The sequence below is a fragment of the Paenibacillus sp. FSL H3-0310 genome (genome assembly GCF_038002785.1).
In the GTDB taxonomy this organism is placed as follows: Bacteria; Bacillota; Bacilli; order Paenibacillales; family Paenibacillaceae; genus Paenibacillus_AQ; species Paenibacillus_AQ odorifer.
This window is the reverse complement of the sequence record NZ_JBBODC010000002.1, coordinates 115,344-173,014: the sequence shown is the minus strand read 5'-3', so window position 1 is coordinate 173,014 and position 57,671 is coordinate 115,344. Positions and strand designations below refer to the sequence as shown.

Annotated in this window: 36 protein-coding genes, 15 tRNA genes and 3 rRNA genes (1 of these 54 only partly in view); 46 read left to right on the top strand and 8 right to left on the bottom strand. The window is 47.7% G+C overall.

From position 1 onward, the window contains the following. A protein-coding gene (locus MHH63_RS20285) for an MATE family efflux transporter (RefSeq protein ID WP_256721082.1) crosses the window boundary here: on the top strand, nt 1–168 show its 3' end. 1,185 nt of this gene lie to the left of the window's left edge; the window shows 168 of its 1,353 coding nt (coding positions 1,186–1,353); its start codon lies off the left edge, out of view; its stop codon occupies nt 166–168. Nucleotides 169–187: 19 nt separating this feature from the next. Continuing rightward, on the top strand, nt 188–2,518 hold the full coding sequence (gene gshAB, locus MHH63_RS20280) for a bifunctional glutamate--cysteine ligase GshA/glutathione synthetase GshB (protein ID WP_280753823.1): 2,331 nt from the start codon (nt 188–190) through the stop codon (nt 2,516–2,518). Between the two features lie 80 nt (nt 2,519–2,598). Here the strand turns inward: gshAB and MHH63_RS20275 are convergent, their stop codons facing one another. Further along, the gene (locus tag MHH63_RS20275; RefSeq protein ID WP_036684901.1) at nt 2,599–3,042 is read right to left on the bottom strand and encodes a hypothetical protein; all 444 of its coding nucleotides are present in this window, start codon (nt 3,040–3,042) and stop codon (nt 2,599–2,601) included. 202 nt (nt 3,043–3,244) lie between these two features. On the opposite strand from MHH63_RS20275, the gene MHH63_RS20270 reads away from it, so the two are divergent. The 7 genes from MHH63_RS20270 to MHH63_RS20240 all read left to right on the top strand — a co-directional run bounded on the left by MHH63_RS20270 (nt 3,245) and on the right by MHH63_RS20240 (nt 10,420). Next, nucleotides 3,245–3,781: a hypothetical protein gene (locus tag MHH63_RS20270; protein ID WP_280776046.1), complete on the top strand. Its 537-nt coding sequence runs from the start codon at nt 3,245–3,247 to the stop codon at nt 3,779–3,781. A gap of 238 nt (nt 3,782–4,019) precedes the next feature. Continuing rightward, complete coding sequence (locus tag MHH63_RS20265; RefSeq protein WP_081393696.1) at nt 4,020–5,393, top strand: Dyp-type peroxidase; 1,374 nt, start codon at nt 4,020–4,022, stop codon at nt 5,391–5,393. Further along, entirely contained in the window at nt 5,387–5,881 is a 495-nt protein-coding gene (locus MHH63_RS20260; RefSeq protein WP_111502622.1) for a hypothetical protein, read from the top strand. Before MHH63_RS20265 ends, MHH63_RS20260 begins: the two co-directional genes overlap by 7 nt. A gap of 64 nt (nt 5,882–5,945) precedes the next feature. Then, nucleotides 5,946–6,881, top strand: coding sequence for a catalase family peroxidase (locus tag MHH63_RS20255; protein WP_248549453.1), 936 nt, complete (start codon nt 5,946–5,948; stop codon nt 6,879–6,881). Between the two features lie 136 nt (nt 6,882–7,017). Beyond that, nucleotides 7,018–8,295, top strand: a complete 1,278-nt coding sequence (locus MHH63_RS20250) for a glycoside hydrolase family 5 protein (protein ID WP_340977443.1) — start codon at nt 7,018–7,020, stop codon at nt 8,293–8,295. Between the two features lie 84 nt (nt 8,296–8,379). Then, on the top strand, nt 8,380–9,027 hold the full coding sequence (locus tag MHH63_RS20245; RefSeq protein ID WP_036684906.1) for a response regulator transcription factor: 648 nt from the start codon (nt 8,380–8,382) through the stop codon (nt 9,025–9,027). Further along, nucleotides 9,011–10,420, top strand: coding sequence for a HAMP domain-containing sensor histidine kinase (locus MHH63_RS20240; protein ID WP_341172038.1), 1,410 nt, complete (start codon nt 9,011–9,013; stop codon nt 10,418–10,420). The genes MHH63_RS20245 and MHH63_RS20240 overlap by 17 nt, the downstream gene beginning before the upstream one ends. A gap of 192 nt (nt 10,421–10,612) precedes the next feature. Here the strand turns inward: MHH63_RS20240 and MHH63_RS20235 are convergent, their stop codons facing one another. The 3 genes from MHH63_RS20235 to MHH63_RS20225 are packed head-to-tail and all read right to left on the bottom strand — an operon-like array spanning nt 10,613 to nt 13,665. Continuing rightward, nucleotides 10,613–11,752, bottom strand: a complete 1,140-nt coding sequence (locus MHH63_RS20235) for a DHHW family protein (RefSeq protein WP_076308512.1) — start codon at nt 11,750–11,752, stop codon at nt 10,613–10,615. A gap of 20 nt (nt 11,753–11,772) precedes the next feature. Beyond that, nucleotides 11,773–13,158 carry an MBOAT family O-acyltransferase gene (locus MHH63_RS20230; RefSeq protein ID WP_341164704.1) on the bottom strand — a complete coding sequence of 462 codons (1,386 nt, stop codon included), beginning with the start codon at nt 13,156–13,158 and terminating at the stop codon, nt 11,773–11,775. A 6-nt stretch (nt 13,159–13,164) separates the two neighbouring features. Then, nucleotides 13,165–13,665, bottom strand: coding sequence for a DUF4358 domain-containing protein (locus MHH63_RS20225; protein ID WP_036684911.1), 501 nt, complete (start codon nt 13,663–13,665; stop codon nt 13,165–13,167). Nucleotides 13,666–13,892: 227 nt separating this feature from the next. Between MHH63_RS20225 and MHH63_RS20220 the strand changes: the two genes are divergently transcribed. Both MHH63_RS20220 and MHH63_RS20215 read left to right on the top strand, forming a co-directional pair. Beyond that, nucleotides 13,893–14,330, top strand: coding sequence for a HEAT repeat domain-containing protein (locus MHH63_RS20220; RefSeq protein WP_036684913.1), 438 nt, complete (start codon nt 13,893–13,895; stop codon nt 14,328–14,330). A gap of 11 nt (nt 14,331–14,341) precedes the next feature. Beyond that, nucleotides 14,342–14,920: an SMI1/KNR4 family protein gene (locus MHH63_RS20215; RefSeq protein ID WP_076190140.1), complete on the top strand. Its 579-nt coding sequence runs from the start codon at nt 14,342–14,344 to the stop codon at nt 14,918–14,920. Nucleotides 14,921–15,010: 90 nt separating this feature from the next. On the opposite strand, the gene mbcS is transcribed toward MHH63_RS20215, so the two are convergent. Beyond that, a complete protein-coding gene (gene mbcS / locus MHH63_RS20210; protein WP_248549471.1) occupies nt 15,011–16,606 on the bottom strand; it encodes an acyl-CoA synthetase MbcS in 1,596 nt (531 codons plus the stop codon). A 169-nt stretch (nt 16,607–16,775) separates the two neighbouring features. Here mbcS and MHH63_RS20205 point away from each other — a divergent pair, with 169 nt between their 5' ends. Continuing rightward, on the top strand, nt 16,776–17,297 hold the full coding sequence (locus tag MHH63_RS20205; RefSeq protein ID WP_036684918.1) for a GNAT family N-acetyltransferase: 522 nt from the start codon (nt 16,776–16,778) through the stop codon (nt 17,295–17,297). 186 nt (nt 17,298–17,483) lie between these two features. After that, entirely contained in the window at nt 17,484–18,188 is a 705-nt protein-coding gene (locus MHH63_RS20200; protein ID WP_076130101.1) for a hypothetical protein, read from the top strand. A gap of 98 nt (nt 18,189–18,286) precedes the next feature. Here MHH63_RS20200 and MHH63_RS20195 read toward each other — a convergent pair whose 3' ends face one another. Continuing rightward, nucleotides 18,287–18,412 (bottom strand): DUF4023 domain-containing protein, encoded by a 126-nt coding sequence (locus MHH63_RS20195; RefSeq protein ID WP_051491363.1) that lies wholly within the window; start codon nt 18,410–18,412, stop codon nt 18,287–18,289. Between the two features lie 168 nt (nt 18,413–18,580). On the opposite strand from MHH63_RS20195, the gene MHH63_RS20190 reads away from it, so the two are divergent. The 13 genes from MHH63_RS20190 (at nt 18,581) to MHH63_RS20130 (ending at nt 48,731) form a co-directional block, all read left to right on the top strand. After that, the gene (locus MHH63_RS20190) at nt 18,581–22,951 is read left to right on the top strand and encodes an S-layer homology domain-containing protein (protein ID WP_341172037.1); all 4,371 of its coding nucleotides are present in this window, start codon (nt 18,581–18,583) and stop codon (nt 22,949–22,951) included. Nucleotides 22,952–23,486: 535 nt separating this feature from the next. Then, on the top strand, nt 23,487–23,681 hold the full coding sequence (locus MHH63_RS20185) for a hypothetical protein (protein ID WP_341172036.1): 195 nt from the start codon (nt 23,487–23,489) through the stop codon (nt 23,679–23,681). A gap of 88 nt (nt 23,682–23,769) precedes the next feature. After that, a complete protein-coding gene (locus tag MHH63_RS20180; RefSeq protein WP_341172035.1) occupies nt 23,770–28,824 on the top strand; it encodes an endo-beta-N-acetylglucosaminidase in 5,055 nt (1,684 codons plus the stop codon). 178 nt (nt 28,825–29,002) lie between these two features. Further along, the gene (locus MHH63_RS20175) at nt 29,003–30,826 is read left to right on the top strand and encodes a cache domain-containing sensor histidine kinase (RefSeq protein WP_076208103.1); all 1,824 of its coding nucleotides are present in this window, start codon (nt 29,003–29,005) and stop codon (nt 30,824–30,826) included. Beyond that, nucleotides 30,819–32,339, top strand: coding sequence for a response regulator transcription factor (locus MHH63_RS20170; protein WP_341172034.1), 1,521 nt, complete (start codon nt 30,819–30,821; stop codon nt 32,337–32,339). The genes MHH63_RS20175 and MHH63_RS20170 overlap by 8 nt, the downstream gene beginning before the upstream one ends. A 175-nt stretch (nt 32,340–32,514) precedes the next feature. Further along, the gene (locus tag MHH63_RS20165) at nt 32,515–34,017 is read left to right on the top strand and encodes an ABC transporter substrate-binding protein (protein ID WP_076130103.1); all 1,503 of its coding nucleotides are present in this window, start codon (nt 32,515–32,517) and stop codon (nt 34,015–34,017) included. Between the two features lie 123 nt (nt 34,018–34,140). Then, nucleotides 34,141–35,046: an ABC transporter permease gene (locus MHH63_RS20160; RefSeq protein WP_282579979.1), complete on the top strand. Its 906-nt coding sequence runs from the start codon at nt 34,141–34,143 to the stop codon at nt 35,044–35,046. A gap of 24 nt (nt 35,047–35,070) precedes the next feature. Then, complete coding sequence (locus tag MHH63_RS20155; RefSeq protein WP_036684927.1) at nt 35,071–35,994, top strand: carbohydrate ABC transporter permease; 924 nt, start codon at nt 35,071–35,073, stop codon at nt 35,992–35,994. After that, nucleotides 35,991–38,285, top strand: a complete 2,295-nt coding sequence (locus MHH63_RS20150; RefSeq protein WP_076130104.1) for a glycoside hydrolase family 3 N-terminal domain-containing protein — start codon at nt 35,991–35,993, stop codon at nt 38,283–38,285. Before MHH63_RS20155 ends, MHH63_RS20150 begins: the two co-directional genes overlap by 4 nt. 4 nt (nt 38,286–38,289) lie before the next feature. Next, the gene (locus tag MHH63_RS20145; protein ID WP_341172033.1) at nt 38,290–41,448 is read left to right on the top strand and encodes an alpha-mannosidase; all 3,159 of its coding nucleotides are present in this window, start codon (nt 38,290–38,292) and stop codon (nt 41,446–41,448) included. Between the two features lie 36 nt (nt 41,449–41,484). Further along, a complete protein-coding gene (locus MHH63_RS20140; RefSeq protein WP_076277011.1) occupies nt 41,485–42,804 on the top strand; it encodes a glycoside hydrolase family 125 protein in 1,320 nt (439 codons plus the stop codon). Next, nucleotides 42,801–45,962, top strand: a complete 3,162-nt coding sequence (locus MHH63_RS20135; RefSeq protein WP_445321773.1) for a beta-galactosidase — start codon at nt 42,801–42,803, stop codon at nt 45,960–45,962. The genes MHH63_RS20140 and MHH63_RS20135 overlap by 4 nt, the downstream gene beginning before the upstream one ends. A 21-nt stretch (nt 45,963–45,983) precedes the next feature. Continuing rightward, on the top strand, nt 45,984–48,731 hold the full coding sequence (locus MHH63_RS20130) for an alpha-mannosidase (RefSeq protein ID WP_341172031.1): 2,748 nt from the start codon (nt 45,984–45,986) through the stop codon (nt 48,729–48,731). Between the two features lie 44 nt (nt 48,732–48,775). Here MHH63_RS20130 and MHH63_RS20125 read toward each other — a convergent pair whose 3' ends face one another. After that, nucleotides 48,776–49,063, bottom strand: coding sequence for a hypothetical protein (locus tag MHH63_RS20125; protein WP_076302934.1), 288 nt, complete (start codon nt 49,061–49,063; stop codon nt 48,776–48,778). A 471-nt stretch (nt 49,064–49,534) separates the two neighbouring features. Here MHH63_RS20125 and MHH63_RS20120 point away from each other — a divergent pair. The 19 genes from MHH63_RS20120 to MHH63_RS20030 all read left to right on the top strand — a co-directional run bounded on the left by MHH63_RS20120 (nt 49,535) and on the right by MHH63_RS20030 (nt 56,533). Then, a 16S ribosomal RNA gene (locus MHH63_RS20120) occupies nt 49,535–51,092 on the top strand. Between the two features lie 232 nt (nt 51,093–51,324). Continuing rightward, nucleotides 51,325–54,250 (top strand): 23S ribosomal RNA (locus tag MHH63_RS20115). 145 nt (nt 54,251–54,395) lie between these two features. Continuing rightward, a 5S ribosomal RNA gene (gene rrf, locus MHH63_RS20110) occupies nt 54,396–54,512 on the top strand. The 16S, 23S and 5S rRNA genes sit together here with 15 tRNA genes alongside, the layout of an rRNA operon. 57 nt (nt 54,513–54,569) lie before the next feature. Continuing rightward, a tRNA-Ile gene (locus tag MHH63_RS20105) sits at nt 54,570–54,646 on the top strand. 3 nt (nt 54,647–54,649) lie between these two features. Further along, a tRNA-Asn gene (locus MHH63_RS20100) sits at nt 54,650–54,725 on the top strand. A 5-nt stretch (nt 54,726–54,730) separates the two neighbouring features. Next, nucleotides 54,731–54,823: transfer RNA gene (locus MHH63_RS20095), tRNA-Ser, on the top strand. A 15-nt stretch (nt 54,824–54,838) separates the two neighbouring features. Then, nucleotides 54,839–54,910 (top strand) — tRNA-Glu (locus MHH63_RS20090). Between the two features lie 6 nt (nt 54,911–54,916). Further along, nucleotides 54,917–54,992 (top strand) — tRNA-Val (locus MHH63_RS20085). 15 nt (nt 54,993–55,007) lie between these two features. Beyond that, a tRNA-Met gene (locus tag MHH63_RS20080) sits at nt 55,008–55,084 on the top strand. Nucleotides 55,085–55,155: 71 nt separating this feature from the next. Beyond that, nucleotides 55,156–55,232, top strand: a tRNA-Met gene (locus tag MHH63_RS20075). A gap of 25 nt (nt 55,233–55,257) precedes the next feature. Then, nucleotides 55,258–55,335 (top strand) — tRNA-Asp (locus MHH63_RS20070). Between the two features lie 16 nt (nt 55,336–55,351). Beyond that, nucleotides 55,352–55,426 (top strand) — tRNA-Gln (locus MHH63_RS20065). Between the two features lie 7 nt (nt 55,427–55,433). Further along, nucleotides 55,434–55,509, top strand: a tRNA-Lys gene (locus tag MHH63_RS20060). A 15-nt stretch (nt 55,510–55,524) separates the two neighbouring features. After that, nucleotides 55,525–55,609 (top strand) — tRNA-Leu (locus MHH63_RS20055). Nucleotides 55,610–55,616: 7 nt separating this feature from the next. Next, a tRNA-Gly gene (locus MHH63_RS20050) sits at nt 55,617–55,691 on the top strand. Between the two features lie 10 nt (nt 55,692–55,701). Continuing rightward, a tRNA-Arg gene (locus MHH63_RS20045) sits at nt 55,702–55,778 on the top strand. A 32-nt stretch (nt 55,779–55,810) separates the two neighbouring features. Beyond that, nucleotides 55,811–55,884 (top strand) — tRNA-Pro (locus MHH63_RS20040). Between the two features lie 12 nt (nt 55,885–55,896). Then, a tRNA-Gly gene (locus MHH63_RS20035) sits at nt 55,897–55,967 on the top strand. Nucleotides 55,968–56,068: 101 nt separating this feature from the next. Further along, the gene (locus MHH63_RS20030; RefSeq protein WP_339189637.1) at nt 56,069–56,533 is read left to right on the top strand and encodes a YdeI/OmpD-associated family protein; all 465 of its coding nucleotides are present in this window, start codon (nt 56,069–56,071) and stop codon (nt 56,531–56,533) included. A gap of 69 nt (nt 56,534–56,602) precedes the next feature. On the opposite strand, the gene MHH63_RS20025 is transcribed toward MHH63_RS20030, so the two are convergent. Next, entirely contained in the window at nt 56,603–57,058 is a 456-nt protein-coding gene (locus MHH63_RS20025) for a GreA/GreB family elongation factor (protein ID WP_076130676.1), read from the bottom strand. A gap of 396 nt (nt 57,059–57,454) precedes the next feature. Here MHH63_RS20025 and MHH63_RS20020 point away from each other — a divergent pair, with 396 nt between their 5' ends. Continuing rightward, complete coding sequence (locus MHH63_RS20020) at nt 57,455–57,649, top strand: sporulation protein Cse60 (RefSeq protein WP_036686883.1); 195 nt, start codon at nt 57,455–57,457, stop codon at nt 57,647–57,649. The last annotated feature ends 22 nt before the right edge of the window (nt 57,650–57,671 follow it).

The window sequence follows — 57,671 nt, the reverse complement described above, 5'->3', positions numbered from 1 at the left end:
ACATTTACTGCACTGCGAATTCCACTAGCCTTGATTTTATCCGAACCTTTTGGCCTGAATGGGGTGTGGATGTCGATTGCTCTAAGCAGTGTGTTTAAAGGGGTTATTCTTGTGTTCTGGTTTAGAAGATCTTTATTCAAAATGAACAAACAGCAGATAAACTACTAAGCAAAGGATGATCGTTGAAATGGCTTTATTAAATCGTAAACTCATACAGCTTCTGAGGGATAACCATTTGAATAAGGAGCTTTTTCACGGCGAATTTGGACTGGAAAAAGAAAATGTCAGAGTGGATCCAGAGGGAAGGCTTGCGCTGACACCACATCCTAAAGCTTTTGGCAACAAAATGGAGAACCCGTATATTCAAACCGATTTCTCAGAGAGTCAAATTGAAATGGTCACCCCTTCTTTTGATTCTATTGATGAGACTTATAACTTTCTGGAGGCGCTGCAGGATATTGTGTCGCTTGAGCTCAAGGAAGAATATCTGTGGCCGAGTAGTAATCCTCCAAGGCTACCGAATGATCAGGACATCCCCATTGCCAAGATGGGTAATCCGATTGAGGATGAATACAGACATCAGCTAGCAGACAAATACGGTCGCAAAAGACAATTGCTGAGCGGAATCCATTACAATTTCTCTTTTGATGAACAATTTCTGAGACAGCTTCATGACATAACAGATCCACAGGTGAGCTTTAAAGAATTCAAAGACGCTACCTACTTAAAAATAGCCCGTAACCTATTGCGGTACCGTTGGCTTCTTATCTATTTAACAGGCGCCAGCCCTGTTTTTGATAAGACTTATATGGAACAATGTGTAGCTCGCGGGGAAACAGATGACGACAAAAGCTTTTATTATCAGAATATGAATTCACTGCGGAATAGCGAATGTGGGTATCGAAATGAAAAACCTCTTTATGTATCTTTTGCTTCGTTAAGGGATTATGTTCATGATTTACAAGCTTTGATCGAATCGGAAGAATTATTAAGTGTAAAAGAGTTTTATAGTCCGGTTAGAGTGAAGACAGCAAGAGGCAAACACCCTTTAGAGGAACTGATGCAAGATGGGATAGCTTATTTGGAGCTTCGGTTTATTGATCTGAATCCACTCTACAAAATAGGAATCGGCAAAGAAACGATGATTTTCATTCATCTTTTTATCCTGTATATGCTGCTGAAGGAGGACGAACCGTTCGGAGTAGAGGATCAGAAGATGGCGAATCTTAATCATGATCAACTAATCATGGAAGGAATAAAGGGATGTTTGCATGATTACGGGGATTCATGTACAACGATGGAGCAGCAGGCATTAACTTGTATTCATGAGATGCAGAATATGATCCAACTGTTGAACCCGGAGAATGAAGTGTTTTTGAACGTATTGCATGGAGCTAAGAATAAAATTGTAGAGCCAGACCGGAGTTTTGCAGCTATTGTGAAGTCGGAAGTTCAACAATCCTCTTTTGTACAATACCATCTGAATAAAGCTAAACAATATGCTAAGGAAAGTCTTGCGAATGGATACCGTTTTGTGGGATATGAGGATCTGGAGCTATCTACACAGCTTCTTTTGAAGGCAGCGGTTAAACGTGGCATTAAGTTTCAATTGATCGATCGGGAAGAGAACTTTGTAGTTCTTACGCAAGGTGATCATAAAGAATATATTAAGCAAGCTACGAAGACCTCCCTTGATTCTTATAGTACGGTATTAATCATGGAGAATAAGATCGTTACGAAAGAAGTTCTTAAACAGCAAGGCATTCGTGTTCCCGCAGGAGAAGCTTTTCGAAATCTGGAAGAGGCAATGAATGCGCATGGCACTTACCGTAACAAGGCTATTGTGATTAAGCCCAAATCAACCAATTTTGGACTCGGCATTACTATTTTTACAGACGACTTCTCTAAAGAAGATTATCAAAAAGCCTTCGAAATCGCCTTCGAGTTTGATCGAACAGTGCTACTAGAGGAATTCATGACGGGTAAAGAATATCGTTTTCTTGTCATGGGTGATGAAGTAGTCGGAGTATTGCACCGGGTTCCTGCAAATGTGATTGGAGATGGTGTACATACGATTGAACAACTAGTGCACGAGAAGAATAAGGATCCGTTAAGAGGCCGTGGGTACAAGACACCACTTGAGAAAATTCAGATCGGTGAAGCAGAAGCGATGTTCTTGAACAACCACGCTCAGGCTTGGAGTGATATTCCTCCATTAAACGAAGTCATCTATCTTCGGGAGAACTCTAATATTAGCACGGGTGGAGACAGCCTGGATTTTACGGATGAGATCCCAGATAGTTATAAGGCTCTGGCGATTCAAGCGGCTAAAGCTGCGGGCGCTACTTTTTGTGGAGTGGATATGATGATTGATGACATCAAGGAAGAAGCCAATGATACGAACTATAGCGTTATTGAGATTAACTTTAATCCAGCGATTCATATTCATTGTTATCCTTATAAAGGGAAGAACCGAAAGGCGGATGAACGGATTCTGAATCTATTATTTGGGGAATAAACAGAAGCTCAACCAGTACCTTTGGTTGAGCTTCTGTTTTTAAAGGGGCAATTCGCTCCCTCACCCACTACATGTTCATGTTAGGAGTTACCCGCAGCTGCAACGCCACTAAAGTTTCTGGCTTGGACATTATTAAAGGGATCTGTTGCAGCTGCATTTGTGAAGATCTCTGCTGTGTACTGAATTTGCCCTGTTGCGACAGCCGCTGGTGGTGGAATATCTACTGCTGTAAAACCGAAAGCTTCATTTTCTCTGCTGATCGCAACCCCAAATGTCGTGGTGAAAATGATCGTTCCGTTTCTGCGAACATTAACGGTATTGGTATTGAAAAGAGGATTGTTTTCTACTTTTAGAAATCCGGTCAAAAGTACGCGGACATTGCCTTGATTCTCAGCCGACACGCCTGCGGTCTGAATACCAATATCTCCAAAAACAAGGGGAGTCGCTGCTAGTGGAATAACTGCTGGTGTAGCATCAGAAGCAGCTTGGTTGGATAGTCTTAAATCTACAAACTGAATGGTCATCTTATATTCACCTCCTAGAAATAGAATATGATAGAAGGAGAGTTAACTCTTGGATTTTCTATATAATTCATCAGCTACCTACTTGCATGGCTTGATGATCAAGTGTTAAATGAAAGAAGGGTTAGAAGTTTAAGGAAAGGCGGGAGCTATTATCAAATATAGGAATAAGTCTAAAAGGATATTATTGATTTCATTGATGCTATTGGCAGTAGTTATCATTGGTGCGGTGGTGCTTGGGGAACGCGGAGGAATAATGAGTAAATCCGAGAGCTCTTTCAAAAGTCCTGCTGAACCGTCGCCCCTTATCATTACACATGAGAATAGTACAGATGCTATAGAGAATTATGTCATTCTAAAGACGAGCTGGAATGGAGCGGACTATGATCGGGCTTCCTTTTACTATACGGCTTGGCATAGTGAACCTACGCTTCTAACGGGGCTGCATCGTTTGAAACCAGGGGAGAAACTGCAGGTCGACTTTGGAGATTACGCACCGAGTGAAGTCACAGTAAAGATGGCCTATCTAACTGAGAGCTTTGATGAATCGCAGCTTCCAATTGTAGAAGTTCCTGTAACACTCGTCGAAGGGAATTATGAATTTGTGAACCCTCCAGCATCCACCAGTGATATTCCCACTTCGGGTCGCGTCTTTAGTGTTATAGCTAGATGGGGTGAGAACAGCTGCGAATATGTCTTCGCATCAGATGGCAAGTTTGATAACTATGAATATGATTTGTGAGGTTAGTCGAAGATAAGAGATGTTCTAAAGCCGGTACGGTTTTAGAATATCTCTTTTTTGTCTCGATTTTAGACAAATCTAACGATGTGTCTATTTTTTAGACAATGTACCGTTATTGTCTAGTTGGGGAGACTGTTAACCTGATTAACCATTTAGGGCTAAGTTTAATTAGATCGAGAGACGGATGAGAGAATACCCGTTTTTAATATTATGAAAACAACTTTAAGACGAGGGAGGAGTGAGCGTCATAGGTACAGAAACGGAAGAACTGAATTATGATGACATTCAAGGAATCGTCTTACAAGAACGGCCTACCCCCTACGTAGGAACCTATGTATTGCTGTCTATCGATCATCAACAGGACGGGAAAGTGATGCTGAAGCGGCTTCTCGACGAAGTGACGTCGGCCGGACAGTGGAATAATCCTCACGAAGGTGCTTGGGTCAACGTTGGTTTTACCTATCAAGGACTCCAGAAGCTGGGGATTCCCAAGGAGTCACTCAACAGCTTCGACCTGGAGTTCCGGGAGGGCATGGCTGCCCGGGCAGCTAAGCTAGGGGATGTAAACGAAAGCAGCCCGGAGCACTGGGAAGACCCGCTGGGTACTGACAAAGTCGATGTGGCGCTTGCTCTGTTCGCGCCCACCAAAGAAGCGCTGCTACAAGCAGAAGAAGCAGCCCGTCGAATCCACTGCGAACTGAATGGTGTATCCGTCGTTTACCAGCTGGATGTCGGAATGAATCCTGACGGACGTACTCATCTGGGCTTCATGGATGGAATCAGCAATCCGAGAATCGAAGGAAACCATATACCCAATGCGGTGGGGCAGGAAGCGGAGATTAAAGCCGGTGAATTCCTGTTCGGGCATTTAAATGAATCCGGCACTATAACACAGGGACCACAGCCGGCAGAACTTGGCCACAATGGAAGTTACCTCAGTTTCCGTAAATTGCATATGAGGGTCGCGACTTTCCGTCGTTATTTGCGGGAGCATGCGGATAACCGGGAAGAGGAAGAACTTTTGGCCGCTAAAATGGTAGGAAGATGGCCGAGCGGAGCCCCTTTAAGTCTGGCTCCTGAAGCAGATGACCCGGCACTGGGCGAAGACGTCAGCCGACGGAACGCATTTACGTACGGGGATGATCATAAAGGGTTGAAATGTCCGGTAAGCTCGCATATCCGTCGTGCATTTCCCCGAGACAGCTTGCAGGATTCGGTTGTTAATGTGAACATTCACCGGTTGCTCCGGCGGTCAACGATGTATGGCCCTATACTGCCAAAAGGTGTAATGGAGGATGATGGTCAGGATAGAGGCCTTATTTTTGCAGGTATATGCAGCTCATTGTCCCGCCAATTCGAGTTTATCAAGAGCGATTGGTTAAATGGAGGCAATTTCGCGGGCATGTCAACCGAGAAAGACCCTATTACCGGTAAGAATGAGGGGGAAGGGATGTTTACCATTCCGGACAAACCTATTCGCCACCGGATGAAAGAAATTCCAAGTTTTTCAATCACCAAAGGCGGGGAGTATTTCTTTGTTCCCAGTATGACTGCATTACGGTGGATGGCAGAGTTGGATCAACATATATCTAAGGAGGAATTAACATGTTAGAAGGACAAGATCAGACTAATCCGATTACAAGCGCTGGACGTGCCGGCCTGCGGGAAGGTGAAATATCTGAGCTTACCATCATTGCGCCGCTTAAAGAAGGTGGGGCGGATCGTCTCCGTGAGAAGCTGAAAAAAAGCGCATCAAGACAAGCCGAAACGATGGCGAAGATCGCGACCGTTCACGACATGCGCTTCGTAATCTTTGATAACGACACGCGGCTGTTGTTCGCGACGGCTTATGATGGAGATTGGGATAGTTATATCGATGATTTTGGAACTGAAATTCCAGAGTTGTTGAATAACATGTTTAATGAAGTGAAGGATTTTCCGGGAATTGAATCTTCGGAAGCGAAAGACTTCATCGCCAATCATCAGATCACTGCATCCGGCTGGTACAGTGCTTATCCCGATGCCACGGTCAGAGATATTTGGCGCGGACAGCGAATTACGAAGGCCTGGAACGACTTGCTTGACGCATCACAAAGCTAAATAACTAGAAAAGGGGGCTTTGTCCCCTTTTCCTTTCTGATAAATTACAAAGAGGTGAACGAAAATGAACAATAATAAATTAGTGTCGTCTGAACTCGCAGAAGAAGCGGTAAACTCCATTGAGGAGGTAGCAGGCAAATATCCGGGTTATCGACGCGCGCACGCCAAAGGTGTTGTCTACCAGGCGGTGTTCACCCCTAACGGCCAAGCGGGTCCTTTAACAACAGCTGCACATTTGCAAAATCAAGAGGTGCAAGCTCTCGTACGCTTCTCCAATAGCTCGACTAATCCGTCCATCCCTGATGTTTTTTCGCCTGCAAAAGGAATGGCGGTTCAGTTTGTATTGCCTGATGGGGGCGTGACAAGTTTGGTGACAATTACATTGCCGATCTTTTTTGCCAAAACACCGCAATCCTTTATTAATATCTTACGTACAATTAAAGAAAATTCGTTTGAGGGAGCGACCATTGCAGACAAATTCAAAGCCGTCATGGAGAAGTATTCGGAAAGCCGGGCTGGGCTTCAAGCCGTGAAAATGCTGCAACCGCCACTCAGTTTTGCAACCAACCTTTATCATTCCATTCATGCCTATTACTTCACCAATGCTGCTGGCGAGCGGCGGGCTATTAAATATGAGTGGGAACCGGAAGCGGGTCTGCACTTTCTGGCCCAGGAAGAGGTGGAGAATCGATCTCCCGATTATTTGGAGGATGAACTAATCGAGAGACTGTCCAAAGGTCCTGTGGCGTTTCAATTGACAGTAATCCTCGGACAGGAGGGAGATCCTACGGATGACCCGACGTCTGCTTGGCCTGAAGACCGGGAACGGATTGTTGTCGGCCATTTGTCGATCACCGGCGTGGCAGACGAGAAGGCTCAAGAGTACGTCTTTGATCCGACAGTTGTACCTGCCGGCATTGAATGCTCTGAAGATCCTATTCTGAACTTTCGTCATGATGCCTATGCGGAGTCACATTCCCGTCGAAGTACTAATCAGTAAGCATTTATTTTATATTCTATGAATATGATCGGGCTGTCCTAGAATGTCTGCCGACATCCTTAGGGCAGTCCTTTTAGGTATGTCTTGTGACACTCTTGTAACAGAGATTGGCTACGATAGGTTACGAGGTGAGAGAATGAAGAAGTTTAAAGGATTTATCGTATTGATTTTGTTGGCAGTCGTAGGATGCAGTGCAGCAACACCACAAGCAAATCTTGAACCGGAGAAGGAGGTAAAGAAAGAGGTCAATGAGAAGATCGCTTTCTGGGATCAACAGCGTAAAGGAACAAATTTCATGAATTCCAAATCTATACCCGAAAATTATGATGCAGCGAAAGAAAATAATATAGAGTTCATTCGACTTGCGCCAGATAAATGGGCAAAAGATAGTGATTTCCTGTTTAACGATCAACCGGATGCCAATCCAGATAAAGACTTTTTAATAGGGAATGCAGATAAATATGAGGGGCTTGTTGAGGATGATTTTACAGCGTTAAAAGCAGACTTGGATGCAGCCGAGGCGCGGGGTTCAAAAGTAGTGCTGACAGTCCTTAGTCTGCCCGGAGATCGGTGGCGGCAGTTTAATGATTATACAAATGATGATCGAATCTGGAAGGATTTCAGTTATCATGAACAAGCGGCAACGTTTTGGAAGGATCTTGCGGAAAGATTAAAGGATCATCCTGCGGTGGTCGGCTATAATCTTATTAATGAGCCACATCCTGAACAAGCTACTGGATTTAATGATTTCTGGACAGAGGATTACAACGAATGGTATAGCTCAGTGGAGAATACTCCGGCGGATTTGAATCTTTTATATGAGACTATTGTGACAGCGATTCGAACCGTAGATACGGAAACCCCTATTATCGTCAATTCTGGTCTGTATGCTACACCATGGGCCTTTAAATATTTGAAACCCATCGATGATGCGAATGTATTATATGCTTTTCATATGTACGAACCCTACGAACTCACCAGCCAAAATAAGAAAAAAGGCTTAACCTATGAATATCCTGGAACAGTTAAAGTAGGTGAGGAGAAGACGGAAAAAGCATTCAATAAGAAAGCCTTAAAGGATTTTCTAGAACCTATCGCACAGTGGGCAGAAAAAAATAACATCCCTGCTAATCGTATTGTCGCTGAAGAATTTGGCACGAACCGGCTTGTAAAAGGTGCAGATCAATACTTGGCTGATTTAATCTCGATTTTTGCTGATTACGGCTGGCACTGGGCGTTTTATGCGTTCCGGGAGGATACTTGGGATGGCATGGATTATGAAATTGGCACTGAGCCACCAACCTGGGAGTATTGGGAAGCGATAGAGAAGGGTGAACAGCCTGATCGAAAGACGGTCGATAACCCGATATGGAACGTACTGACGAAGGGATTAGGTGTAGAGAAGTTGCAATAACGTAGCATGAAAATATATGAAAAGGTGAAACCTGTAAAGGATTTCGCCTTTTTCTTCTGATAATTATAGGAAGGAGAATCTACTTTGAATATTTTAATTGCGGATGATGAGAAACACATGACCACTATATTGAAGACTTATTTTGAAAAAGAAGGCTATAACGTTTGGACAGCAGCGGATGGTGAAGAGGCGCTTGAGCTCTTTTTTTCGAATAGGATCGATCTGGTGGTGCTGGATTGGATGATGCCTAAGCGAAGCGGGCTTGAGGTTTGTAATGAAATCAAGAAGGTTAGTTTGGCCAAAGTTGTAATGCTGACCGCAAGGTCTTCCCATGATGATGAATTCAGTGCCTTGGATATAGGAGCAGATGAATATATAAGAAAACCATTCGACCCAAGGATTCTGATGCTTAGAATTAAAAAAATGCTAGGCACTGAAAAAGTGGCTGCGATTAGGGATTTAGAAATCGATTTTGAGCGGAAGAAAGTGTACAAGAATGGGGCCGAACTGGCGTTATATAAGAAAGAATTTGAATTACTAACCTTCCTGTATGAGCATAAAGGACGTATTTTATCCAGAGATGCCTTATTGTCTGCGGTTTGGGGAATGGATTATCTGGGCGAAGAAAGAACGGTAGATACGCATATTAAGAGGCTGCGCGATAAGATTGGGGCCGACCACGTGATCACGCATAGGGGAATGGGGTACAGCTTCCATGATAAAAATTCATAAAATAAGTACGAAGTTATTGATCATGGTGAGCATTATTTTGCTGATTGTTTTTGGTACGTCTTATTTCCTGCACAACTATTTCTCAGCAGATTATTACCTATACAAAATGAAAACCAAGATCAACACCATTTATGACGAAGTAAAGGATCTCCGTTTGGATCAACTCATGGAAAATGAAAGCAGGATCGAGAACAATAATAACGTAACGATTGTTAGGGTTGAAAACAGTGGAAGTACAGCAGAAATTAACGAAAATATTCAATTTGCGTTGTTTAAAGATAAGGTGGCACTTAATAAATTTTGGATCACAGATGAGGTATTACAAAAAGTAAAACAAGGCAACACGGTTAATCTTTTATTTAATCAGGGCAAATTGAAATCGAGTCTGTTAACGAAAATATACGAGCAGGATAGCAGTCTAATCCTCATAGGAACTGTGGTTGTGCACAATACAGATGCCTTGACCCTCGTAAATCAATTCAGCTTTTACTCCATTCTACTGGGGATTATTATCAGTTTGCTGTTAGTGGCTTATTTTTCAAAAAAGATCATTACACCGTTAGAGCAATTACAGGATGTCGCGAAGGATATATCCAATCTCGATTTTAAACAAGTGACGATTCAAACGGGGGATGAAATCGAAGAGCTCTCGAAAAGCATCAATCAGATGAGTCAGCGTCTAAAGAGCACCCATGCCAAATTAGAGGAGAAAAATCAAAGTTTAAATACCCTTATCTCAAGCATTTCGCATGAAGTGAAAACACCATTATCCTTAATCCAAGCCTATACGATTGGCATTCAGGACGGTCTGGATGATGGCACGTATACGGATATCATTTTGGAGCAAGTGAAGTATACGTCGGATATGGTGGATTATTTAATTAAATTGTCCAAGATCCAGAAGTCAGAAGTGCATAAAGAGCCTTTTGATCTTAAAGAGCTTCTGCTAAAAGTGATCTCACAATATAATATTACGTTAAAAAATAAAAACATAACCTTAATGAGCGACTTTCATTCGCTTGAATCCTCAATCGTTGAAGAAGATATCAGCCAAATCGAGATAGTATTCAACAACTTAATTAGTAATGCCATTAAATATGGTGAAGAGGATTTTTTTGAAATAAAACTAGGGAGTGACACTACTCGTACATTAAAATTTACGATCTCCAATAAAACCACTCGCCTGAAAACGGAGCATTTAGCGTATATCTGGGACCCATTCTATGTAATTGAAGAGTCTCGAAATAAAGAAATCTCCGGTACTGGACTTGGTCTGTTCATCGTCGCGGAGATTCTTGGCAAAAATGATCTGAAATACGAGTCCAAATTAGAGGACTCATATATTAGTTTTAGTATTTGGTTTGAAGTAACGGAGGGAATTTTGGAACTTTAGGAGCGTTAGCGTTCGCCTGAAAGCTTTCCTAAGGAGAGCTCGCATCGGAAGCATAAGCTGTCTCCGGATGTTATCCGCTGATAGCGGTAAAATCAAAAACATCTGGAGACAACAGCGACCGAAAGTCCAACATTCCCGCAGTTACGCACAACACCTATTAAAGATCTTTTCACCGCATCCATCGCAATATCATTAATTTAACTTCAATAGCGCCGCATTATCAATAAAAGTAGCCGTATTAAAAAGCAGCAAGACATCCTTGATATCATTTTGAGCCATATAATCACTGATGTTTCCATTATAATAACGGATATCGATCACATGGATTTCAGGCACATGCTGAGTTAGGAAAGGAATAACGCTATGTGCATAAGAGTCCTTGATGACGAGCAGCTTTTTCTGTTTGACCGTTGTTGGATCAAGCTGGCTGGTGATTTTCATGAGCGCATGTACGCCCCCTAGGAAATAAGAGTACTTATCCTTTTTCACCAGATAACTTAGGTCATACATACTTGTTAAAGTCTCACCGGTATCTTGAATGTACATTTGGGTGGATACCTCATGATTAGGTTTGTACATTTGAATGGAATCAGGTGTGACCCCGATAAATTGCCCCCGGGTATGATAGCTTCCGAGAAATGAATTACTCACAGTCTGAATCTGGTATTCGCTCTGGGACAGAGGCTGCCAGCCCATGCTTTGAGCATAGGCTACATAAGCTAAGTAGGCACCGTAGGTTGTCCAGTGATGGTCGGTCCGATAGTAAATGGGCTCTGCGGCATGTGGGCTAAGAACATCAAATCCATTTATAAAAGTAAGGCTATCTCCTACATCCTTAGCTATTGTTTGATTCACCTCAGCTTGCGAGTAGACAGGAGCTAACCAGGGTAGACGTTCCTTGTACAAGCCAACCGATGTCGGTGCGAGTAAGAAAGTGGTGTTTGCATCAGGATTGTTATCGGCAAAGCGTTTCACAGCTGCTGCATATTGCTGAACTTTAGTGTAATCAGGTGCTGCGAATTTTTCGAAAAGATAGCCGTCTTTTCCTTTATAGATTCCGTTATTCTCTTGCTGTAGCCTCATCTGTTCCACCGCCGATTTCACCCATACCCATTTGGCCCGAAATGGAAAATGATCAGTTACAAAGCTTTCGGCCTCTTCCGCATAGGTGTGGGATAATAAATTGTCCCATGTCAGATGGGGGGCCTTTTGCAAATACCGGTTCTCAAGCTCAGAGAAACGCTGAACAGGCAGTAAGAAAAAGAGGATAGCGACCAGAAATAACGTTGCAACAAATCCCCCAGCCAGGATTCGATCCGTCTTCTGCTTCATAAACAATCACCCCCTAATGGTTAGAACCGGAAATATAAAAATGGATTAAAGGTTGCATCTACTAAGTAGGCAACAGATAGGAAAAATAACACACCATACCAAACAAGAGCAGGAACCGATCTAGAATCCATCCGCTTGGAGAGCTTCACAGGTGTAGAGGCAAAGGTTAACACCACGAGTAGAATCGCGTTCGTGTAAGTGAAGTATAAAGTGGTGTTATTCCATAACGGCTGTCCATTAAAGCCAAGCATCGCTTGTAAGTAGCCAATGACCAGAGGAAGTTCTTCAAAAGCGAATAAGACCCATCCGATGAGTATAAGTACTACAGCATATAAATGTCTTGTCCAACGGGGGAGGCGGCTTAATAGCGTTAATCCCCACCATTTTTCAAAGATAAGAATGACCCCGAAGTATAATCCCCAGAGCAGAAAATTCCAGCTTGCCCCGTGCCAGATTCCCGTGAGCAGCCACACGATGAGAATGTTGCGCACTTGAACGCTTAACCCCCGGCGGTTGCCTCCAAGCGGGATGTAGACATAGTCACGAAACCAACTGCTAAGGGAAATATGCCATCTCCGCCAAAAGTCAGTAATACTCTGAGAGATATAAGGTTTGTTGAAGTTCTCGTTAAAGCGGAAGCCGAACATGAGACCGAGACCAATAGCCATATCCGAATACCCGCTGAAGTCAAAATAGATCTGAAAAGCAAACGCAATAATCCCAAGCCAAGCGGTAAAAGCAGGCAGGGAATCTAGATTGGAGCTGGATATGGTGTGCCAGAGCATACCGATGTTGTTGGCGAGCAGTACTTTTTTGGCTAATCCGATTATGAATCTCCGTACACCTTCTGCGAACATGGAGATATCGACCGTACGTTCACGTAGTTGCCCGGCAATGGTGTTATATTGAACAATCGGACCTGCTACTAACTGTGGAAACAGGGCTACGAATGTACCGAAATCAATCCAATTGCGTTGTGCTTTCGAAGTTCCTCTATAGACGTCAATAATGTAGGACATGGATTGAAAAGTATAAAATGAAATCCCAATAGGTAAAGGTAAATCCGTTAAAGGAATGTGTGTACCGAGGAGTCCATTTATATTTTGGATGAGAAAATCTGCGTATTTAAAATACGACAATAAGCCTAGATTAATAATGACGGAACTAACCACAATCCACTTGCGCTGCACCGCAGTCAGCTTTGGTCTGCTGAGCAGTAGACCAAAGCTGTAATCTGTAATGGTGGACAGCAACATGATTACAATGTAGACAGGTTCGCCCCAAGCATAAAAAACCAGGCTGCTTAAAAACAATATGAGGTTTTTGATTCGCCAGGGCGAAACATAATAGAGCGCTAGGACAGCCGGCAGGAATAGGAACAGGAAAAGTAGGCTGCTGAATACCATGGTTATTTATTTTTCTGTGAAGTAAGTATCGAAGTCTGCTACGAGTTTATCTTGATCCGCAGGATCAGCAATAACGAACAGGAAATAGTTACCCTTTTTAATAAGTTTATAGTTCTTGGCATTTTCGTATTGATCAGGCAGATAGGTTTCGAATTGTTTTTGAACATCTGTTGCACGCGCTTTGATGGCATCCTCAACAGTAGTCATATCTTTTACATCTTTAACTTTCAGAACGGCGATTTCGTTAGTTTTCACATTCATCATAGGCATTCTAATGCTATAATCTTCAAGCAATTCTGGGTTGAGATGATATAGCTGTTCGACTGTAGCCGCATCAAGCTCCATTAATGATGGCTGCTCTACTTTGCTCAGCATTTGATCGACCATTTCTTTTGCAGTTAGATTCGTTTCAATGGCAGCTCCATTGTTACTGTTGTTGCTGGAACAGGCGCCAAGCACCACACTTAGTACAATGGTTAACGCTAGCATGAAGGTATGCTTTTTCAACTTAGGTCACTCTCCTTGATGTATTGTCTGAATTTCTCTAGTTACTAACGTATATAGTCGATAGAATGTTGCGCTGGGGACTTACTCCGGATACTTTACCCATATTTTTGCGGAAATATGATATTCACATGAATTCATGCAAAGATCTTCCTCTCTTAGCTTGCGCAATGGTTGGTTATACTGTTACTGTAAGATAGATAGTTTTTAATAGAAGGGGATTGAACGGAATGATCGAAGAACTGAACAATGAACTACCGGAGAATTATGAGGAATTAAAGAAAGCTGCCAACCGCTCTGCGGATTGGAGAGCGCGTCTAGAAGCAGTTGAAGAGCTGGGACAGACCAACCACAAACAAATTATCGATATCCTGACGCGTTTAATGGAGAGCGATCCTGTATATACAGTTCAAGAAGCTGCTTACCTTAAGCTGAAGGCTTTTGGTGAAGACGTTAAGGTGCCATCGAAGAACAAGCCTGAACTAGTTAAAGGCGTATCCAAGATCCTGCTGAGAATTAAAAAGAGCCTGCCAAGAGATCATTCTTACGAGGACTTCAAAGAGAAGCTGAAGAAGATGAGAGTTGACGTGTACGACGCTTATGAAGGTGAAAAAGGCGCTGACTTCGATACGTGGCTGATGAAGATGTGGACTTCCGCAAATAAGTAAAGGATGACAATATGCACACCAATAAATTGACAGAACAATTTCAAGAATACCTTAAGCTGTCCGCAGAATTACGCCCTGATTATATTGCCAGCTTGGGCAAGGGTGGTAACGAAGCAAAGATTACGGCTGTTTTGCCGGAGACTCCTGAACTGCTGAAAGCTATTTATAGCACTGTCTCAGGGACAAGCAGTGAGGAAGAGGAACCAAGCCTTATCGAATTTATTCCAGGGTACCGCCTGATTCATATGGATGAATATGAAGAGGAGATGAAGGTATTAGCTGGGATATTGGAGGAAAAAGGTCAACATCCTGATGGAGTTATCTTGCCTATCTTAACGAACTATGGCAGTGATTTCATTTGTTATTACAAGTCTGCTGAGGGTGTGGAACAGGTATGTGACCTGCTCCATGATTTCGGTGATTTAATTGTGATGTATGATTCGCCTGATAAATTCCTGGAGACCTTATGCGAGTTCTACAAGCAGGAGGTTTATTTCCTGGATGAAGAGGGCTACCTCGATTGCGATTTAGTATTAGAAGGCGAAGTTGGTGCGGCGCTGAACCCGGATGCGAAATATTGGTCCGAGTAACGGCCTGATGCCAAATAAACAAGAGCAGCAGTCCATTTATGGACTAGCTGCTCTTTATTTTTTAATAAGGTGAATTTTATATGGCTATGTTTATTCCTGCGCAGCTTGGTTCTCCTGCTCACGAAGCTCTACTCGCCGTATTTTACCGGAGGTCGTCTTCGGAAGATCCTGAATAAACTCGATTTTGCGCGGATATTTATAAGGGGCTGTCCACTCTTTAACATGGGATTGCAGCTCTTTTACAAGCTCTGGTGAACCAACAATCTCATCCTTGAGCACGATAAATGCTTTAACAATGTGCCCACGGATCTCGTCTGGACTGGCTACGACCGCACATTCCTTGACGGAGGCATGCTTCATCAATGCTTCTTCTACCTCGAAAGGACCGATAGTGTAACCTGAGCTAATGATGATGTCATCCCCACGACCCTCGAACCAGAAATAACCATCTTCATCTTTTTTTGCCCGGTCGCCGGTTATGAAGAATTCGCCGTGTGTGGAGCTTTCTTTTCTACCGGGATCTTTGTAATAAGTGTGGAACAGGGCTGGCATACTCAAATGTACGGCAATATCACCAACCACTCCAGCAGGTAGTGGCTTACCCTCTTCGTCCACAACCTCGACTAAGCCGGGAGCGATTGATTTACCCATAGAACCAATGCGTATTGGAGTATCTTTGAGTGTTCCGATAATTAGGGTGCTTTCCGTCTGGCCGTAACCATCACGGATTGTGATATCGAACTCACGCTGAAAGGTGTTAATGACCTCTTGATTTAATGGCTCTCCGGCAGATACTGCACAACGCAGGGTAGACAAGTCGTAACGACCTAAGTCTTCTGTTTTAGCCATTAGACGATATTCCGTTGGGGTGCAGCATAATACTTGAATTTTGTGATCCTGCAATAGCTGCAAATATTTTTTGGGATGAAAGGATCCACTATATACAAAACCTGTAGCTCCGTTACCAAGAACGGTTAAGAAGGGACTCCAGATCCACTTTTGCCAGCCGGGAGCTGCTGTTGCCCAGACGGTGTCAGATCCTTGAATATCCAGCCATTGAGGTGAGGTGATCCGCAAGTGAGCATAACCCCAGCCATGACTATGAACGACCGCTTTAGGGTTGCCGGTAGTACCTGAGGTGTAGGCGAGAATAGCCATATCATCCCGGCGGCTTGCGACTGCTGTAAAGGTATCTGGTTGTCCAACCATCAGACTTTCTAGATCCAGCCAGCCTTCACCGAGTTCGTCTGAGCTGCCAGATACGGAAAGACGGTAATCGAGAGCAGGAAGATCCTCTGAGATTTTATTCACTTCCCCGGTTACTTCGGACCAAGCAATAACGGCTCTGGCTTCAGAATGGCGCAGGCGGTAGGATAAATCTTTGGCACGCAGCATTTCTGAGGATGGAATGATGGCAAGTCCTTGTTTCAGACAAGCTAAATAGATGACATAAGCGATGATGCGGCGTGGAACCATAACAAGAACACGATCCCCTTGTTGCAGCCCAAGCTTCGCAAGTCCTCCGGCCAGCCGGTTAGCTTGTTTGCGTAATTCACCGTAAGTAATTTCCTCATAATCTCCTTGCTCATTTAACCACTTAAGCGCAATCTTCTCAGGAGCATGGCTTTCCATTTCCGAAGTGAGATTGTAGAACTCAGGTGCGATCCATTGCTGATTATCCAATATGAACCTCTCCTATATCAAATAAGATGTGTATAACTGTTCTATTTAGTATATCACGTTATCCTAGTACCAGGTACTAGTACCTTGAGTTCTTAATGAATTTCGGGTTAAGATAATATGTGTAAGGTAAACTTATAATAGACCACAAATCCAGAAAGTGAGAACTTATGTTATGAATCACACAACTTTTGATGAAATATTCGCTATTATGGAAGCCTCATTTCCTACTTCTGAGATCAGAACCTTTGAGGGACAACAGGAGTTATTGGACGTTCCAGATTATCGTCTCATTACCGAGATGAATTCTGAGGGTAAAATTGTTGCTTTTATGGCCTGCTGGGAGTTTCCCGGCTTTCGTTTTGTAGAACATATAGCAGTCGACCCGAGCATCAGAGGTGGAGGAATTGGCAAAAAGCTGATGACTGAATACATCAGTCTATCTAACAAGCCTGTCCTTTTGGAAGTTGAGCGGCCACTGGGTGAAATGGAGCAGCGGAGAATCGGCTTTTATGAGCGGCTGGGCTTTCATTTGAACCCTTACGATTATGTGCAGCCTCCTTTGCGTGAAGGAAATGAAGATTTACCACTCTTAATTATGACTTACCCTAACCCTGTTGATGAAGAAGAATTCCAACTTTATAGAGAAATTTTATATTCAGAAGTGTATAAGGTTACAACTCCGTATCAAGGTTAAAGCCCTCAGCAATCCGTTAAATCCTTATGGGATAAGCGGGTTGCTGTTTTTTTTATACAAACCAGGGCTCCAGATGAATAGTTTCTTTACAAATTGGGTACAAGTTAAATACAACTTAGAGACATATTCCTTTAAAACTTGAGCTAAAGTAAAAACCGAGATTGATCTTCTAAGGAGGCATAACATATGAAAAGTAAAAAGTTCATTATAGCAACGATGGTATTTGGGATGGCAATTACAGGTTCGGCTGGTGTGTACGCAGGAACTAAGCTGCAAAAAATCACAGCATACCTCAATCACAGCATTGGATTTAAAGTGAATGGTGCAGCTTATACGCCTGTTGATAATAAAGGTAACACATTAGCTCCGATTACTTATAACAATACAACCTATCTTCCTGTACGTGCCTTGGCTGATGTGTTGAAGGTGCCAGTGACTTTTGATGCGGCAGCGAATCAGGTCATTCTGGGTACTGGAACTGTGGTGCCGGATAAAGATACATTAACACCAGTACAGTACAGCAACGCTCAAAAAGAACAAATTTCTAAAGCTTTTGCAAATTTCGATGGGTTTAAAACGGTTTATGCACCAGCACAAATGGTGAGTGGAGATGCTTTTCAAAAAGCAGCTAGCTCTGAAGATGGAGTGTACTTTTTGTTCGACCATATGAGGGTGAACGTTTCTCCACGTGACTACTCCTATGATTACAAAGGCGATACCGTAAAGCTTTCCAATGGTACAGAAGCTAAGTGGTACAGCCCTACCAGCGATTCATTGTTTTTGACCTATAAACTGGATGATCGTTTTGTGACGATTAGTTCTCCAGACAAGGCTTTGAGCAAGGCGCAATTAGAGAAGGTAGCCGTCAATGTGGTGAAATGGAGTAAATAACTCCTTTAAAAGCAAAGCTCAATATACAAAAAGTAAAGCAGCAAGTCACTCCGATCCGGGAGGGCTTGCTGCTTTTTTTGTTTTCGTGTAGGCGTGTTCTATTTACTGTGCTGTTTATTAGGCAGCTTTTGGCTTGGTGTTCCTTTACCGTGATTCTGTTTGTTCTTTTCTGCTTTCTTCTGGGTGTCGTGTACTTTGTCTACAAAAGCTTGAGTATCGTCCATGTTTGTCCTCCTTGATCATAACCTTGCCGTTACTGTAACCACTTTTGCCTGATTAAATACACAAGCCGTTTTTACAAACTAGTGGATCAATCCGTACATTGTGAAAATATTTAGTAGTTACTATGAATGGATGCAAGCATTTCATAATAACAGTAAGGGAGACTGATTATGAACAGGTTATTAAAACAAGCAGTATCCATGACACTAGCCTTCGTTATGGTACTGGGACTTACATTTACAGGAATGCCAGCTTTTGCAGAAGACAGCAATGAGGATGCTGGATTACTGCAATTACAAACGCTAGAGCCAATAACACTACTGGCGGGCAATTCTACATGGAAATATCTAGATAACGGAACGGATCAAGGTTCGGTATGGCGGTCTGTTTACGATGATTCTACATGGGCATCAGGCCAAGCGCCGCTTGGTTATAAAGATTCTGGGGCCGGAGTCAGCAGCAAGCAATTTGGTGCTCTGAATACAAATATAAGCTACGGCACGGATAAAAAGAAGAAATATCGTACTTCCTATTTCCGGACAAATGTAACTGTGAATAAGGAAGAAATTACGAAATCGGATAAAGTATTAGGTAATTTTGCATTTGATGACGGAGTAGTGCTGTATCTGAATGGTGCAGAAATCTACCGCGAGGCTATGCCAGCTGGTGAAATCGACTATCAGACACTTAGTACAACTAATGGCAGTGATCCAAATGAGTATACAAAGGTTGACCTAACGGAAATCGTAAAAGCCAATCTGAAGGATGGAAGTAATGAGCTTTCAGCTGAAGTTCACCAGACGGGCGACACTAGCTCTGACCTTTATTGGGATATGAGCCTGATTGCTTATCCTGTAGTGGAGACAGTAGAACCTGGAGTTGGGAAGCCTGATTCTATCGCAATTACTTTTAATGGCAACCCGCAGACTAGTATGGGATTCAACTGGTATGCACCTGAAAGTGTGACTGGCACCAAACTGGAAGTAGTAGAAGCTTCTAAATTGGAGAATGGCCAGTTTCCAGCGGCAGGCGCTCAATCTTATGAAGGGACATCCGTTACAACTAGTGTGTATATGACAAAAGCGGATAAATCAGCTAAAAAACCAGTTGTGCTAACCAGCCATAAGGTAATAGCGGATCATCTGCAGCCGGGAACGGAATATGCTTACCGTGCTGGGGATGGACAAGCTGATAACTGGAGTGACGTAGGAACTTTTAAAACAGAAAGCTCCAGTAATCAGGCTTATAAATTCTTATATACAACGGATTCCCAAGGAACAACTGAAGAAGATTTTGATATCTGGAATCATACCCTTCAAGAAGGATTAGCTAAATTCCCGGAAAGTGAGTTTATTCTGAATTCTGGTGATTTGGTGGATAACGGTGATATTGAGGAGCAATGGGGATGGTTTTTCAATAAGCCTAAGGATATTTTAGCGAATATTCCGTTGGTCCCTTTGGTAGGCAACCATGAAAGCAAAAATTATAGCAATTATAGCGCTCATTTTAATTTGCCGAATGTTTCGAATACAGGCGCGAAACCTGATGGTTCTGTATATTCTTTTGACTACGGTTCAGCGCACTTTATGGTAATTAATACAGAATATTATGGTGCAAGCTCAAATCTTGAGAATAACGAAATTTACAATAAACAAGTGGAGTGGCTTCGTAGCGAAGCGGCAAAAAGCAATCAGAAATGGAAGGTTGTGCTTCTGCATAAATCTCCTTATTCCGTTGCCAATCACACCAATGATACAGATGTACTCTTTTACAGAGCGCAATTAACGAAGGTGTTTGATGAGCTTGGTATCGACATGGTAATTGGCGGGCACGACCACACCTTTGCTAGAAGTTATCAGATGTACAACAACAAGCCATTGACGGATATTGTTCCGGACTCAAACGGAGTAGTAACTGATCCTAAGGGTACTTTATACCTGATTACAAATGCAGCGGGCAATAAGAAATACAACGTAGCTTCAGGAACATTCCCTTTTGCAGCTAAATACGGACAGCCTGGCAAGGAAATGTTCACGGGGATGACGGTAACGAATGATGAGCTATCTTACGAAGCCTACACCACAACAACTGGTGGTTCTACAGACTTGTATGATAACTACAGCATTCATAAATCGGAAGTAGCAGTTAAACCTGTGCAAAATGCAAAGGCTACTGCAGCAGATGGTGGTAAAATAACGTTGACTTGGGATGCGCCAGCTTCCGGTGCACCAGTGTCTGGATATCGTATTTATGAGCAAAATGATCTGGTATCGGCAAATTGGACGGCCAGTGTTCCTAATGAAGAAGGTAAAGCTTCTTATACTTACACTGTAGAAAATACTAATCCAAACCAAACCTATCAATTTGTTATCAAAGCTGTAAGTGAAAGAACAAATTCAGAAGCTGCTATCGCTTCAACGGATTCGATAAAAAAAGTTACAGTTACCTTTAATGGCGACCCAGTGAGTGCAAAAGGCTTCACTTGGTACACAGCGTTGAAGTCTACTGGAAACGATCTGCAGGTTGTAGAAAATACGGGCGTTACTCCAGACTTTGCTAAGGCTGCTGCGTTTACAGGACGTTCGGCGGTTTCCAGAAATTCAAAAGATGAATTAGTCCATAAAGCGGAAGCTTCTGGCCTGAAAGCTGATACAAAATACTACTTCCGTGTAGGTGATAAAGCACTAGGCCTGTGGAGTGCAGTGGGAACTTTTGAAACTGCCGCTAAGACAGGAGCATTTACTTTCATCGATTTGGCTGATACACAGGCTAAGACCGAAGATGAGGCGATTCTTTCCGGTGAAACGATGGCAAAAGCACTTACGACGTTCCCGAATGCTGAGTTTGTGGCGATTAACGGAGATATCGTGGATACCGGAACTAATGAATCACAATGGAATTGGCTGCTTGGTCATTCGCAAGATACCCTGCTTAACACGACCATCGTGCCTGTTGCGGGGAATCATGAGGATAAGGCAAATGCCTTCTATGAGCACTACAATATTAAGGAAGCACCGGGCTCTGCAACAGAAACTGGAGCATATTATTCCTATGACTACAGCAATGCTCACTTTGTAGTCCTGAATACAAATGAGAATTCCGATGAATTTGCTAACTTCAGCCAAGCGCAGTTGGATTGGATGAAGGCTGACGTAAAAGCAGCGAAAGCTGCTGGTGCGAAATGGATTATCGTAGCTATGCATAAAGGTCCATACACAACCTCTAACCATGCTACTGACAAAGACATTATGGGTACAAATGGAGAAAGAGCGAAGGTTGCTCCAATGATGGCTGAACTGGGCATTGACTTAGTTCTTCAAGGCCACGACCATATTTATGCCCGGACCAAGCCAATTAAAGCTGATGGAACTGCGGCAGACACAGTGAAGATCAAAGAAAGCTTCAATGGTCAAACTGTAGAGTACACAGTAAATCCAGATGGAACGATCTATCTGATCCCAGCTACAGCGGGAGCGAAGGTTTACTACAAGAACATGAAACCAGAATTGGGAGATGCGTATTATAATCTCTTTGAAGTAGCAAATGAGAATACAGCAGCTAAATACGGACCGGACCCAAGTGATGCTACGCGTCCAAAACGCGGTCAAGTTCAGACCTTTGTAGGTATTACTGTAGATGCTGGCAAATTAACAGCTGTATCTTATGAGATCGATCAGAATATTAATGATGCTAAACCATATGTTCTGGAAGAGTTCGGTATTATTAAGGAGTCAGATCCTGAAGTAAACCCAACACCAGAACCTACAACAACGCCGACAACGGAACCGACGACAGCACCAACAACGGAACCGACAACAGCGCCAACGACAGCACCAACAACGGAACCGACAACAGCGCCAACGACAGCACCAACAACAGGATCATCAACAGGACCAGTGACAACAACAAAACCAACAGCAACACCAACGCCAACAGTAGCACCAACAGCTACACCAGCACCAACAACGGTGCCTACACCAACTGCAACACCAGTAGTCAAACCATCATTGACGGATACTGGCAGCCATTGGGCAGCAGCGGCTATTGAGAAAGCAGTAGCAGGGGGCTTCGTTAGCGGTTATCCGGATAATACTTTCCGTCCTAATCAGAAAGTAAATCGGGTTGAATTTATCACTATGCTGGCTCGTGCCCTGCAATTGCCGGACAGTGGTAGCACTTCAAGCTTTAAGGATTCAGCGAAGATTCCGGCATGGGCTAAGTCCTTTGTGGCTCAGGCAGTAGCTTTGCAAATTATCAGCGGCTATGACGATGGTACCTTCCGTCCTACGCAGGAGCTTACTCGTACTGAATTGGCAGTTATGGTTGTTAGGGCTCTGGGCATTACAGTAGATCCAAAAGCGACCTTAACCTTCAATGATGCTAAGGATGTACCCGCATGGGCAGTGCCATATATTGCGGCAGCAGTAGAAGCGGGCATTGTGAATGGCATAGGACAAAATCGTTTTGCACCTAACCAGGTAGCGACCCGGGCCGAAGCAGTAACAATCATTCTGAACCTGCTGGAGAAGCAAGGAAAGTAACTAAATCGGATGGTTTGAAAAAAGATTGCCTCAAGGTCATCGTTGATGACGGAGAGGCAATCTTTTTTTCGTAGCTGGGTAGTGTGAGGGAGGAAGCGATACGGTGGTGTGGCGGAAAAGAGAGGCAAAAGTGCCTCAGAAATGAGTGAATTCGGAGGAGTGGTGCGAAAGAGAGGTAAAAGTGCCTCAGAAATGAGCGAATACGGCGGATTGGCGTGAAAGAGAGGCAAAAATGCCTTTGAAATGAGCGAATGCGGCGATTGGCGGACATGAGAGGCAAAAGTGCCTTTGAAATGAGTGAATGCGGCGGAGTGGCGGAGATAAGAGGCAAAAGAGACCACGCTCCTTCATCCTCTTTATATTTTCAACCAACATATGTTTAACGACCCACTCATTGCCAGGATATCGAGCCCTGATAGCACGATAATCTTTAATTTATCCAGCATATCTTTAATTTTGCGGCTATTTGTAAGGAAAGATCTGGGTTAGATTAGGGTGGACTAATCAAAGTAAGGCAGGAGGGGTGCCGACAAAAATGAATGCGCTTGCACGATCGGGGTTGAATACAGAATGTGCTTGCACGAATGTGGTTGGATACAGAATCTGTAGGCAGAAGAGAGTAGAAGAAGAAGAAGAAGAAGAAGAACAAGAAGTAGAAGTAGAAGTAGAAGAAGTAGAAGTAGAAGTAGAAGAGGGTAGGAGCAGCAGAGGGACGGGACAACAGAAGTAATCTACTTGCTGTTCGGCGACATAGTGAGACACATTACGCTTCATGGATGAGAGTAACCGAAACAACTACAGGACGAGGAGAGTGGAAAATGAACCTTCACACCGGTAAAAAGGCGCGTCGTAAGCTGACATCAGCTGTTCTGGCGGCAGCTTTGCTAGTTTCAGGACTTCCCCTAACGGCTTACGCCGGCGATACGTGGCCTTTTACAGGAGACAGTGCGCCGGGTGCCAATCAGCCTAATGTACATGGATATACGAGCAGCCATATTGCGAACTGGAGTCCGGCAACCGATCCGGATGCAGAGCTGTTGAGATCGCGGGTGCCGCTGCAGAAGCGGAATGCCCCATTTGCTGCAACCCAAGCTAACCCAGCGCTTAGCGCAGATACACAGATGATCAACGTTGCTGGCGACTACGGGAATGCTTTTATTGAGAACGCGCCGTATACGAACAAGTTTGCGCAGTATCATTTTAACTTTTGGCAATATATCGATTACTACTCCTACTGGCATGGTACAGCGACTGCGTATACCCCGCCGGAATATTATGATGAATTGGCCCAGAAGGACTGGCAGCAAAAATGGTTCGAATTCGGCATGCTGAACATCCCGAACCCTACCTACACCGATGCAGCGCATAAAAACGGCGTGTTGTCATTGGCGGGGATCTTTTTTTCCAATAATGACCGTGGACAGCAGACGTACAAACAAATGATAGTTAAAGATGAGAATGGTAATTTTCCGGTGGCGGATAAACTGATCGAGATGGCCGGGTATTTCGGGTTTGACGGTTATTTTGTAAATCAGGAAGAGATGAATCCGAATGTAGCGACCCAGGATATCCCCGATTACATCGCGTTTATGAAGGTGCTGCAAGAGGGCGGCCTGTATGTACAGTGGTACGACTCGCTGAACACCAATACCGGTGCTAATACGTTCGCCCGGACGATTAATGATACCAATATCTCCTTTTTAGTGGATAAAAGCACCAAGGAACCCGTCTCCAATTCGTTTTTCTTCGACTACGGGGCTGGCAATACACAGATTACCAACGCGGCTAGTTACTTAAGCAATCTGAATGCCAGTCTGGGAACAAGCTACAACTTGTTTGAAGTTGGTTTTGCAGGGCTGGAAGCAGGCCGTGACCGGTTCAAGTCCGTTAACGGAACAGCGTTGATGAACAAGCTGGACAGCAATGGCTTGCCACGGCTCAGCTTGGCTACACTCGGTGCGGACTTTGTTCATGCCGGTCTGGATGAGGACATGAACCTGTCTTACCCGGTCTCGCACAGATCCGAAAATGACTACCAATGGATGACAAAACTGCGTGAGCAGCTATGGTGGTCAGGCCCGAACGTGGACCCTAAGAATACGGTCAAATCGGCAACCAATACCGTTGCCGATGTTTATGCCGACAACCGTTACTGGCCGGGAATCTCGTCCGTCATTGCGGAGCGTTCGGTAATTAAGGACAAGAACTTTTACACCAATTTTAACACTGGACACGGCTTGTCCTATTCTGTGACCGGTAAAGTATCGAACCCGGATGAGTGGTCTAATATGAGCCTGCAGGACATCCCAGTGACTTGGCAGTGGTGGCAGGATACTGCTGGCAATAAGCTTACTGTAGATTTTGATTATGGACCGGAGTACAACCTTGCGGGTACAAACCGTTACAACTATGAGCAGATCGGTGCGTATAACGGTGGCAGTTCACTGGTGGTGAACGGCAATCTGAATGCGAAGAACTTCTTGCGTCTGTACAAAACAGAGCTGGGGGTCAATGGCAACTCCAAGCTGTCGATCAGCTTCAACAAGCCATCTGCCACAGATGCTTCGGCGATGGCAGTAGGACTCATCCTGGCTGATGATCCGAATACCGTCGTAGAGGTCGCTGTTCCAAACAGTGGTCAGCACTCGGACGGTTGGTTGACAAAGGAGCTGGACCTCAGTGCATACGCGGGTCATAATATTGCAGCCCTTGGACTGGTCTTCGATCCCGGGCAAGGAACAGCGTCCACCTACCAGATGAACGTCGGACAGCTGCGCGTTTATGACGGGTCTGCCGTAAAGCCCACAGCTCCTGCGGAATTAGCAGTTGCGGAAGCTTTTACAGATACAGGTGAGATGGTTGTGAAGTGGAAGCTAGATCCCGATTACACTAAGATCAAGCAATATAATGTGTACGTGAATGATGTATTTATGGGCGGCAAATACGATGAGGTGTTCTACCTGAAGCATCTCCCGGTGAAATCCGGAACACTTAAAGTGGTTGCAGTGGGTGCGGATGGAGTGGAGGGTGAAGCGGCAACGCTGGCTTTTGATCTGGATGCGGCGGTTTCCGGAGTGAAGGTGGATTCAAGCGCGGACGGGGAGTTGACTGTGAACTGGACGAACTCCGCCCAAGCTTCCGGTGACATTACCGTTCGAGTGCAGTCTTTGAATTGGATTACGACATCCGAACCGGTGTCACAGCAAGTGGTTGTCCCGGCAGGTGCAAGCACTGCGCTGTTCACGGGGATGCCGGTAAACGGCGATGATTACATTGTCACCGTTACCGCAGGCAACACCGATCCAGTCTCGGTCAGCGGCCAGTTCATCGACACGGTTGCGGAACCTTACGCGGAAGAATGGTCCTGGACGGACGGTAAGCTGAATCTGCCGATGCCGAATACCAGAGACTGGCGGTATATGTATGTGTATGAGGATGGGAATGCAAAATCTTTTGCCACAACGTATAGCTCTGGCAATAAGCCGATGATTATCCGTGGACGGACAACTAAGGCGAGCTTAAGCTTCACCTCGTCGGCAAAAGTTGTGCATGTGGTGATGGAGGATTATGCAGGCAACCGCTCCAAACCTGTCTATCTGAAAGGAAGCTATCCCGTTCTCTTTGATGCTAATGGGGGTGAACCAGCAAATACTGTGGCCGAGGCTGTGTATGGCACTTTGCTGATGGAGCCTACAAGCATTGCCAGAGAGGGTTATGACCTGGAAGGCTGGTATGTTGGAGAAGGAGAAGGTGCGCGAAGATGGAATTTTACCGAAGATCTAATAACCGGTGAACTGAACTTGCAGGCGAAGTGGGCCTTGCAAGCTCCAAAGGTGCAGATCGTAGGGGAAGGCTCCTTCCGTGAAAATACGTCCGCGACACTAACGGCAGTTGCCACTGGCGCAGGGCAGCTGACTTATGCCTGGTATGCGGACACAGGCAGCGGTTATGGAGATGCGTTGGGAGTGTCCGCCTCCTATACTATCCCTGCTTTGACTACCGGGATGGATGGCAATAAGTACAAGGTCATCGTCACCAATGAATCTGGTGACAGCAGTGAAGCAGAGTACACAATTAACTTAACTCCGGCTGAAGCACCATGGGGAGCGCCTGATTTCATAACCGATCTTCCGTCTGCACTTGATGTCATTACTGGTGAAGAAGTGAAGCTGTTCGTACAGATCCGCGGGGATGTGGAATCGGTTCGCTGGGAGACGAAGGCAGCAACCGCAGAGGAATGGACTGTGGCGGAGAGCGTGACTTCGGCGGTATACGCATTTACTGCTTCTGAAACAGACAGCGGTACGCAGTTCCGTGTGGTTCTGACTGGAAAAGAGGGAACGGAGCCTTCAACAAGAACCGGTAATGAACTTACGGTGACAGTACATCCGGCACCCGATGCGCCAATTATCACCTCTAATAGTGTAGATAAGAATCCGGCAGTTGTAGGTGATAAGGTGTCTTTTGTCGTAGTAGCTTCTGCAGTTTATGGCGAGTTAAGCTACCAATGGTTGAAAGACGGGCAGGCCATTGAAGGTGCTGTGGAGCGTAATTATACGATTCCTTCTGCAAAAGAAACAGACAGCGGCGAGTACACGGCCGTAGTCACCAACACCAAAATACTGAATGGTCACCCTTATACGGCTGTTCAAAAGAGCGGAATTATTAATTTCAAGGTCCACAATACTCCTGTATCTACACCGCAGCCGACATCGGCTCCAGGGACAGGTACGGGAACTGGTGGGACGACTCCGGCAGCGACAGCAACGCCGCTTCCAAGTCCTACTAGCACAACTTTGACAGTTCCAGCAAGTGCACTCAGTACATCTACTGAGAACGGCAAATTGACGGTAAAGGTGCCGGCAGGCGTTACAGCTATCGAGCTGCCTGTAAATGCAGGTGAGTTGCTAGGGATCCGTCAACTTGAATTGTCCGCTTCGGGAACCACACTTGGTATTGCGCCGGAATTGCTGGTGCAATTGAAGGCTCTGCTTAATGAAGCCCAAGCTTCAGGCAGCAAGATTCAGGTGAAGCTCAGCCCGGAGACTTTGAACATGAGCACACTGAAAGCAGAGCGTGGGGTGGTCTTGCGGGGTACGGGTATGACGTTTGATCTGAGCATCATCGCGGGGAATGGCACATCTAGCCGTCTTCCAAGCTTCAGCAAACCAGTAACCTTACAATGGAGTGCAACAAATACGGATTATAATACTAATTTGCTTGGTTTATATGCTATTGCTGAAGGGGGTTCGCTTACCTATCTCGGCGGAGTGTACGCGAATGGCTTCCTGCAAGGGGAATTTAGCGGAACAGGCAGGCTGGCTGTGCTGGAGTACAATAAATCCTTCGCTGATGTTCCGTCTACTCACTGGGCTGCGGACACTATCCGCCAGCTGGCGGCTAAACATCTGGTACAAGGCACTTCCGAAAATGGATTTGAACCCGCCCGCAGGATTACAAGAGCGGAATTTGTGAAGCTGCTGGCTGGCGTGCTGGGACTGCAAGATCAGGCGGAATTGAAATTTAGTGATGTGCCTTCTGGTGTCTGGTATGAGCAGGACCTGGCGCGTCTGGTCCGGGCAGGTATTGTAGGTGGACGCACTGCTGAGCAGTTCGATCCGAGTGCGAACATCAGCCGCCAGGAGATTGTCACTATGCTAATGCGTGCCTATGTACTGGAGCATGGAGCGCTTCAGTCATCAGCCTCGGCAACATTCACCGATTCCGGTGAGGTAGCAGCCTGGGCGGCAGACAGCGTGAATGCTGCTTCATCACTGGGTCTGGTGAATGGCCGCACGGACGGGAAGTTTGTTCCCGGTGGCTTGGCGACCCGTGCCGAGGCTGCGCAGTTCATCTTGAATTACATCCGGTAGATTATATTGCCTCACCACGGTCTGCCCAAGGAGCCCTTTGCTCCATGGGCAGACTGTCTTTGCTTGGCGGAGGATTGCAAGCTTTTACCAGCCACAGGCAGGAAGCACCTCATGCTATACTTTATTCATAATGACAAGCAGCGAAGCTTAGTCTTCCCCCTGCTGTAGGAGGTTGCTGATGTTTCCGGGGAAATTGTACAGAAAGTATCTGAAGAATAATCTGTTTATGAAAATCATCCTGCTCTTCTCAGTCATTGCCGTGGTCACCATTATCACCTTCTCCTACCTGATGTTCTTGCTCATGTCTCAGGCTGTAGTGCAGCGGCAGATGGAGATTCAGAAACGTACCGTGGAGAGCATCAACAGCTATATTGAGCAGAAATATGACTCTGTACAGTCTATGATGCGGGACGTGTACCGGGACACGGAGCTGACTGCTAATACGTCGTATTTGCTGGAGCATCCGTATGAAGATTACGTGAGGTACCGGCTGGACCGCTATTTCAACGAAAGTAATGCTACGACGGATACCGTGCAGTTTTTTCGCAATCAAGTTGAAGATGATCCTGATATCCGCAGTTTAATGCTCTACAGTGCAGCTGAACAGCAGCTGTATGTCTATAATGACCAAGGCAAATTTCAGATTATTTCCACTAATGCAGCCCACTCTTTCGTACCGGATGCGCTGTATCTGGAGGAGGAAGGGAGTGTCACTGCTCCAAACACTTGGGTCAGTCAGGCGATCTCATCTCCGGAGGGGCCGATGTTTACGGTTCGTACCCCGGTCAATAACAAGATATCACTTCGCAACATTGGTCAGCTTCTAGTCTATTTTGATGCCAGCGAGGTCTGGGGGAGTATGGGCAATTATAAGGATGACTTCAAGGGAAAGATTCTGGTGCTGGCAGCGGATGGGGATGTGTTATTTGATACCTCGGGCACCTATTATGGAAAGCGCTATCCTTATCCCGAGCAGATGAATTCTGCCTATACAGATGGTGAAGAAGTCGGCGGGATGATCATTACTAAGCAGACTCACACCCAAGGCGGATTTACTGTGTTGAGTGCTGTACCTAAGCAGGAATTAGCCGCCACTTATAGGGGATTGCGGAACATGATCTTCATTATCTGCTTGATCTGCCTGTTGTTTGCGATTATTACACCCACTTTATTTATCAATAATTTTGCCAGACGGACTCATAAAATTATCAAGTTCACCCGCAAAGTGAAAAACGGTGACCTGGATGCCCGGATTACCGACGTCAGAGAAGACGAGCTGGGGCAGATCTCCAAGAGCTTCAACGATATGCTGGATGAGCTGAATCTTCATATAGACCGTGTGTTCAAGGCTGAAATCAAGCAAAAACATACCGAAATCGCCGCGCTTGAAGCCAGGGTAAACCCGCATTTTCTCTACAATACCTTGGAGGTGATCCGAATGAGGGCAATCTCTCAAGGAGCTTCAGATGTCGGGGAGATGATCTACAGCTTGTCGGTGTTGTTCAAAAGCTATGTTCACCAGAAACCCAAGCATACGATGAAGGATGAACTAGAGGCCTGCCGTTTATATCTGGAGCTGTTCCGCATCCGTTATAAGGATAAATTCTCTTATACAATGGAATGCGGGAAAGAGCTTACCGGAAGAGTTGTACTCAAAATGTCGCTGCAGCCTATCATTGAAAACTACATTCTACATGGGATGCGAGTGGACAAGAATGATAATCACATCAGTGTGGCTGTGGCCAAGGATGGCCAATATTTGCGTGCGGTAGTTACAGACAATGGGCGGGGGATTGCCCCGGACAGATTGGTCCAGCTCAAAGAAGGTCTTTTGCAGCCAGATGAACAATCGGAATCATTCGGCCTGCGCAGTATTCATGAACGTTTGAAGCTGCTTTATGGCAGTGAGTATGGCATTGAATTACAAAGCGAAGCGGGTACCGGCACAACCGTGACTGTGTATTTTCCCGATCTGGGAGAGGATGATCCAAACCATGTATAAAATTTTCATTGTGGACGACGAGCCTTTTATTATCGAAGGATTATATGACATTGTGGATTGGGCAGCACTGGGGATGGAGATTGTCGGCCACGCCGAGAACGGCCAGGAAGCGCTGGAGTCGTTGCGGTTTGTTCCAGCGGATATTCTAATTACGGATATTTCCATGCCGCTGATGAACGGGCTGGATCTGATCCGGGCCGTACGGGAGATTCAGCCGGAGATCAAAGTTGTTATCCTCAGCGGCTATGATGAGTTCGGTTATCTTAAGGAAGGAATGGCGCTCGGCATTGAAAATTATCTGCTCAAGCCTATTAATTTGCAAGAGTTCCGGGCAACATTAGTGACTGCCGCCGAGAAGCTGGGTGTCTCCCGTCAAGAGAGTCAATTCAATGCGCATAGTATTTCCATTCTGCGCGATAATGTGATGTACCGCTGGCTGCGGTGCCAGATTGGGCCGAAGGAATTCAGTGAACGGACTGATTTTCTGGGACTTAGACTAGATAAGCCGCTGGTGCAGGTAGCCCTGCTTCGCCCTGAACAGGACGCTGCCGAGCTATTTCAGGCGGTGGAAGAGGTTGTAGGCGGTAACCCGTCTTTGATTGCATTCCGAGATATGGATGGAGATACCGTGCTGCTGCATCTGCTTAGTGAGTATCAGCAGGGTAAAGAAGCGGTGGAAAGGCTTCATGCGCAGCTGCTGTTATCCCTAACTGGCGGTCCGCCAATGCGTCTGTCCGTAGGAACGGTGGAGGAGATGGAGGAGGCGGCGGCTCAGAGTTATGCCCATGCAAAGATGACTCAGGAATATTTCATGCTGTTTCCAGAGCGGAATTTGCTGCATTATGAGGAAGTTCAGGACAGGCATGAGGTTGCCGTCCAAGGCATGCCGCTGAATTGGGAAGATGATCTCAAGCTGATTATGGCGAAGGATAAGGAAGCGCTGCTGGCGCGGATCCAGGATCATTTTGAGCAGCTGCGGCGGATGGAGGGGATTACACCCGTGCTGCTGCAAGGCATTGCCATGGAATGGTTGATCCGCTTCAAGATGCAGCTGCAGGAGATTCGTCATGTGGAAGAACCGGAGCTTTTCGCAGACGGTTTTGGCCTCATTCGCTCTACAGTTTCCATAAATGAACTGACTCAGATTATTCAGGAAGCCGCTACCATTACGGTAGACGCCTTAGTTCGGGACGTAAAGAGTCCAGTCGTGCAGCAGGTGCTGAATTATATCCATGAGTCCTACAATGAAGATGTGTCACTGAAGACCCTCGGTGCCCAATACCATATTCACCCGGTGTATTTGGGACAGCTGTTCCATAAAGAGGTGAATGAGTCATTCACCGAATATATCAATAAATACCGGATTGAGAAGGCGAAGGAGCTGCTGCGGAATACCTCACTTAAAGTTCATGAAATCGCTCTCAAAGTAGGCTATTGGGAGACCGGCTATTTTTACAAACAATTTAAGAAGCATGTCGGGATATCTCCTACGGAGTACAAAGGGCTTGTCTAGCGGACCGCCGCTGCAAGCTTTTTCTTTATTTTCTACATGATTTATTTAGTTTAGCTTCTGTTTGAAAATGCTTTCATAAATTACAGTAAGGATAGTCCTTGAAGGAGAAAGCTGCTGGTTTAATTCCGGATTAGGCCAGCGATCTTGAGGTAAACAAAGGGGAGGTTATACAGGAATGGGCAACAACAAAAGAAAAAGGTTTTCCCTGTTACTGACATCACTTATGGCATTCTCGCTTGCGCTCAGCGCATGTGGCGGCGATTCAAACAACGCGGCAACTAACAGTTCAGGAGCGGGCGGCGACGGTGCATCATCCGAGAAACCAGTCGAACTGATCTGGTACACGATCGGCGGACCGCAGAAGGATCTGGACCGTGTCGTGGAAGAAGTCAATAAGTACACTAAAGAGAAGATAAATGTCACCCTGAAGATGAATATGATTGATTTTGGTGATTATACACAAAAAATGCAGGTCAAAGTAGCCGCTGGCGAACCCATGGACATTCTCTTTACGTGCTCCTGGGCGTTCGATTATGTGCAAAATGCCCGCAAAGGCGCTTTTATGGAATTGGACAGCCTGCTTAATGAATATGGAAAAGGCATCGTAGACACGATTGATCCGGCGTTCCTGGAAGGCTCCAAGGTAGATGGACATAATTATGCCGTACCTGCCAACAAAGAGCTTCCGGCGCAAGAAGTTTGGCGCTTTAATAAAGAGCTGCTCGACAAATATAACCTCGACATTTCCGGGGTGAACACAATGGAAAGCATTGAACCACTGCTGAAGACGATCAAAGAGAATGAACCGGGCATCACGCCTTACGCTATGGTGAAGGATTTCATGCCAGTGCTGCCGTTCGACTACATCATTGAAAAGATGCCAATGGCTGTTTATATGGACACGAAGGATTACAAGATCGTGAACATTCTGGAAACACCAGAACTCAAAAGCACTCTTGAAACCGTTCGCAAATATTACAAGGCAGGTTATATCTCGCCGGAAGTAGCAACTACAACTTCGGTGGATGATCTCTACAAATCTTCCAACTGGTTCATGGATCGTGCAGCTACCCAGCCGATGGCGGACAATCTGTGGTCGGCAAGCTACGGCTATCCTGTAGTTTCTACGCCAGCTGGCAAACCTTACATCTACAACTGGTCCGTTATGGGTTCGATGCAAGCTATCTCGGCTAACTCCGCATATCCGGAGAAAGCGATGGAGTTCCTGAACCTGCTCAACACCGATCCGGTGCTGCGCAATATGATTGACTCCGGAATCGAAGGCGTGCACTACGAGAAGACTGGTGAGAATTCCATGAAGAACCTGGATGAATCCAAGAACTATGACATGCCAACCTTCTCGCTGGGCAATATCATGATCAACTATTTGAACGAGGGTGACCCTGAGAACAAATGGGAAGAGTTCAAAAAGTTTAATGAATCCGGTGTAAATGCACCGCTGCTTGGTTTTAACTTCGACACTTCCAAGGTGACTACTGAAATCGCTGCGGTTCAGAACGTAAAAGAAGAATACTGGTCACCACTGATGACTGGAACCGTTGATCCTGACGAGTATCTACCGAAAGCTATTGAGAAATTCAAGGCAGCTGGTTTGGACAAAATTATCGCTGAAGCGCAATCGCAAATTGATGCCTGGAAAGCGTCCAACAACAAGTAAAACATCAACGTAAGAGAAGATCGGGGCAGGGGCGTGGCCTCTGACCCGGTCTTTTTTTGAAATATAAGGACATACAGGAGGGATCTAAGTGTGAAGACAATCAGCGGATTTATAAAAAATATTATGAATAACAAGATTATGCTGCTCATGGTTTTACCAGGTGCGCTTTGGTTTCTCTTTTTCTCTTACCTGCCGATGATAGGGACGATTATTGCTTTCAAGGAATACCGCTTTAGCCGCGACGGCTTCTGGGCGAGTATTATCAACAGCAAATGGGTGGGGCTAGACAACTTCAAGTTTTTGTTTACCACCAATGACGCGTACATCATTACCCGCAACACCTTGCTCTACAATGGAGCGTTTATCCTGCTTGGCTTGATCTTGTCGGTTCTGATGGCGATTGTGCTGTCCGAGATTGTGAACAAGAAGCTGGCCAAAGTGTATCAGACCGGCATGTTCCTGCCCTACTTCCTGTCATGGGTCGTTGTCGGCTATTTTGCATTTAGTTTCCTGAGCTCCGAACGCGGGATGCTGAACCAGATCATGGGCTTTTTTGGCGCAGAGTCAATTCAGTGGTACTCGGAAAAAGCCTACTGGCCGTTCATCCTGATCCTAGTCTATCTGTGGAAAGCAGTTGGTTACAACAGCGTAGTTTATCTCGCAGCTATTATGGGGATCGACAAGTCGCTGTATGAAGCGGCGATGATCGACGGAGCTAGTAAGTTCCAACAGATTCGCAATATTACACTGCCGTTGCTGAGTCCAATTATCACGATCATGACCCTGCTGGCCATCGGTAAAATCTTCTACGCCGACTTCGGTCTCTTTTACCAGGTGCCTCGTAATTCCGGTACGCTCTACAGTGTCACGAATGTTATTGATACCTATGTCTATCAAGGCCTCAAAACAACGGGTGAGATTGGTATGAGCACTGCCGCAGGTCTGTATCAATCGGTTGTCGGCTTTACGCTAGTGATGACCTCTAACTATATTGTCCGCAAATACAACAAGGATAGCGCTTTGTTCTAGAACCTCATGAAAGGAGTGGGCCATATGTCTTCCATTACTAAGACTAAAAAAGAACGTGATTTCCACCATCTCTCGACGCCCTGGAATATCACTTTTAATCTGATAGCCGGCATCTTTGCGTTTCTGTGCGTGTTTCCGTTTCTGTTCGTCGTGATCATCTCCTTCACCGATGAGGTGGCGCTGGCGCGGGATGGCTATAAGCTGATTCCGGCAAAATGGAGTCTCGGCGCATACCGTTATGTGTTTGAATCCGGAGATATGCTGCTGCGTTCTTATGGTGTGACGATTTTTGTAACGGTGATAGGGACGATTATCAGCCTTTTGTTTATCGCTTTTTATGCGTATGCCATTTCCCGGAAAAGCTTCCGTTACCGCAATTTTTTCTCGTTCTTCGCGTTTTTTACCATGCTGTTCAACGGTGGACTTGTGCCGACTTATATTATCGTTACGCAGTTTCTAAGCCTGAAGGATACGATCTGGGCGCTGATTTTGCCGCTGGCGGTGAATGCTTTTTACATTATGATTCTGCGCACCTTCTACAGCACGAGTGTGCCTGATGCCATTATCGAATCCGGCAAAATCGACGGGGCGGGCGAGTTCCGTATCTTCCTGAAATTGGTGTTGCCTTTATCACTGCCCGGTCTGGCTACGATTGCTTTGTTCAGCACCCTCGGCTATTGGAATGACTGGTTCAATGCGCTGCTGTACATCGACAACCCGAATTTAGTCCCGCTGCAATCGATGCTGATGCGGATCGAGACCAGTATGCAGTTTATTTTGCAGAACTCCCAGAACAGTTCGCTCAGTCTGGAAGCTCTTCGCTCCATGCCGCAGGATACATCGCGGATGGCGATGGTCGTGCTGGCGACAGGACCGATTATTTTTGCCTATCCGTTCTTCCAGCGTTATTTCATTCAAGGTCTTACCGTAGGGGCTGTTAAGGAATGAGTTATACAAACCCGAATTTACCTGCTGAAGAACGGGCGGAGCATCTGCTCGGACTGATGACTTTGGAAGAGAAGGCCGGTCAGCTGATTCAGCCTTTTGGCTGGCAGGCCTATGAACATAGAGACGGTAAGATGACCTTGACAGAAAGCTTCAAGGAGAAGGTTGCCGGGGGCGGCGTTGGTTCGCTTTACGGGATGTTGCGCGCTGACCCGTGGACCGGTGTGACGCTGGCTACTGGCCTGTCTCCGCGTGAAGGTGCGGAAGCGGTGAATACGCTCCAGCGGTATGTGCTGGAGCATTCGCGGCTGGGCATTCCGGTATTGATCGGCGAGGAATGCTCGCATGGCCACATGGCGATCGGGGCCACCGTATTCCCGGTGCCCCTGTCGCTCGGCAGCTCCTGGAATGTAGAGCTGTATCGTGAGGTCTGCCGCGCCGTAGCGCTGGAGACACGCAGTCAGGGCGGCGCGGTTACGTATTCGCCGGTGCTGGATGTGGTGCGCGATCCCCGCTGGGGCCGCACCGAGGAGTGCTTCGGCGAGGACGCTTACCTGATCAGCGAGATGGCGGTTGCGGCTGTTGAAGGTCTGCAGGGGGAATCCTTGCAGAGCGGCGGCAGCGTGGGGGCTACGCTGAAGCATTTTGTGGGATACGGCAGCTCAGAAGGCGGCCGGAATGCCGGACCTGTGCACATGGGCTGGCGTGAACTGCTGGAAGTGGATCTGCTGCCCTTCAAAAAAGCGGTCGAAGCGGGTGCAGTCTCCATTATGCCTGCTTATAACGAAATAGACGGCGTGCCTTGCACGACAAATACAGAGCTACTAGAGGATATACTCCGCGAAGCTTGGGGATTTGAGGGTCTAATCATTACCGACTGCGGAGCTATAGAGATGCTGGCCTCTGGCCATGATGTGGCTGAAGATGGCATGGATGCAGCAGTGCAGTCACTGGAAGCCGGCATCGACATGGAGATGTCCGGAGAGATGTACGGCAAATACCTGGTGGATGCCGTTCGTGAAGGCAAGCTGGACCCGGCACTGCTGGATCGGGCGGTCCGCCGTGTGCTGACGCTCAAGTTCAGGCTGGGCCTGTTCGAGCAACCATTCGCTGATCCCGATGCGGCTGAACGCGTCATCGGCAGCAAAGCGCATCAAGAGCTGGCCCGGCAAGTGGCGGGCGAGAGCATCATCCTGCTGAAAAATGAAGCAGGTGTGCTGCCATTGTCCAAGACCGCCGGCACGATCGCCGTCATTGGCCCTAACGCCGATGCCGGGTATAACCAGCTCGGCGATTATACCTCACCGCAGCCTCCGGCTAAGGTAGCGACCGTGCTCAGCGGCATCCGCAGCAAGCTGGCTGCAGAGCCGGAGCGGGTGCTCTATGCACCGGGCTGCCGGATCAAAGGCGATTCGCGCGAAGGTTTTGAAGCCGCGCTCGCTTGTGCAGAGCAGGCTGATACCGTTGTTATGGTCGTCGGCGGCTCCAGTGCACGCGATTTCGGGGAAGGCAGTATCGATCTCAAGACAGGCGCGTCCAAGGTGACGGAGAATGCCTGGAATGATATGGACTGCGGCGAAGGCATTGACCGGGTGTCATTGACCCTGTCGGGAGTGCAGCTGGAACTGATCCAGCAGGTTCATCAGCTCGGCAAACCTGTGATCGTTGTTTATATTAACGGCCGTCCGGTGAGTGAGCCTTGGATTGACGAGCATGTACATGCCATTCTGGAAGCCTGGTATCCAGGCCAAGAAGGCGGGCACGCTGTTGCGGATATCCTGTTCGGCGATGTGAACCCGTCCGGGAAGCTGACTGTATCCGTGCCGAAGCATGTGGGCCAGCTCCCGGTCTATTACAACGGTAAACGTTCCCGTGGCAAAAGATATCTGGAGGCCGATTCCCAGCCTCAATATCCGTTCGGCTTCGGGCTTAGCTACACTGAATTTACGTACTCCGGGTTGAAGGTGGAGCCGGAAGTAATTGCGGCTGGGGAGACGGCTACAGTTTCCGTGGACGTTCAGAATACAGGAGACCGTGAGGGCGCAGAGGTGGTGCAACTGTATATTTCCGATGTCGCCAGTAAGGTCACCCGTCCTGCCAGGGAATTGAAGGCTTTTGACAAAATCAAGTTGGCTCCGGGTGAGAAGCAAACCGTGTTGTTCACGGTAGGGTCGGAGCAATTGCAATATATCGGACCGGATTTAAGACCTGTTGTAGAGCCAGGAGCGTTTAAAGTGCTGGTGGGTAAGCATGTAAATGATACACTGAGCACCGATTTGACGGTGAGGGGGTAAAGACATGGAACGCATTAAACGCTTCATCCGCGAGCTCTCCGAGCAGCAATGGCTAGAGGTGCAGGAATTGCGCGATTGGGAGATTCTGTCCTCGGTGTATCAATTGCCGGGACAGTATGACAAGCTGCAGCCTTATAAGGACGGCAGCAATTATGATCTGTTCCCGAGTGTGCAAGGAACGACCTATTTCTTCCGCCGTACTTTGGAGATTCCGGCTAACTGGCTGCCGGGCCACATCGGGCTGATTTTTGCTTCAGGTGGGGAAGGGCTGCTGCGGGTGAACGGTGAATCGCGGCAAGGACTTGACCGCAATCATACCTTTGTGACCCTGACAGGTGATCCATCTGGCCGTCCGTTGGACCTGGAAATCGAACTCTTCGATCCGGTCCCCGAGCCGGTGGACCCATTAAATCAACAGGCGGTGATCCAGCCGCCGATTCGGATGATCCACAGCCAGCTGGTGCTGGTGAATAGACCTGTGCAGAGTCTAATGTACACGGCAGTAGTGATTCGCGATTCGGCAATTCTGCTGCCTGAGCAGGACCAGCGCCGTAAGCGGATGCTGGAAGCTTTGTATGTGGCAATGGATCAATTCGTTGGCCTTACCACGCAGGAGATGCGCGAGGGTGGTGAGATTTCGCGAATCGAGCAGAAGCTGCGGGGCAGAGTCGGGGAGATCGGCGGTCATGCCGAAGGAACAATCCACATGGTGGGCCAGTCCCATATCGATATTGCCTGGCTGTGGCCTGCGCGCGAGACCGTGCGCAAGACGAGCCGGACGTTCTCGACGGTGAATGCCCTGATGGACGAATATCCTGACTATCAATATGCGCAGAGCCAGCCGCTGCTGTTCGAATATTTGAAAGACAATGACCCGGTACTCTATGAGAAGGTCAAGGCACGCATCCGTGAAGGACGCTGGGAACTGGTCGGTGGGATGTGGATCGAACCGGATCTGAACATTCCGAGCGGAGAATCGTTGATGCGGCAAATGCTATATGGTCAACGCTTTTATCTCGAAGAGTTCGGGCGCACCTCGCAGATTGAGTGGCTGCCGGATACCTTCGGCTACTGCGCTTCTCTGCCGCAGATTCTGCAGCATGGTGGCATCAAATATTTTATGACCACCAAGCTGGGCTGGAATGACACAAATGTCTTCCCTTACGATCTGTTCCATTGGGTCGGCATTGACGGCACGCCGATGTTGTCTTACCTGAATCATGGGGTCAATGAGAATACGCTGCCCAAAGATGTGCATGAACACTATCAGTCCTTCCGCGAAAAAGATAAACATAATGAGCAGATGCTGCTCTATGGGCATGGTGACGGCGGCGGCGGGGTCACCCGCGAGATGCTGGAATATATCCAGCGTGCCGAGCTAATGGTCGGCCAGCCGGAGAGTAAATACAGTAATGCCGCGGATTTCTTCGCAGGCATTACACGCTGTCAGCCGCAGCTGCCGCAGTGGCGGGGCGATCTGTATCTGGAGCTGCACCGCGGCACCTACACTACGCACGGCCGCAACAAGCGGAACAACCGCAAGGCGGAAGTGTTGTACCGTGAAGCGGAGCTGTGGCAGACATTAGCTTCGCCGCAGCTGGACACGGAGCAACATGCCGTAGTTGCCGGGCAGCTGCATCAGGGCTGGAAGCTGATTTTGTTGAACCAGTTCCATGATATTATTCCGGGCTCGGCGATTACCGAAGCTTACGAGACCTCGGAGAAGGAATACGCAGAGGTATTTGAGCTTGGCCGTGATGCGCTTCAGCCGGGGCTTGCGGCATTGGCCGGGAACATTAACACGACAGGCGAAGGTACACCTTACATTGTTTTTAATGGTTTGGGTTGGATGCGGGATGCCGTGGTCGAACTTGCCCTCAATGAAGAAGGAGTCGCTAGCGGAAACTTTGCGGTGTATGGCGAGGATAACGTACTGCTGGAAGCAGATGTCCTGACGGAGGAGACAGCAGTTTCTGGTGTCTCGGTTCTCGTTCCGGAGATTCCAGCCTTTGGTTACAAAACGATCTGGATTCGTGATCTGTCTCAGAACACATCCGTTGAAAATAATGCAGAATCTGCCGCTGCTGAACATAATCAAACAGCTGTAGGAGCTGTTCCCTTCGGCGACCGTTGGGAGACGGACTATTATCGTATTACCTTTAACGAGCGGGGAGAAATCACCAGTCTTTTTGATAAAAAAGGAAACCGGGAGATCGTAAAATCCGGTGAGCCGGCGAACCGCTTCCACTTTTTCCACGACCGTCCGACGCTTTGGGATGCCTGGGACATTGACAACCGTTATGAAGCCCAACCCGCCGGGGAGGCTGAACTTATAGAAAAGGCAGTGATCCGCACTGGTGCGGTGCAGGATATTTTGCGCTTCCGCTGGAAGCTGGGCCAATCCGAGATTACTCAGGATATGATTCTACATCACCATAATCCCCGGATTGATTTCCAGACGCATGTGAGCTGGAACGAAGCCCATAAGCTGCTTAAGGTAGGGTTTCCGATTGATGTTGTGACGGATAAGGCGACTTACGAGATTCCATTTGGTGCGCTGGAACGTCCGACCCACCGCAACACCAGCTGGGAGCAGGCGCAGTATGAGGTTTGCGGGCACCGTTTTGCCGATGTATCCGAACGTGGATATGGCGTCAGTCTGCTGAATGATTGCAAATACGGCTATGACATCCAAGGCAGTACCATTCGCTTGTCGCTCCTGCGCGCGCCGAAATGGCCGGATGCTACTGCGGATCTCGGCGAGCACGACTTCACCTATTCGCTATATCCGCACCGTGGGGATTGGCGGGAGGCTCATACTGTTCGCCGTGCAGCAGAGCTAAATCATGAGCTGTATACTTTTGCCGCTTCATCAACACAGGGGCAGCTGCCGCCAACAGGCTCATTTATTGGATTCTCCGGTGAGCATGTGGTGCTGGATACGATTAAGCCATCCGAGGACGGGCAGGGGACTGTTCTCCGTTTCTACGAATCCTCGGGAGGCCGTGAGCAGGTTCAGCTCCAATGGCAGCATCCAGTTCAGAGCGTCTACCTGTCCAATGCTCTGGAAGAGCAGCTGGAACTGATCGAACATACGGCTGGCGGTGAATTGGAACTTCACTTTGCCCCTTACGAGATCAAAACAATTTACATCAGAAATTAAATAATCACATCACAGATGCAAAGGAGCATATCTCACTTGGAACAATTCCGATTACCCAAAATAGCAATGCCCCAGCTGCCGCTGCCGCAGGCTGTGCAAGAAGTACTTGCCGAAGCAGAGGAGAAGCTGGCACATCGCCCGAAGCTGTTGCAGCTGTTCAAGAACTGTTTTCCGAATACGCTGGAGACGACGACTAAACTGCTGGATGACGGAACCACCTTTGTGATTACCGGCGATATTCCGGCCTCCTGGCTGCGTGATTCAGTGGAGCAGGTAATTCAATACGTGCCTCTGGCCAAAAACGATCCCGATCTCCAGCGCATTATCGGCGGTCTTATCAAACGCCATATTCAGTATATTCATATCGATCCTTACGCCAATGCATTTAATGAGTCGGCCAATGACTGGCACTGGAACACTACGGATGTGACCGAGATGTCGCCATGGGTGTGGGAGCGTAAATTTGAGATTGATTCGTTATGTTTTGTTGTGCGCCTCGCTTATACCTACTGGAAAGAGACGGGCCTGACTGATTTCTTCGACGCTGGGTTCAAGTCGGCCATGCGCCAGATTTTCGATTTGTTCAAAAGAGAGCAGCGGCATTTCGAGCAGTCTCCGTACCGGTTCAGCCGCAATAACGGCATTCCGGAAGATTCTCTGCGCAATAGCGGTCTCGGCATGCCGGTGAACTATACCGGAATGATCTGGTCGGGCTTCCGGTCGAGCGATGATGCCTGTGATTTCCACTACAACATTCCTGGCAATATGTTCGCTGTTGTCGCGCTGCGCCAGATGCAGGAATTCGCGGAGTGGGTCTTCCGCGATCTAGACTTCCTGGCTGAACTTAAAGAGCTGGAATTTGAAGTGGATCATGGCATCAAGCTCTATGGCATTTATCGCCATCCGGAGTTTGGTCCGATTTATGCTTATGAGACCGACGGCTTCGGCAATTACTGCCTAATGGACGATGCGGGAACGCCCGGACTGATCTCCATTCCGTATCTGGGTTACGCTTCGGCGGATGATCCCATCTACCAGAACACCAGACGTTTCGCATTGAGCAAAGAAAATCCGTTCTATTATGAAGGCACAGCTGCCAAAGGGATCGGCAGCCCGCACACTCCGGAGAATTATATCTGGCATATGGCGTTGTCTATGCAGGGCATTACGGCTCAGACTGCCGAAGAGAAGCTGGGACTGATTGCCATGCTGGAAAGTACGGATGCCGGAACCGGATATATGCATGAAGGCTTCCATGTGGATGATCCTAGTGTATTTACCCGCAGCTGGTTTGCATGGTCGAACAGTTTGTTCTCGCAGCTTGTCTATCGGGCGATGAAGGAAGGTATTCTGTGAGCGGGGGCCGTATCATCCTGTTCGCGGACCCGTCTTTTCCCGGGTATACCGCAGCGGGCGGACTGACAGCGGAACAGGCACAGTCTATAGGAATACATCATACTGACCCTCCTGTTCATGCAGCAAAGCTGGCCGAAACGCTGGACAGCGCCAAGGCCGGGGACTGCTTCGTTAGCTTCCATGCTCCATACTTCCCAAAGGAAGCTTGGCCTTCCATCGTCGCTTATTTGAGCAGAGGCGGCAGCTTGATCAGCATTGGCGGTGCCCCGTTTAAGCATCCAGTCCGCCTAGTCGCTGAAGAGTGGCGGATCGAAGCTGAGCAGACTGCCTATCACCGCCAGCTGCATATCCATGAAGCGCTGCAGGTGAGCAGCGCAGATCGCATACAGCAGCATGTCGCGCTTAGAGACATTCCGCTCTTCGTAGGCGATGAGCAGCTGCTGGCTCTGGCGGATACCTGGAACCTGGTGCCGCATGTCACTAAAAGCAGTGACCTGCCGGAGCAGATGGGTTCCAGTGGACCCATGGACACGCGGATCTACCCGCTGCTTAAGGGCATTACCGCCGCCGGGCGGGAAGTTTCAGCTCCAGCTGTGCTGTGGGAGCATATCGGCGGGCCTTTTGCCGGTGGCCGTTGGATCTTCATCGGCCAACCGCTTACGCCTGATTTCTGGAATCAAGGCGGAACGGAAGCATTAACCCGCTGGGCAACCTTTGCCGCTCGGGGAGTAACAGAGCTGTGGCTGAAGCCTAACTATGCTTCTTATGAAGAAGGCGAGCGGCCGCTGCTGTTTTTGCAGGGTCAGCGGCTAAGCCGTAGCCAATCGTCACCGACATCAGCGCAGTGGACCCTGAACATCACTCTGAACAAAGACGGGGAGTCTATCCCATGTTTCACTCACGAGTGCAAGCTTGAGGTCAGTCGCGAGCTGAACTTCCTACGTGTACCGCTTGCTATAAAAATTCAACCTGGCCTGTATCATCTTTCTTGCCATGCTGTATCGGAAGAAGGCGAAGTGCGGATGTTGCGTCAAGGCTTTTGGGGATATGACGTGGGCCTGTTATCGCAGGGGGAACCGATTAAGGCTGGAAGAGATTATTTTATCAAAGACGGTCAGCCTTTACCTGTTGTCGGCATGACTTATATGACCTCTGACGTAGCGCGGAAGTTTCTATTCCTGCCAAATGCTGATGTCTGGGATCGGGATATGGCACAGATGCGGAAGGCAGGCATCAACTGGATTCGTACCGGCATCTGGACAGCCTACCGCAATATTATGCAGGTAGACGGTCATGCCTCGGAAGAAGTGCTGCGGGCGATTGATGCTTTTCTACTGACTGCGAAGCGGCATGAGCTGCAGGTAACCTTTACGTTCTTCTCCTTTACACCGGAGACTTGGGAAGGGACGAATCCTTATCTCGATCCGCGCAGTGTAGAAGCGCAAAAACGGTTCATCCGCTCCATCATCGCACGGCATCGCACGACAACCCATGTGGATTGGGATTTGATCAATGAACCGTCAATGTTCGATCCGCCGCGGATTTTCTCGGACGGACCGAGCTCGGCGCGAGATAAATATGAACACGCTGCTTTCTCTGCTTGGCTGGAAGAACGCCATGGTGATATAACTTTGCTGCAAGAGCGCTGGAATATGACGCCGCTGGAATTGCCGGATTTTGCGGCTGCACAACCTCCTGAGCGAGAAGAGATTAACTTTAGTGTGCAGGATATTCATTCCGGGAAGCGCGGCACACGTTGGCTCGACTACTGCCTGTTCTCCATGGACATGCACAACGTATGGGCAAGGGAGCTTAGCGGGACTATCAAGGAACTCTGCCCAGATCATTTAGTGACCGTAGGGCAGGATGAGGCTTTAGGTGCCCAACGGCCATCGCCGTTCTTTTATGAGCGCGATGTCGATTACACCACTGTTCACAGCTGGTGGTTGAATGACAATCTGCTCTGGGATGGAATTTTTGCCAAAACCCATCATAAACCGAACCTCATTCAGGAGACCGGCATCATGTACGTAGAGACGCCAGACGGACGGGCTAAACGCAGTGAGGAAGAATTGCGGGCCATGCTGGAGCGCAAATATGCCTATGCGTTTGCTTCTGGAGGTGCCGGGGCTGTGCAATGGATCTGGAACACGAACTTTTATATGGATAATGCCAATGAATCACAGATCGGTGCGCTGCGGGCCGATGGGACTGAGAAGCCGGAAGCGGATGTGTCTTATGATTTTGGGCGGTTCATCGGCGAAGCCGGGGGATTATTTGACGGGCGGAAGCTGGAAGAGATTGCCGTGGTTTTCCCTTACTCTAATGACTTCTCTAACCGGAAGCTCGCCTATGATGCGACTACCCGCCTGACGCGGATCTTATCTAATCAGCTTCATTTGCCTTTCCGCGCCGTATCGGAATACGATCTGGCTCCGCTGGAGGCAGAGCCGGCTAAGTTGATTCTCCTGCCGAGTGTGCACAATCTGGATAATGACGCCCTTCAGCAATTGCTGGACATAGTGGAGCGTACAGGTGCCGTTCTGCTCATTACTGGAGCATTGGGGGTTGATGCGTATTGGCAGCCTTCGGATCGTATGGACGCAATAGTAGGAGCCCGTAAACTTGGTAACATGCGCCGTGAGGAGCAGCTTCTATTGAACGGACGCAAGTTTGCGGTGTCCTATGGACAGAAGCGAATCGCGGAGCTAGTCAAAGAAACGCCAGCAAATGCAGATGTTGATTCGTCTAGCTCAGGTGGTGTGGGTGATCACCTCATCGAACGCCAGCTTGGTATAGGTCGCCTGATCTGGTGCCCGCTACCTTTAGAACTGAATGACCGCGACGAGCCGATCGCCGCGCTCTACCAATATGCTGCACAAGCCGCAGGTATCGAAACCGGGCTGGAATGGATCAGCGGGGGAGACCTGCCAGGTGTGTACGGGCGAAAGCTTGCTTTTGCAGAAGGTTCATTGTATATCTTCGTATCTGAATACGCCTGGGATGCCGGACTTGAAATAAAAGATCCTACAACTGGAGCTCATTACTCATTTTTACTGGAGAAAGAACGTTCGGTGTTGTTTGCAGCAGATTCAGCGGGCAAGCTGGTAGCTGTCTACAGACCTGAAAAGGTTAACATTACGCTTAATAAATGCTGAAGAACTGAGGTGTACACACAGATGACCCACACAACAACCAAAACAGCCCATATCGTGTCCCATACTCACTGGGACCGTGAATGGTATCTACCCTATGAGAAACACCACGTCCGTCTGGTTCAGCTGGTGGATGCACTGCTTGCGAAGCTGGACGGAGATTCCGCCTTCCGCAGTTTTTACCTCGATGGGCAAACCATTATTCTGGAGGATTATCTTCAGGTTCGGCCAGAGAACAAAGAGAAGCTGGAGAAGTATATCCGGGATGGGCGAATCTTGATTGGACCTTGGTACATTTTGCAGGATGCATTCCTGACGAGCGGCGAGGCAAATGTGCGGAATATGCAGATCGGCCATCAGGATGCCGAGAAATACGGTGAGCCTTCCAAAATCGGTTATTTTCCTGATACCTTTGGATTGGTCGGACAGACTCCGCAGCTGATGTTGCAGTCAGGGATTACGAATGCTTTTTTTGGACGCGGGGTGAAGCCTACGGGATTTAACAACACTGTATCGGATGCAGGTTATGAGTCCTCTTTCTCCGAGCTGATCTGGGAAGGACCGGATGGATCCAAAATTCTCGGTATCCTATTTGCCAACTGGTATTCTAACGGCAATGAAGTTCCTGTTGAGGAAGGTGCGGCTCGGGAATTCTGGGACCGTAAGCTTGCTGATGCAGAGAAGTATGCTTCAACGGGGGAGTTATTGTTCATGAACGGGTGCGACCACCAGCCTCTGCAATTGGATTTGCCGGAAGCTATCCGCACCGCCGAAAAGCTATACCCTGAAGTGAAGTTCGTGCATTCAAATTTCCCGGACTATCTGCAAGCCTTGGATCAGCAATTATCCTCGGGTCAGCAGGAGCTCTCCACCGTTACAGGGGAACTGCGCAGCCAGCGTACAGACGGATGGGGCACCTTAGTGAACACAGCCTCAGCCCGGGTTTATTTGAAGCAGATGAACCAGCTGGGCCAGACTCTTTTGGAAAAAGTAGCCGAGCCGCTGGCCTCCATCGCCCGCCTGTCCGGACAGGACTACCCGCACCATCTATTCACCTATGCCTGGAAGACGCTGATGCAGAACCATCCGCATGACAGTATCTGTGGTTGTAGTGTGGATGAAGTGCATCGTGAGATGGTAACTCGTTTTGATAAAAGCCGGCATGTTGCTGAGAGCATCATAGATGACAGTGCTAAGTTTATCGCAGATCAAGTGGAGACTTCTGGCTTTTCCGCATACGGGGAAGATGCAGTTCCTTTTATAGTGATGAATACCACGGGGTGGAAGCGTACGGGAACGGTAACTATAGAGCTGGATGCTGAACGGTTATATCTGCGCGAGGGTTATCCTTTGGATGAGACCGCCCGCAGAATGCTGGCTGTTGATTTGTCCGGCAGGATTCTCGTCGATCACACAGGGGAGGAATTAGCGTCTACAGTGGAAGATCTGGGTTTAAGCTTTGGTTATGATCTGCCTGATGACCAATTCCGCCAGCCGTATATGTGCCGCAAGGTGAGACTTACTTTTGAAGCACGCAATGTGCCTGCACTTGGGCTCTGTACTTACGCTTGGGTACAATCAACTACGGAATCCACTCAGGAAAGCTCTTTAATAGAAGGAGAGCGCAGCTTGGAGAATGCATCTCTCAAGGTAGTTGTTGCTGAGGATGGTTCATTTACGTTATTGGATAAGCATAGCGGTACCACTTATCGTGAGTTGGGGATTTACGAGAATACCGGAGATGTAGGCAATGAATACATGTACAAGCAGCCAGAAGGTGAACAAGCGCTGACGACCAAAGGCCAGCCTGCAGTTATTAAGGTGATTGAAGACTCTCCCTTCCGTGCGGCCATTGAGATCCGAATAGATTGGGAGATTCCGGCTTCGGCGGATGACACCTTGGAGGCGGAACAGCGTGCACTTGTGTATTATCCTGAGCGTAAAGCGCAGCGGAGTGTAAATACGGTGGTTTTGAAGCTTCGTACCGTCGTATCGCTGGAGCGGGAAGGCAAAGGTGTGCATATTGAATCCACAATTAATAACCAAGCCAAGGATCACCGGATACGAATGCTGTTCCCGACCGATCTGTCTACCGATGTGCATCGTGTGGATTCTATGTTTGAAGTGGCTACCCGAGATAATAATCCAGCACCAGAATGGGCAAATCCGAGCAACACTCAACATCAGCAATCCTTTGTGGATGTCAGCAATGGCGATGTAGGACTTACGGTAGCCAATCAGGGATTGAACGAATATGAGGTTCTGCGGGATGGACGCAATACTATTGCCGTCACCTTGCTACGCAGCGTAGGGGAATTGGGGGATTGGGGCTGGTTCCCAACACCGGAAGCTCAGTGCCTGGGCGAATATACAGCACAACTGGAGCTGATTCCTCATTCTGGTGAGGGAAGTGAACAGCGGGCATTTACAGAGGCCTATCAATTCCAGACTCCTTGGACGGTATGTCAGACCGGCCTGCATAGCGGGAAGTTGAACTCTGGATATACCCCATTGGTTTGGGAGGGAGACAACATGGCCTTCTCATCCATGAAAATGAACGGAACTTCCGGCGACTTGTTTTTGCGTTGGTACAATATGTCCGCTCAGCAGACAGAGTTGCAACTGAAAGTGAACAGTCCTCAAGAGTATTTATTTAAAAGCAATATCTTAGAGCAGCCTAACCCTGCTTTACAAGGAGTAACGTCTTCGGTTCACCACTTAGAGGTCGGACCATCTGAGATTGTAACTGTAGGTGCGAAATTAAGCTTCTAGGTAAAAAGATGCCCCGGCGCTTCCCTGCCAGGGCATCTTTTGATTTACTTTCTTCTATAAGACTTGTGCCAATCTTGAATGGCCTCTTGGCGGGAGGGGAATCTCATCTGGATCCAATTGTTTGTTTCCCATTCATGAATCGCCTGCTGTTTAGTTTGGTAAAAGCTGTAGTCGCAAATGTTCCAGCTGTTATACAGTTTCTGATACCATTTCCCTTTAGGGATGTCGCCAGGGTAACGGCGGACGGCTTTATTGGCTTGTTTTTTAGCCCATGATGAACCATCTTTCTGTTGGTCGCTGCACACGGGTTGCTTTTTCACACTTCTGCTCATTGATTCTCCAACCTCCTTTTAGAGGGAAGCTAGAGATCATGCAAGGTCTTTATATGAATCACCTCTTTGCCAAAAAATAATGGAATTGATACCTATGTATGAAGGGGCTCTGATGTTAAATAGATAGACGCGGAAAAGGGGAATACGGTTGCGATACAATTGCGGAGAAGTATGTGTTTAGTTTTTTAAAATAAAGCTTGCAATGGATCTCTATACATGATATATTCTAAGTCCGGCCAAGAAGTACGCATGCCGAGCTCGAAAAAGAAGTTGAAAAAAGAGCTTGACATTAAATAGCCGAACATGATATAGTATAAGAGTTGCTGCTGAGACATTAAACGGCGCCAACGAGAACTTGATCTTTGAAAACTGAACAACGAGTGAGTAGGAAATCACGTAAGTGAAATCCAAATTAGAGAATTAATTTTCTCGTCAGATGTTTCAAAATGAGCATATCGCTCTTTTCAATACTAATTGGAGAGTTTGATCCTGGCTCAGGACGAACGCTGGCGGCGTGCCTAATACATGCAAGTCGAGCGGAGTTATTTTGAAAGCTTGCTTTCAAAATAACTTAGCGGCGGACGGGTGAGTAACACGTAGGCAACCTGCCCTTCAGACTGGGATAACTACCGGAAACGGTAGCTAATACCGGATAATTTCTTTTTTCTCCTGAGAGAAGAATGAAAGACGGAGCAATCTGTCACTGAGGGATGGGCCTGCGGCGCATTAGCTAGTTGGTGGGGTAACGGCCCACCAAGGCGACGATGCGTAGCCGACCTGAGAGGGTGAACGGCCACACTGGGACTGAGACACGGCCCAGACTCCTACGGGAGGCAGCAGTAGGGAATCTTCCGCAATGGGCGAAAGCCTGACGGAGCAACGCCGCGTGAGTGATGAAGGTTTTCGGATCGTAAAGCTCTGTTGCCAGGGAAGAACGTCCGGTAGAGTAACTGCTACCGGAGTGACGGTACCTGAGAAGAAAGCCCCGGCTAACTACGTGCCAGCAGCCGCGGTAATACGTAGGGGGCAAGCGTTGTCCGGAATTATTGGGCGTAAAGCGCGCGCAGGCGGCTATTTAAGTCTGGTGTTTAAACCTTGGGCTCAACCTGAGGTCGCACTGGAAACTGGGTGGCTTGAGTACAGAAGAGGAAAGTGGAATTCCACGTGTAGCGGTGAAATGCGTAGATATGTGGAGGAACACCAGTGGCGAAGGCGACTTTCTGGGCTGTAACTGACGCTGAGGCGCGAAAGCGTGGGGAGCAAACAGGATTAGATACCCTGGTAGTCCACGCCGTAAACGATGAGTGCTAGGTGTTAGGGGTTTCGATACCCTTGGTGCCGAAGTTAACACAGTAAGCACTCCGCCTGGGGAGTACGGTCGCAAGACTGAAACTCAAAGGAATTGACGGGGACCCGCACAAGCAGTGGAGTATGTGGTTTAATTCGAAGCAACGCGAAGAACCTTACCAGGTCTTGACATCCCTCTGAATCCACTAGAGATAGTGGCGGCCTTCGGGACAGAGGAGACAGGTGGTGCATGGTTGTCGTCAGCTCGTGTCGTGAGATGTTGGGTTAAGTCCCGCAACGAGCGCAACCCTTAACTTTAGTTGCCAGCAGGTAATGCTGGGCACTCTAGAGTGACTGCCGGTGACAAACCGGAGGAAGGTGGGGATGACGTCAAATCATCATGCCCCTTATGACCTGGGCTACACACGTACTACAATGGCCGGTACAACGGGAAGCGAAGCCGCGAGGTGGAGCCAATCCCATCAAAGCCGGTCTCAGTTCGGATTGCAGGCTGCAACTCGCCTGCATGAAGTCGGAATTGCTAGTAATCGCGGATCAGCATGCCGCGGTGAATACGTTCCCGGGTCTTGTACACACCGCCCGTCACACCACGAGAGTTTACAACACCCGAAGTCGGTGGGGTAACCCGCAAGGGAGCCAGCCGCCGAAGGTGGGGTAGATGATTGGGGTGAAGTCGTAACAAGGTAGCCGTATCGGAAGGTGCGGCTGGATCACCTCCTTTCTATGGAGAATCGTTCTCTGCAATGAGGACATTCAAATCGGAAGCTAAGCTTCCAAAACTCAGGTTTAGGCCTGTTACTCACTCGTTGCTCAGTTTTGAGAGTTTAAGCTCTCAAGTAAGACTTGATCCTTGAAAACTGGATACTGAAACGAATTTGCGTTTTAGAACATCTTTTAGCAACTTGTGCAAACAAGTAAATGTTATTAGTGAGATTTTTCTTTGGAAGAATCAAGGTTAAGCTAATAAGAGCACACGGAGGATGCCTAGGCGCCAGGAGCCGACGAAGGACGTGGCGAACAACGAAACTGCCTCGGGGAGCTGTAAGCAAGCTTTGATCCGGGGGTGTCCGAATGGGGAAACCCAGCTGTGGTAATTCGCAGTTACTCATTTCTGAATACATAGGAAATGTAGAGGCAGACCAGGGGAACTGAAACATCTAAGTACCCTGAGGAAGAGAAAACAATAGTGATTCCGTCAGTAGCGGCGAGCGAACGCGGAACAGCCTAAACCTAAGAGCTTGCTCTTAGGGGTTGTGGGACGTCTCACATGGAGTTACAAAGGAATATGGTAGGTGAAGAGGTCTGGAAAGGCCCGCGATAGAGGTAAAAGCCCTGTAACCTAAACTGTATTCTCTCCGAGACGGATCCCGAGTAGTGCGGGGCACGTGAAACCCCGTATGAATCCAGCAGGACCATCTGCTAAGGCTAAATACTACCTGGCGACCGATAGTGAAACAGTACCGTGAGGGAAAGGTGAAAAGCACCCCGGAAGGGGAGTGAAATAGAACCTGAAACCGTGTGCTTACAAAAAGTCAGAGCCCTATTAATGGGTGATGGCGTGCCTTTTGTAGAATGAACCGGCGAGTTACGTTTAACATGCAAGGTTAAGCCGAGAAGGTGGAGCCGCAGCGAAAGCGAGTCTGAATAGGGCGAATTAGTATGTGGACGTAGACCCGAAACCGTGTGATCTACCCCTGTCCAGGGTGAAGGTGCGGTAACACGCACTGGAGGCCCGAACCCACGTACGTTGAAAAGTGCGGGGATGAGGTGGGGGTAGCGGAGAAATTCCAATCGAACTCGGAGATAGCTGGTTCTCCCCGAAATAGCTTTAGGGCTAGCCTCGGTATAAGAGTAGTGGAGGTAGAGCACTGATTGGGTGCGGGGTCCGCAAGGATTACCAAGCTCAGTCAAACTCCGAATGCCATATACTTATTGCCGGGAGTCAGACAGTGAGTGCTAAGATCCATTGTCAAAAGGGAAACAGCCCAGACCATCAGCTAAGGTCCCCAAGTGTGTGTTAAGTGGGAAAGGATGTGGAGTTGCACAGACAACCAGGATGTTGGCTTAGAAGCAGCCACCATTGAAAGAGTGCGTAATAGCTCACTGGTCGAGTGACTCTGCGCCGAAAATGTAACGGGGCTAAACACACCACCGAAGCTATGGCTAGATACTATGTATCTGGGGTAGGGGAGCGTTGTGTAGGGGTTGAAGGTGTACTGAAAAGAGCGCTGGACACTACACAAGTGAGAATGCCGGTATGAGTAACGAAAAGATCAGTGAGAATCTGATCCGCCGAAAGCCCAAGGTTTCCTGAGGAAGGCTCGTCCGCTCAGGGTAAGTCGGGACCTAAGGCGAGGCCGAAAGGCGTAGTCGAAGGACAACAGTTTGAAATTACTGTACCACCGTAATCCGCTATGAGCGATGGGGTGACGCAGGAGGGTAGTGACGCGGACTGATGGATGTCCGTCTAAGCAGTGAGGCTGATGTGTAGGCAAATCCGCACATCATTAAGGCTGGGCTGTGATGGGGAGCGAAAATTGTAGTAGCGAAGGTCATGATCTCACACTGCCAAGAAAAGCCTCTAGCCAGGAGAAGGTGCCCGTACCGCAAACCGACACAGGTAGGCGAGAAGAGAATTCTAAGGCGCGCGGAAGAACTCTCGTTAAGGAACTCGGCAAAATGACCCCGTAACTTCGGGAGAAGGGGTGCCCCGGTAGTGTGAATAGCACGAGGGGGCCGCAGTGAAAAGGCCCAAGCGACTGTTTAGCAAAAACACAGGTCTGTGCGAAGCCGCAAGGCGAAGTATACGGGCTGACGCCTGCCCGGTGCTGGAAGGTTAAGGGGAGTGGTTAGGGGTAACCCGAAGCTATGAACCGAAGCCCCAGTAAACGGCGGCCGTAACTATAACGGTCCTAAGGTAGCGAAATTCCTTGTCAGGTAAATTCTGACCCGCACGAATGGCGTAACGACTTGGGCGCTGTCTCAACGAGAGATCCGGTGAAATTTTAATACCTGTGAAGATGCAGGTTACCCGCGACAAGACGGAAAGACCCCATGGAGCTTTACTGCAGCTTGATATTGAATTTGGGTACGATCTGTACAGGATAGGTGGGAGCCGTAGAAATCGGAGCGCAAGCTTCGGTGGAGGCGCCGTTGGGATACCACCCTGATCGTATCTAGGTTCTAACCTAGTACCCTTATCGGGTACGGGGACCGTGTCAGGCGGGCAGTTTGACTGGGGCGGTCGCCTCCTAAAGAGTAACGGAGGCGTTCCAAGGTTCCCTCAGAATGGTTGGAAATCATTCGCAGAGTGCAAAGGCATAAGGGAGCTTGACTGCGAGACCTACAAGTCGAGCAGGGACGAAAGTCGGACTTAGTGATCCGGTGGTACCGCATGGAAGGGCCATCGCTCAACGGATAAAAGCTACCCTGGGGATAACAGGCTTATCTCCCCCAAGAGTCCACATCGACGGGGAGGTTTGGCACCTCGATGTCGGCTCATCGCATCCTGGGGCTGAAGTAGGTCCCAAGGGTTGGGCTGTTCGCCCATTAAAGCGGTACGCGAGCTGGGTTCAGAACGTCGTGAGACAGTTCGGTCCCTATCTGTCGTGGGCGCAGGAAATTTGAGAGGAGCTGTCCTTAGTACGAGAGGACCGGGATGGACGTACCGCTGGTGCACCAGTTGTTCCGCCAGGAGCATGGCTGGGTAGCTACGTACGGACGGGATAAGCGCTGAAAGCATCTAAGCGTGAAGCCCCCCTCAAGATGAGATTTCCCAATTAGTAAGACCCCTTGAAGACGACGAGGTAGATAGGTTGGAGGTGGAAGTGCAGCAATGCATGGAGCTGACCAATACTAATCGGTCGAGGGCTTATCCTAAAAATACCCCAAAAAGTGAAGAAAAGGCTGCGAAGCTAATTCCGAATACTTTCCGGGGGCCCCGAAGAGATGACGGGCGACGCAAATTCAATTCGGATTCAGTTTTCAGGCGATTAAGCCTGAGCATTTACGCTGTAAATGCCCGTTTGGTGGCGATAGCGGAGGGGTTCCACACGTACCCATCCCGAACACGACCGTTAAGCCCTCCAGCGCCGATGGTACTTGGACCGAAGGGTCCTGGGAGAGTAGGACGCCGCCAAGCGGACAACCACATTACCCGTGGTATTTTTTTTGCCCTTAATATTAATATGTCTTAGAAGGGCCTTTAGCTCAGCTGGTTAGAGCGCACCCCTGATAAGGGTGAGGTCGGTGGTTCGAGTCCACTAAGGCCCACCATATTCCCTGATAGCTCAGTTGGTAGAGCACTCGACTGTTAATCGAGTTGTCACAGGTTCGAGTCCTGTTCGGGGAGCCATTTATGGAGAGGTGTCCGAGTTTGGCCGAAGGAGCACGATTGGAAATCGTGTAGGCGCCACAAGCGTCTCGAGGGTTCGAATCCCTCTCTCTCCGCCATAAAATTATTAGCATGGCCCGTTGGTCAAGGGGTTAAGACACCTCCCTTTCACGGAGGTAACATGGGTTCGAATCCCATACGGGTCATATCATGGAGGCTTAGCTCAGCTGGGAGAGCATCTGCCTTACAAGCAGAGGGTCGGGGGTTCGATCCCCTCAGCCTCCACCATATTTTTTTCACTGACGCGGGGTGGAGCAGCCCGGTAGCTCGTCGGGCTCATAACCCGAAGGTCGCAGGTTCAAGTCCTGCCCCCGCAACCAATTTACTCTTATACATTATGTTTAGGGATAAGCTGGTATGGTGAAAATGAATAGTATATACTAATTAATGACGCGGGGTGGAGCAGCCCGGTAGCTCGTCGGGCTCATAACCCGAAGGCCGCAGGTTCAAATCCTGCCCCCGCAACCAATTTACACTTATGCATTATGTCTATGGAACCGTGGTGTAGTTGGCCTAACATGCCTGCCTGTCACGCAGGAGATCGCGGGTTCGAATCCCGTCGGTTCCGCCATTTAGTTAATTATTATTGGGGATTAGCCAAGCGGTAAGGCAACGGACTTTGACTCCGTCATGCATAGGTTCAAATCCTATATCCCCAGCCATTTATGAGAGCCATTAGCTCAGTTGGTAGAGCACCTGACTTTTAATCAGGGTGTCGAAGGTTCGAGTCCTTCATGGCTCACCATTTTCTTTAAAGTGTGCGCGTGTGGCGGAATTGGCAGACGCACCAGACTTAGGATCTGGCGTTTCACGACGTGGGGGTTCGAGTCCCTTCACGCGCACCATGTTTTTGCGGACGTGGCTCAGCGGTAGAGCATCGCCTTGCCAAGGCGAGGGTCGCGGGTTCGATTCCCGTCGTCCGCTCCATATAGATTTTGCGCCCTTAGCTCAGCTGGATAGAGCGTTTGACTACGAATCAAAAGGCCGGGAGTTCGAATCTCTCAGGGCGCGCCATTTTTATTACTAAGCAGTTATAGTATTGTTAACGGGATGTAGCTCAGCTTGGTAGAGCACCTGGTTTGGGACCAGGGGGTCGCATGTTCAAATCGTGTCATCCCGATTTTATACCTTTGCGGGTGTAGTTCAATGGTAGAACTTCAGCCTTCCAAGCTGATAGCGTGGGTTCGATTCCCATCACCCGCTTATAAAGAGAAACACCTGCCGGTATTAGGCGGGTGTTTTTTTGTATAGTTAAGCACGTATGGATACAATAGGAACTAGAGATTTTATTTGAGGAGCGGCCAATGTTTGAATTTGAAGCAAGGTTAGTCAGACCAGATACGAATGGGAGTTGGACATATCTTACGGTTCCTTTTGACGCTGAACAAATATATGAAACTAAATCAAGGATACAAGTTAAAGGAAGCCTGAATGACATTCCCTATAAAGGAACACTCATGCCGCATGGTAATGGGAAACATTTTATGGTCGTAAAAAAAGAACTGCGAGACTTAGCCCATGCTCAACCTGGAGATATAGTTCGGGTGACAATGGAACAAGATCATCAATTGCGAGAGATAGAAGCTCCAGAAGATTTTCTGGACGCACTAAGCAGCAATGAGCAGGCAGAGGTATATTATAACAGCTTGGCTTATTCCTATCGGAAGGAATATGTGAGCTGGATCGAAGGGGCGAAAAGACCGGAAACCAGAGCAGCAAGGATCCAGAAGTCAGTTAATAAGCTGGAAGTAGGTTTGAGGCTTAAATAATAGAACAGCGTCCTCCTCCTTAATATCTGGAAAGGGACGCTGCTGTAGTGGGTATATAAGGGATCGTCCTTATATAAGAACGCCTACTTCACCATTATTCACGAACTTAATGCTTTCGATCTTCACCTCTAGTTGACCTGAAGGAATCGCTAGCTGACAAGTACTGCCGAGCTCAGCCAGCAGCAGCTGCATGCCTATAGGTGACAACATAGAAATCTTGTTATTGTTAGGTTCTGCTTGGTTAGGAAATACGATGGTATAGATATCTGTAGTATTATCGTCCAAGTAACGAAGCTGCAGCTGACTTCCGATAAAGACCTGTGAATTTAAATCTTCACCATTGAACTCAGTTAGTAATTGTTCCAGCTCGGAGCAATAACGGGATAACAGCGTTTCAGCGTTGCTTCTATCCTTGCTCCGTACCGGAAAGTACTGATTTAGAAATGCGATTTTTTCCTCATCAAAATAGATAAGCTGCTGAAGCAGCTGTGTCCGTGAGCCTTCATAGATAAGACTATGGTTCATAGTAGATTTCACCCCCTCTAAGTAGCACATTCCTTGTAAACCTGTTATGGTGTGTTGCCATCTTAAAATCCCTCCTATACAAATAGAGGTCCCCCAATGGAGACCTTCTGATCAGTATACCAGCTTCTATTTGTAAATCCAATCCATTTTAAAAGGGGAATTAAAACCTTCTAAATATTGTAATGAAAACCTTTGACTATTACATACTTGGGTGCTATGATAGGCTGATGCATAGGCATTTCGTAGAAAACTGCGAAATGCCTATACTGTATTTTGAAGATATTTTTACATTAATTGTTACCTGGGGAGTGATACGCCATGTACATTTCGTTGAGTTCACATATAGATTCCAGAACTATAAAATAACTACTTAATTTATTAAAGGAGGAGATCAGGATGATTCAAGTTAAAGAGTTTGTAGATGCTGATAATTCTTATGCAGAGAATAAAGCTAATGAGTTCCTGGCAGGACTACGGGAGGAACAGATTGTGAATATCTGTTACGGTTCGGTAGTTAAATCATCACGTGATGGGGCAGAGCACCAAAGAACCACTATACTGGTCGTGTATAAGACAAATGAAAGGCAATAACTGGAACACGTTTTTTTCATGT

Excerpts from the sequence above, each read along its gene's own strand:
- gshAB (WP_280753823.1), top strand. The coding sequence starts at position 188 with ATGGCTTTATTAAATCGTAAACTCATACAGCTTCTGAGGGATAACCAT.
- MHH63_RS20275 (WP_036684901.1), bottom strand. The coding sequence starts at position 3,042 with ATGACCATTCAGTTTGTAGATTTAAGACTATCCAACCAAGCTGCTTCT.
- MHH63_RS20260 (WP_111502622.1), top strand. The coding sequence starts at position 5,387 with ATGTTAGAAGGACAAGATCAGACTAATCCGATTACAAGCGCTGGACGT.
- MHH63_RS20255 (WP_248549453.1), top strand. The coding sequence starts at position 5,946 with ATGAACAATAATAAATTAGTGTCGTCTGAACTCGCAGAAGAAGCGGTA.
- MHH63_RS20250 (WP_340977443.1), top strand. The coding sequence starts at position 7,018 with ATGAAGAAGTTTAAAGGATTTATCGTATTGATTTTGTTGGCAGTCGTA.
- MHH63_RS20240 (WP_341172038.1), top strand. The coding sequence starts at position 9,011 with ATGATAAAAATTCATAAAATAAGTACGAAGTTATTGATCATGGTGAGC.
- MHH63_RS20235 (WP_076308512.1), bottom strand. The coding sequence starts at position 11,752 with ATGAAGCAGAAGACGGATCGAATCCTGGCTGGGGGATTTGTTGCAACG.
- MHH63_RS20230 (WP_341164704.1), bottom strand. The coding sequence starts at position 13,158 with ATGGTATTCAGCAGCCTACTTTTCCTGTTCCTATTCCTGCCGGCTGTC.
- MHH63_RS20220 (WP_036684913.1), top strand. The coding sequence starts at position 13,893 with ATGATCGAAGAACTGAACAATGAACTACCGGAGAATTATGAGGAATTA.
- MHH63_RS20215 (WP_076190140.1), top strand. The coding sequence starts at position 14,342 with ATGCACACCAATAAATTGACAGAACAATTTCAAGAATACCTTAAGCTG.
- MHH63_RS20205 (WP_036684918.1), top strand. The coding sequence starts at position 16,776 with ATGAATCACACAACTTTTGATGAAATATTCGCTATTATGGAAGCCTCA.
- MHH63_RS20200 (WP_076130101.1), top strand. The coding sequence starts at position 17,484 with ATGAAAAGTAAAAAGTTCATTATAGCAACGATGGTATTTGGGATGGCA.
- MHH63_RS20195 (WP_051491363.1), bottom strand. The coding sequence starts at position 18,412 with ATGGACGATACTCAAGCTTTTGTAGACAAAGTACACGACACCCAGAAG.
- MHH63_RS20190 (WP_341172037.1), top strand. The coding sequence starts at position 18,581 with ATGAACAGGTTATTAAAACAAGCAGTATCCATGACACTAGCCTTCGTT.
- MHH63_RS20185 (WP_341172036.1), top strand. The coding sequence starts at position 23,487 with ATGAATGCGCTTGCACGATCGGGGTTGAATACAGAATGTGCTTGCACG.
- MHH63_RS20180 (WP_341172035.1), top strand. The coding sequence starts at position 23,770 with ATGAACCTTCACACCGGTAAAAAGGCGCGTCGTAAGCTGACATCAGCT.
- MHH63_RS20175 (WP_076208103.1), top strand. The coding sequence starts at position 29,003 with ATGTTTCCGGGGAAATTGTACAGAAAGTATCTGAAGAATAATCTGTTT.
- MHH63_RS20170 (WP_341172034.1), top strand. The coding sequence starts at position 30,819 with ATGTATAAAATTTTCATTGTGGACGACGAGCCTTTTATTATCGAAGGA.
- MHH63_RS20165 (WP_076130103.1), top strand. The coding sequence starts at position 32,515 with ATGGGCAACAACAAAAGAAAAAGGTTTTCCCTGTTACTGACATCACTT.
- MHH63_RS20160 (WP_282579979.1), top strand. The coding sequence starts at position 34,141 with ATGAATAACAAGATTATGCTGCTCATGGTTTTACCAGGTGCGCTTTGG.
- MHH63_RS20155 (WP_036684927.1), top strand. The coding sequence starts at position 35,071 with ATGTCTTCCATTACTAAGACTAAAAAAGAACGTGATTTCCACCATCTC.
- MHH63_RS20150 (WP_076130104.1), top strand. The coding sequence starts at position 35,991 with ATGAGTTATACAAACCCGAATTTACCTGCTGAAGAACGGGCGGAGCAT.
- MHH63_RS20145 (WP_341172033.1), top strand. The coding sequence starts at position 38,290 with ATGGAACGCATTAAACGCTTCATCCGCGAGCTCTCCGAGCAGCAATGG.
- MHH63_RS20130 (WP_341172031.1), top strand. The coding sequence starts at position 45,984 with ATGACCCACACAACAACCAAAACAGCCCATATCGTGTCCCATACTCAC.
- MHH63_RS20125 (WP_076302934.1), bottom strand. The coding sequence starts at position 49,063 with ATGAGCAGAAGTGTGAAAAAGCAACCCGTGTGCAGCGACCAACAGAAA.
- MHH63_RS20030 (WP_339189637.1), top strand. The coding sequence starts at position 56,069 with ATGTTTGAATTTGAAGCAAGGTTAGTCAGACCAGATACGAATGGGAGT.
- MHH63_RS20025 (WP_076130676.1), bottom strand. The coding sequence starts at position 57,058 with ATGAACCATAGTCTTATCTATGAAGGCTCACGGACACAGCTGCTTCAG.
- MHH63_RS20020 (WP_036686883.1), top strand. The coding sequence starts at position 57,455 with ATGATTCAAGTTAAAGAGTTTGTAGATGCTGATAATTCTTATGCAGAG.